The sequence below is a fragment of the Pseudomonas ceruminis genome, from assembly GCF_021602025.1.
Lineage (GTDB): Bacteria > Pseudomonadota > Gammaproteobacteria > Pseudomonadales > Pseudomonadaceae > Aquipseudomonas > Aquipseudomonas ceruminis.
This window is the reverse complement of sequence record NZ_BQHW01000018.1, coordinates 1-48,832: the sequence shown is the minus strand read 5'-3', so window position 1 is coordinate 48,832 and position 48,832 is coordinate 1. Positions and strand designations below refer to the sequence as shown.

At 55.1% G+C, this 48,832-nt stretch carries 81 protein-coding genes and 3 pseudogenes (1 of these 84 cut by a window edge); 13 read left to right on the top strand and 71 right to left on the bottom strand.

The window, feature by feature from the left end; genetic code table 11:
• The 11 genes from L6D80_RS19720 to L6D80_RS19670 all read right to left on the bottom strand — a co-directional run.
• On the bottom strand, positions 1 to 148 hold the 5' portion of the coding sequence (locus L6D80_RS19720; RefSeq protein WP_135002423.1) for a hypothetical protein. Its footprint begins 116 nt before the window's first position; 148 of the gene's 264 nt are visible here — the first part of the coding sequence; its start codon is at positions 146 to 148; its stop codon lies beyond the left edge, outside the window.
• 428 nt (positions 149 to 576) lie between these two features.
• Positions 577 to 852: a hypothetical protein gene (locus L6D80_RS19715; protein ID WP_041925829.1), complete on the bottom strand. Its 276-nt coding sequence runs from the start codon at positions 850 to 852 to the stop codon at positions 577 to 579.
• 224 nt (positions 853 to 1,076) lie between these two features.
• Entirely contained in the window at positions 1,077 to 1,379 is a 303-nt protein-coding gene (locus L6D80_RS19710; RefSeq protein WP_023383686.1) for a hypothetical protein, read from the bottom strand.
• A 352-nt stretch (positions 1,380 to 1,731) separates the two neighbouring features.
• Complete coding sequence (locus tag L6D80_RS19705; protein WP_023383684.1) at positions 1,732 to 2,316, bottom strand: hypothetical protein; 585 nt, start codon at positions 2,314 to 2,316, stop codon at positions 1,732 to 1,734.
• 373 nt (positions 2,317 to 2,689) lie between these two features.
• Complete coding sequence (locus tag L6D80_RS19700; RefSeq protein ID WP_139139836.1) at positions 2,690 to 3,046, bottom strand: hypothetical protein; 357 nt, start codon at positions 3,044 to 3,046, stop codon at positions 2,690 to 2,692.
• Positions 3,047 to 3,540: 494 nt separating this feature from the next.
• Positions 3,541 to 4,008 carry a hypothetical protein gene (locus tag L6D80_RS19695; protein ID WP_023383682.1) on the bottom strand — a complete coding sequence of 156 codons (468 nt, stop codon included), beginning with the start codon at positions 4,006 to 4,008 and terminating at the stop codon, positions 3,541 to 3,543.
• A gap of 409 nt (positions 4,009 to 4,417) precedes the next feature.
• Complete coding sequence (locus tag L6D80_RS19690) at positions 4,418 to 4,597, bottom strand: hypothetical protein (protein WP_122227898.1); 180 nt, start codon at positions 4,595 to 4,597, stop codon at positions 4,418 to 4,420.
• A gap of 64 nt (positions 4,598 to 4,661) precedes the next feature.
• Complete coding sequence (locus L6D80_RS19685) at positions 4,662 to 5,009, bottom strand: hypothetical protein (protein ID WP_135002592.1); 348 nt, start codon at positions 5,007 to 5,009, stop codon at positions 4,662 to 4,664.
• A 430-nt stretch (positions 5,010 to 5,439) separates the two neighbouring features.
• The gene (locus L6D80_RS19680; RefSeq protein WP_023383680.1) at positions 5,440 to 5,844 is read right to left on the bottom strand and encodes a hypothetical protein; all 405 of its coding nucleotides are present in this window, start codon (positions 5,842 to 5,844) and stop codon (positions 5,440 to 5,442) included.
• 75 nt (positions 5,845 to 5,919) lie between these two features.
• Entirely contained in the window at positions 5,920 to 6,144 is a 225-nt protein-coding gene (locus L6D80_RS19675; protein WP_135002593.1) for a hypothetical protein, read from the bottom strand.
• A 267-nt stretch (positions 6,145 to 6,411) separates the two neighbouring features.
• Positions 6,412 to 6,669 carry a hypothetical protein gene (locus tag L6D80_RS19670; RefSeq protein WP_023383679.1) on the bottom strand — a complete coding sequence of 86 codons (258 nt, stop codon included), beginning with the start codon at positions 6,667 to 6,669 and terminating at the stop codon, positions 6,412 to 6,414.
• A 125-nt stretch (positions 6,670 to 6,794) separates the two neighbouring features.
• Between L6D80_RS19670 and L6D80_RS19665 the strand changes: the two genes are divergently transcribed.
• The 3 genes from L6D80_RS19665 to L6D80_RS19655 all read left to right on the top strand — a co-directional run bounded on the left by L6D80_RS19665 (position 6,795) and on the right by L6D80_RS19655 (position 8,339).
• Entirely contained in the window at positions 6,795 to 7,124 is a 330-nt protein-coding gene (locus tag L6D80_RS19665) for a DUF6388 family protein (RefSeq protein ID WP_023383678.1), read from the top strand.
• Positions 7,125 to 7,346: 222 nt separating this feature from the next.
• On the top strand, positions 7,347 to 7,763 hold the full coding sequence (locus tag L6D80_RS19660; protein WP_060501053.1) for a hypothetical protein: 417 nt from the start codon (positions 7,347 to 7,349) through the stop codon (positions 7,761 to 7,763).
• 327 nt (positions 7,764 to 8,090) lie between these two features.
• On the top strand, positions 8,091 to 8,339 hold the full coding sequence (locus L6D80_RS19655; protein ID WP_023383676.1) for a hypothetical protein: 249 nt from the start codon (positions 8,091 to 8,093) through the stop codon (positions 8,337 to 8,339).
• Between the two features lie 267 nt (positions 8,340 to 8,606).
• On the opposite strand, the gene L6D80_RS19650 is transcribed toward L6D80_RS19655, so the two are convergent.
• The 56 genes and pseudogenes from L6D80_RS19650 to L6D80_RS19385 all read right to left on the bottom strand — a co-directional run.
• Positions 8,607 to 8,816 (bottom strand): hypothetical protein, encoded by a 210-nt coding sequence (locus L6D80_RS19650; RefSeq protein ID WP_023383675.1) that lies wholly within the window; start codon positions 8,814 to 8,816, stop codon positions 8,607 to 8,609.
• Between the two features lie 130 nt (positions 8,817 to 8,946).
• Complete coding sequence (locus L6D80_RS19645; RefSeq protein ID WP_023383674.1) at positions 8,947 to 9,738, bottom strand: hypothetical protein; 792 nt, start codon at positions 9,736 to 9,738, stop codon at positions 8,947 to 8,949.
• A gap of 78 nt (positions 9,739 to 9,816) precedes the next feature.
• Positions 9,817 to 10,224, bottom strand: a complete 408-nt coding sequence (locus L6D80_RS19640) for a glyoxalase superfamily protein (RefSeq protein WP_023383673.1) — start codon at positions 10,222 to 10,224, stop codon at positions 9,817 to 9,819.
• Positions 10,225 to 11,047: 823 nt separating this feature from the next.
• Positions 11,048 to 11,314: a hypothetical protein gene (locus L6D80_RS19635; protein WP_041925789.1), complete on the bottom strand. Its 267-nt coding sequence runs from the start codon at positions 11,312 to 11,314 to the stop codon at positions 11,048 to 11,050.
• A 517-nt stretch (positions 11,315 to 11,831) separates the two neighbouring features.
• Entirely contained in the window at positions 11,832 to 12,059 is a 228-nt protein-coding gene (locus L6D80_RS19630; RefSeq protein WP_023383671.1) for a hypothetical protein, read from the bottom strand.
• 15 nt (positions 12,060 to 12,074) lie between these two features.
• The gene (locus tag L6D80_RS19625) at positions 12,075 to 12,320 is read right to left on the bottom strand and encodes a hypothetical protein (RefSeq protein ID WP_023383670.1); all 246 of its coding nucleotides are present in this window, start codon (positions 12,318 to 12,320) and stop codon (positions 12,075 to 12,077) included.
• 9 nt (positions 12,321 to 12,329) lie between these two features.
• A complete protein-coding gene (locus L6D80_RS19620; protein ID WP_023383669.1) occupies positions 12,330 to 12,551 on the bottom strand; it encodes a hypothetical protein in 222 nt (73 codons plus the stop codon).
• 384 nt (positions 12,552 to 12,935) lie between these two features.
• Positions 12,936 to 13,511 (bottom strand): hypothetical protein, encoded by a 576-nt coding sequence (locus L6D80_RS19615; protein WP_135002594.1) that lies wholly within the window; start codon positions 13,509 to 13,511, stop codon positions 12,936 to 12,938.
• Between the two features lie 70 nt (positions 13,512 to 13,581).
• Complete coding sequence (locus L6D80_RS19610) at positions 13,582 to 13,800, bottom strand: hypothetical protein (protein WP_023383666.1); 219 nt, start codon at positions 13,798 to 13,800, stop codon at positions 13,582 to 13,584.
• A 233-nt stretch (positions 13,801 to 14,033) separates the two neighbouring features.
• Entirely contained in the window at positions 14,034 to 14,318 is a 285-nt protein-coding gene (locus L6D80_RS19605) for a hypothetical protein (RefSeq protein WP_023383665.1), read from the bottom strand.
• Between the two features lie 39 nt (positions 14,319 to 14,357).
• Positions 14,358 to 14,750, bottom strand: coding sequence for a hypothetical protein (locus tag L6D80_RS19600; RefSeq protein ID WP_023383664.1), 393 nt, complete (start codon positions 14,748 to 14,750; stop codon positions 14,358 to 14,360).
• A gap of 413 nt (positions 14,751 to 15,163) precedes the next feature.
• Positions 15,164 to 15,445: a hypothetical protein gene (locus L6D80_RS19595; RefSeq protein WP_023383663.1), complete on the bottom strand. Its 282-nt coding sequence runs from the start codon at positions 15,443 to 15,445 to the stop codon at positions 15,164 to 15,166.
• Positions 15,446 to 15,459: 14 nt separating this feature from the next.
• Positions 15,460 to 15,705 (bottom strand): hypothetical protein, encoded by a 246-nt coding sequence (locus L6D80_RS19590; protein ID WP_060501515.1) that lies wholly within the window; start codon positions 15,703 to 15,705, stop codon positions 15,460 to 15,462.
• A 96-nt stretch (positions 15,706 to 15,801) separates the two neighbouring features.
• Positions 15,802 to 15,981, bottom strand: a complete 180-nt coding sequence (locus L6D80_RS19585; protein ID WP_023383662.1) for an FmdB family zinc ribbon protein — start codon at positions 15,979 to 15,981, stop codon at positions 15,802 to 15,804.
• Positions 15,982 to 16,007: 26 nt separating this feature from the next.
• Positions 16,008 to 16,601 carry a GNAT family N-acetyltransferase gene (locus L6D80_RS19580; protein ID WP_023383661.1) on the bottom strand — a complete coding sequence of 198 codons (594 nt, stop codon included), beginning with the start codon at positions 16,599 to 16,601 and terminating at the stop codon, positions 16,008 to 16,010.
• Between the two features lie 28 nt (positions 16,602 to 16,629).
• A complete protein-coding gene (locus L6D80_RS19575; protein WP_135002595.1) occupies positions 16,630 to 16,959 on the bottom strand; it encodes a hypothetical protein in 330 nt (109 codons plus the stop codon).
• Between the two features lie 112 nt (positions 16,960 to 17,071).
• Positions 17,072 to 17,320: a hypothetical protein gene (locus L6D80_RS19570; RefSeq protein WP_023383660.1), complete on the bottom strand. Its 249-nt coding sequence runs from the start codon at positions 17,318 to 17,320 to the stop codon at positions 17,072 to 17,074.
• A gap of 17 nt (positions 17,321 to 17,337) precedes the next feature.
• Complete coding sequence (locus L6D80_RS30110; protein ID WP_259641803.1) at positions 17,338 to 17,463, bottom strand: hypothetical protein; 126 nt, start codon at positions 17,461 to 17,463, stop codon at positions 17,338 to 17,340.
• 273 nt (positions 17,464 to 17,736) lie between these two features.
• On the bottom strand, positions 17,737 to 17,880 hold the full coding sequence (locus L6D80_RS19565; RefSeq protein WP_176515319.1) for a hypothetical protein: 144 nt from the start codon (positions 17,878 to 17,880) through the stop codon (positions 17,737 to 17,739).
• A 13-nt stretch (positions 17,881 to 17,893) separates the two neighbouring features.
• Positions 17,894 to 18,175, bottom strand: coding sequence for a hypothetical protein (locus L6D80_RS19560; RefSeq protein ID WP_023383659.1), 282 nt, complete (start codon positions 18,173 to 18,175; stop codon positions 17,894 to 17,896).
• Positions 18,176 to 18,186: 11 nt separating this feature from the next.
• A complete protein-coding gene (locus L6D80_RS19555; protein ID WP_236183062.1) occupies positions 18,187 to 18,609 on the bottom strand; it encodes a ParB/RepB/Spo0J family partition protein in 423 nt (140 codons plus the stop codon).
• A gap of 28 nt (positions 18,610 to 18,637) precedes the next feature.
• Positions 18,638 to 18,898 carry a hypothetical protein gene (locus L6D80_RS19550; RefSeq protein ID WP_023383657.1) on the bottom strand — a complete coding sequence of 87 codons (261 nt, stop codon included), beginning with the start codon at positions 18,896 to 18,898 and terminating at the stop codon, positions 18,638 to 18,640.
• Positions 18,899 to 18,917: 19 nt separating this feature from the next.
• Entirely contained in the window at positions 18,918 to 19,127 is a 210-nt protein-coding gene (locus L6D80_RS19545) for a hypothetical protein (protein WP_023383656.1), read from the bottom strand.
• Between the two features lie 49 nt (positions 19,128 to 19,176).
• Positions 19,177 to 19,389 (bottom strand): hypothetical protein, encoded by a 213-nt coding sequence (locus L6D80_RS19540; protein ID WP_023383655.1) that lies wholly within the window; start codon positions 19,387 to 19,389, stop codon positions 19,177 to 19,179.
• A 210-nt stretch (positions 19,390 to 19,599) separates the two neighbouring features.
• Complete coding sequence (locus L6D80_RS19535) at positions 19,600 to 19,908, bottom strand: hypothetical protein (RefSeq protein WP_023383654.1); 309 nt, start codon at positions 19,906 to 19,908, stop codon at positions 19,600 to 19,602.
• A gap of 100 nt (positions 19,909 to 20,008) precedes the next feature.
• Positions 20,009 to 20,173: a hypothetical protein gene (locus tag L6D80_RS19530; RefSeq protein WP_158491107.1), complete on the bottom strand. Its 165-nt coding sequence runs from the start codon at positions 20,171 to 20,173 to the stop codon at positions 20,009 to 20,011.
• 92 nt (positions 20,174 to 20,265) lie between these two features.
• Positions 20,266 to 20,481 (bottom strand): hypothetical protein, encoded by a 216-nt coding sequence (locus tag L6D80_RS19525; RefSeq protein WP_148299957.1) that lies wholly within the window; start codon positions 20,479 to 20,481, stop codon positions 20,266 to 20,268.
• A 125-nt stretch (positions 20,482 to 20,606) separates the two neighbouring features.
• Positions 20,607 to 20,729 carry a hypothetical protein gene (locus tag L6D80_RS30105; protein WP_274519665.1) on the bottom strand — a complete coding sequence of 41 codons (123 nt, stop codon included), beginning with the start codon at positions 20,727 to 20,729 and terminating at the stop codon, positions 20,607 to 20,609.
• A gap of 16 nt (positions 20,730 to 20,745) precedes the next feature.
• Positions 20,746 to 21,144: a hypothetical protein gene (locus tag L6D80_RS19520; RefSeq protein ID WP_023383653.1), complete on the bottom strand. Its 399-nt coding sequence runs from the start codon at positions 21,142 to 21,144 to the stop codon at positions 20,746 to 20,748.
• A 14-nt stretch (positions 21,145 to 21,158) separates the two neighbouring features.
• A complete protein-coding gene (locus L6D80_RS19515; RefSeq protein WP_236183060.1) occupies positions 21,159 to 21,575 on the bottom strand; it encodes a hypothetical protein in 417 nt (138 codons plus the stop codon).
• Positions 21,576 to 21,578: 3 nt separating this feature from the next.
• Positions 21,579 to 21,902, bottom strand: a complete 324-nt coding sequence (locus L6D80_RS19510) for a hypothetical protein (protein WP_226342927.1) — start codon at positions 21,900 to 21,902, stop codon at positions 21,579 to 21,581.
• Positions 21,903 to 22,001: 99 nt separating this feature from the next.
• Positions 22,002 to 22,535 (bottom strand): hypothetical protein, encoded by a 534-nt coding sequence (locus L6D80_RS19505; RefSeq protein ID WP_023383651.1) that lies wholly within the window; start codon positions 22,533 to 22,535, stop codon positions 22,002 to 22,004.
• Positions 22,536 to 22,546: 11 nt separating this feature from the next.
• On the bottom strand, positions 22,547 to 22,816 hold the full coding sequence (locus L6D80_RS19500; RefSeq protein ID WP_023383650.1) for a hypothetical protein: 270 nt from the start codon (positions 22,814 to 22,816) through the stop codon (positions 22,547 to 22,549).
• Positions 22,817 to 23,255: 439 nt separating this feature from the next.
• The gene (locus L6D80_RS19495) at positions 23,256 to 23,471 is read right to left on the bottom strand and encodes a hypothetical protein (protein ID WP_023383649.1); all 216 of its coding nucleotides are present in this window, start codon (positions 23,469 to 23,471) and stop codon (positions 23,256 to 23,258) included.
• 104 nt (positions 23,472 to 23,575) lie between these two features.
• Positions 23,576 to 23,791 (bottom strand): hypothetical protein, encoded by a 216-nt coding sequence (locus tag L6D80_RS19490; protein ID WP_148299957.1) that lies wholly within the window; start codon positions 23,789 to 23,791, stop codon positions 23,576 to 23,578.
• A gap of 111 nt (positions 23,792 to 23,902) precedes the next feature.
• Positions 23,903 to 24,226 carry a hypothetical protein gene (locus L6D80_RS19485; protein WP_023383647.1) on the bottom strand — a complete coding sequence of 108 codons (324 nt, stop codon included), beginning with the start codon at positions 24,224 to 24,226 and terminating at the stop codon, positions 23,903 to 23,905.
• A 470-nt stretch (positions 24,227 to 24,696) separates the two neighbouring features.
• Entirely contained in the window at positions 24,697 to 24,969 is a 273-nt protein-coding gene (locus L6D80_RS19480) for a hypothetical protein (protein ID WP_023383645.1), read from the bottom strand.
• A gap of 106 nt (positions 24,970 to 25,075) precedes the next feature.
• Complete coding sequence (locus L6D80_RS19475) at positions 25,076 to 25,324, bottom strand: hypothetical protein (protein WP_023383644.1); 249 nt, start codon at positions 25,322 to 25,324, stop codon at positions 25,076 to 25,078.
• Positions 25,325 to 25,587: 263 nt separating this feature from the next.
• A complete protein-coding gene (locus L6D80_RS19470; RefSeq protein WP_023383643.1) occupies positions 25,588 to 25,932 on the bottom strand; it encodes a hypothetical protein in 345 nt (114 codons plus the stop codon).
• Between the two features lie 96 nt (positions 25,933 to 26,028).
• The gene (locus tag L6D80_RS19465; protein ID WP_023383642.1) at positions 26,029 to 26,442 is read right to left on the bottom strand and encodes a phage protein NinX family protein; all 414 of its coding nucleotides are present in this window, start codon (positions 26,440 to 26,442) and stop codon (positions 26,029 to 26,031) included.
• A 32-nt stretch (positions 26,443 to 26,474) separates the two neighbouring features.
• Positions 26,475 to 26,810 (bottom strand): hypothetical protein, encoded by a 336-nt coding sequence (locus tag L6D80_RS19460; protein WP_128637215.1) that lies wholly within the window; start codon positions 26,808 to 26,810, stop codon positions 26,475 to 26,477.
• A 156-nt stretch (positions 26,811 to 26,966) separates the two neighbouring features.
• The gene (locus tag L6D80_RS19455) at positions 26,967 to 27,188 is read right to left on the bottom strand and encodes a hypothetical protein (protein ID WP_023383640.1); all 222 of its coding nucleotides are present in this window, start codon (positions 27,186 to 27,188) and stop codon (positions 26,967 to 26,969) included.
• Positions 27,189 to 27,231: 43 nt separating this feature from the next.
• Positions 27,232 to 27,654, bottom strand: coding sequence for a ParB/RepB/Spo0J family partition protein (locus L6D80_RS19450; RefSeq protein ID WP_445009160.1), 423 nt, complete (start codon positions 27,652 to 27,654; stop codon positions 27,232 to 27,234).
• A 72-nt stretch (positions 27,655 to 27,726) separates the two neighbouring features.
• Positions 27,727 to 27,975 (bottom strand): hypothetical protein, encoded by a 249-nt coding sequence (locus L6D80_RS19445; protein WP_023383639.1) that lies wholly within the window; start codon positions 27,973 to 27,975, stop codon positions 27,727 to 27,729.
• A gap of 110 nt (positions 27,976 to 28,085) precedes the next feature.
• Positions 28,086 to 28,832, bottom strand: coding sequence for a hypothetical protein (locus L6D80_RS19440; protein WP_148299956.1), 747 nt, complete (start codon positions 28,830 to 28,832; stop codon positions 28,086 to 28,088).
• Positions 28,833 to 29,006: 174 nt separating this feature from the next.
• The gene (locus L6D80_RS19435) at positions 29,007 to 29,264 is read right to left on the bottom strand and encodes a hypothetical protein (protein WP_151883543.1); all 258 of its coding nucleotides are present in this window, start codon (positions 29,262 to 29,264) and stop codon (positions 29,007 to 29,009) included.
• Between the two features lie 17 nt (positions 29,265 to 29,281).
• Positions 29,282 to 29,662 carry a hypothetical protein gene (locus L6D80_RS19430; RefSeq protein WP_060501508.1) on the bottom strand — a complete coding sequence of 127 codons (381 nt, stop codon included), beginning with the start codon at positions 29,660 to 29,662 and terminating at the stop codon, positions 29,282 to 29,284.
• A gap of 26 nt (positions 29,663 to 29,688) precedes the next feature.
• Positions 29,689 to 29,940 carry a hypothetical protein gene (locus tag L6D80_RS19425; RefSeq protein ID WP_060501507.1) on the bottom strand — a complete coding sequence of 84 codons (252 nt, stop codon included), beginning with the start codon at positions 29,938 to 29,940 and terminating at the stop codon, positions 29,689 to 29,691.
• Between the two features lie 88 nt (positions 29,941 to 30,028).
• Complete coding sequence (locus L6D80_RS19420; RefSeq protein WP_060501505.1) at positions 30,029 to 30,427, bottom strand: hypothetical protein; 399 nt, start codon at positions 30,425 to 30,427, stop codon at positions 30,029 to 30,031.
• A gap of 77 nt (positions 30,428 to 30,504) precedes the next feature.
• A complete protein-coding gene (locus L6D80_RS19415) occupies positions 30,505 to 30,735 on the bottom strand; it encodes a hypothetical protein (RefSeq protein ID WP_060501503.1) in 231 nt (76 codons plus the stop codon).
• Between the two features lie 101 nt (positions 30,736 to 30,836).
• Positions 30,837 to 31,058 (bottom strand): hypothetical protein, encoded by a 222-nt coding sequence (locus tag L6D80_RS19410; RefSeq protein WP_060501501.1) that lies wholly within the window; start codon positions 31,056 to 31,058, stop codon positions 30,837 to 30,839.
• A 44-nt stretch (positions 31,059 to 31,102) separates the two neighbouring features.
• The gene (locus L6D80_RS19405; RefSeq protein ID WP_060501499.1) at positions 31,103 to 31,315 is read right to left on the bottom strand and encodes a hypothetical protein; all 213 of its coding nucleotides are present in this window, start codon (positions 31,313 to 31,315) and stop codon (positions 31,103 to 31,105) included.
• An 87-nt stretch (positions 31,316 to 31,402) separates the two neighbouring features.
• Positions 31,403 to 31,579, bottom strand: coding sequence for a hypothetical protein (locus tag L6D80_RS19400; protein WP_156342222.1), 177 nt, complete (start codon positions 31,577 to 31,579; stop codon positions 31,403 to 31,405).
• 11 nt (positions 31,580 to 31,590) lie between these two features.
• The gene (locus L6D80_RS19395; protein ID WP_060501497.1) at positions 31,591 to 31,938 is read right to left on the bottom strand and encodes a type II toxin-antitoxin system ChpB family toxin; all 348 of its coding nucleotides are present in this window, start codon (positions 31,936 to 31,938) and stop codon (positions 31,591 to 31,593) included.
• Positions 31,935 to 32,189, bottom strand: a complete 255-nt coding sequence (locus L6D80_RS19390) for an AbrB/MazE/SpoVT family DNA-binding domain-containing protein (protein ID WP_060501495.1) — start codon at positions 32,187 to 32,189, stop codon at positions 31,935 to 31,937. Before L6D80_RS19390 ends, L6D80_RS19395 begins: the two co-directional genes overlap by 4 nt.
• Before the next feature lie 75 nt (positions 32,190 to 32,264).
• A pseudogene (locus L6D80_RS19385) lies at positions 32,265 to 32,483 on the bottom strand (tyrosine-type recombinase/integrase); the annotation flags it as partial.
• 114 nt (positions 32,484 to 32,597) lie between these two features.
• On the opposite strand from L6D80_RS19385, the gene L6D80_RS19380 reads away from it, so the two are divergent.
• The 5 genes from L6D80_RS19380 to L6D80_RS30370 all read left to right on the top strand — a co-directional run bounded on the left by L6D80_RS19380 (position 32,598) and on the right by L6D80_RS30370 (position 39,470).
• Positions 32,598 to 34,079, top strand: a complete 1,482-nt coding sequence (locus tag L6D80_RS19380; RefSeq protein ID WP_032904872.1) for a site-specific integrase — start codon at positions 32,598 to 32,600, stop codon at positions 34,077 to 34,079.
• Positions 34,072 to 35,985 (top strand): hypothetical protein, encoded by a 1,914-nt coding sequence (locus tag L6D80_RS19375; protein ID WP_034139406.1) that lies wholly within the window; start codon positions 34,072 to 34,074, stop codon positions 35,983 to 35,985. The genes L6D80_RS19380 and L6D80_RS19375 overlap by 8 nt, the downstream gene beginning before the upstream one ends.
• Positions 35,982 to 38,033 (top strand): integrase, encoded by a 2,052-nt coding sequence (locus L6D80_RS19370; RefSeq protein ID WP_227496825.1) that lies wholly within the window; start codon positions 35,982 to 35,984, stop codon positions 38,031 to 38,033. The genes L6D80_RS19375 and L6D80_RS19370 overlap by 4 nt, the downstream gene beginning before the upstream one ends.
• A complete protein-coding gene (locus L6D80_RS19365) occupies positions 38,030 to 38,455 on the top strand; it encodes a hypothetical protein (RefSeq protein WP_080761479.1) in 426 nt (141 codons plus the stop codon). The genes L6D80_RS19370 and L6D80_RS19365 overlap by 4 nt, the downstream gene beginning before the upstream one ends.
• 220 nt (positions 38,456 to 38,675) lie before the next feature.
• Positions 38,676 to 39,470, top strand: a complete 795-nt coding sequence (locus L6D80_RS30370) for a DNA translocase FtsK (RefSeq protein WP_020301990.1) — start codon at positions 38,676 to 38,678, stop codon at positions 39,468 to 39,470.
• A 256-nt stretch (positions 39,471 to 39,726) separates the two neighbouring features.
• On the opposite strand, the pseudogene L6D80_RS19350 reads toward L6D80_RS30370, so the two are convergent.
• The 4 genes and pseudogenes from L6D80_RS19350 to L6D80_RS19335 form a co-directional block, all read right to left on the bottom strand.
• A pseudogene (locus L6D80_RS19350) lies at positions 39,727 to 40,197 on the bottom strand (IS5 family transposase); the annotation flags it as partial.
• Between the two features lie 59 nt (positions 40,198 to 40,256).
• Positions 40,257 to 41,525, bottom strand: coding sequence for a group II intron reverse transcriptase/maturase (gene ltrA / locus L6D80_RS19345; RefSeq protein WP_010466266.1), 1,269 nt, complete (start codon positions 41,523 to 41,525; stop codon positions 40,257 to 40,259).
• Positions 41,526 to 41,780: 255 nt separating this feature from the next.
• Positions 41,781 to 42,943, bottom strand: a protein-coding gene (locus L6D80_RS19340; RefSeq protein ID WP_087148787.1) for an IS3 family transposase whose coding sequence is annotated in 2 segments (ribosomal slippage) — positions 41,781 to 42,688 and positions 42,688 to 42,943 — 1,164 coding nt in all. Because the reading frame shifts where the segments join, the coding sequence is not laid out codon by codon here.
• Between the two features lie 339 nt (positions 42,944 to 43,282).
• Positions 43,283 to 43,795, bottom strand: a pseudogene (locus L6D80_RS19335) (IS5-like element ISPre1 family transposase); the annotation flags it as partial.
• Positions 43,796 to 44,256: 461 nt separating this feature from the next.
• Between L6D80_RS19335 and phnC the strand changes: the two are divergent.
• Genes phnC through L6D80_RS19310 form a run of 5 tightly spaced genes read left to right on the top strand, consistent with a single transcriptional unit; the run spans position 44,257 to position 48,662 of the window.
• Positions 44,257 to 45,084, top strand: a complete 828-nt coding sequence (phnC, locus tag L6D80_RS19330) for a phosphonate ABC transporter ATP-binding protein (protein ID WP_003118432.1) — start codon at positions 44,257 to 44,259, stop codon at positions 45,082 to 45,084.
• Complete coding sequence (gene phnD, locus L6D80_RS19325; RefSeq protein ID WP_010562501.1) at positions 45,081 to 45,944, top strand: phosphate/phosphite/phosphonate ABC transporter substrate-binding protein; 864 nt, start codon at positions 45,081 to 45,083, stop codon at positions 45,942 to 45,944. Before phnC ends, phnD begins: the two co-directional genes overlap by 4 nt.
• A gap of 8 nt (positions 45,945 to 45,952) precedes the next feature.
• Entirely contained in the window at positions 45,953 to 46,780 is an 828-nt protein-coding gene (gene phnE / locus L6D80_RS19320) for a phosphonate ABC transporter, permease protein PhnE (RefSeq protein ID WP_010466252.1), read from the top strand.
• 8 nt (positions 46,781 to 46,788) lie between these two features.
• Positions 46,789 to 47,799, top strand: coding sequence for a phosphonate dehydrogenase PtxD (gene ptxD / locus L6D80_RS19315; RefSeq protein WP_003127732.1), 1,011 nt, complete (start codon positions 46,789 to 46,791; stop codon positions 47,797 to 47,799).
• The gene (locus L6D80_RS19310) at positions 47,793 to 48,662 is read left to right on the top strand and encodes a LysR family transcriptional regulator (RefSeq protein WP_010466239.1); all 870 of its coding nucleotides are present in this window, start codon (positions 47,793 to 47,795) and stop codon (positions 48,660 to 48,662) included. Before ptxD ends, L6D80_RS19310 begins: the two co-directional genes overlap by 7 nt.
• The last annotated feature ends 170 nt before the right edge of the window (positions 48,663 to 48,832 follow it).

The window sequence follows — 48,832 nt, the reverse complement described above, 5'->3', positions numbered from 1 at the left end:
CAAAGACGAAGCCGATTGCCCCACCCAACGTCGACGCCCAGGCTGGCAGCCAGGCCGGGGTAGCATTCATGATCTGCATCAGCGCAGGCCCCAACAGAATCAGGATCGCCGCGAAGAATGGGCGGATCCAAGGCCCGTTGCGATCCATGTAGGTTTCTCGCGGCAGTGCCTGTGACTTGTTCATTCGTGTCTCTCTCTGGTTTTTGAAAGGATTTTGGACTGAGTTGTTACGCGACGACCACCTGTATCTGATCGGTTATGTCGCGGTGGCACTGCACACAGAAGCGGCGAGCGCCGCCTCGAACTCGCACCATATTGCTGGCGTCGAAGGCGTCCCCGTTGGCCTCGAAGATCTGCGTGTACTTGCAAATTCTCTTCTCGTACCAGCCGCTTAGGCTGTTGCACTTTCGACACGGGGTAACTTGTTGAAGGGTTCCTTCCATGCTCGTGAGCACCTATTTGGATCTCGAAAGCCTGAAGCGCAGCCACAGGACAATACATAACACGTATGCATAATACCAAGACATGAACATTATTCAACGTGTTTTAGGGCTTAGGCGGCCGGCGGGGCCCCGATCAGCGGGGCTGTTTCGTAGACGGTTCGTATCCCAGTCGTCGCGTAAGTTGGACCAGGCCTACAATCTGCTGCCGCATGGATTGCCCATGGGACTCCAGTTCTTCTACCTTGCGTTCCAGTTCCCAGGCCCTGCGGTATAGCCGCTGGTTGATAGCGATCACCCGCTGCAAAGCTGAACGCTCGCGGTCGCCGATATCCCCCGAGTCGGCGCCTTTCGCGGCCTGGGCGAGAATGTCGGCGGGCACCTCTGGCAACGGCTCGTCATCCCAAAACATACTGTCCCCTATACTGTATATGCGAACAGTATGCGATGGCTTTGAGCTCAAGCCAATCCCCCGATCTGCAGCGATAGCGCGCAGAATGGGGAGTTCAGAGTTGGAGGGCTGGTTGAACTGATCGTCGCCCCTGGGCGGCGCGATCATCGAGGTGCGGGGTGAGATGCTTGGTTAGGGTTAGAAACGGACCAGCGGCACCAGCGGCACCACGGAGTATTAGCTCCTCACTCATCTGCCGCCCGGGCAGCCAGGATCGCATCCTGGACCGCATCGTCATCGTCAAAGAACCCTTCCTCAGCTAATCCCAGGTGCTCATCGAGCAAGACGCATATGCTCAATGCTGCTTCAGCCGGATCCCCGCTGCTGCGAACAAGCGCCTCGATCTGCTTCCGCAGAAGGCGTACTTCTTCAACTTGGCCAAGGCCTGGCTCGGCGGCAGGGTCAGGCAATGCAAAGGCTAGTTGACCTTCAGCACCTAGATCAATCATCACAGTGTTTCCCGCCAGGTTTCGAAACTCCATCGACATGCAGTTATTCTCCCAAGATGCGTTAGCGGCCTCTATTGGTGGCGGCCGGGGTCTGCCGATCAGACGCTTGATTTGAGATCGTTGAGCCAAGAATGGTCTTTGCAGAAGAAGTGCTCATCGAGAGGATCAGTATCTGGCCAGCGCCTGGAGCAACCTGGCCGCCGGCAACGCACCGCTACCTGGATACGATCGGCGGGTTCTGCATTCACCAGATCCAGAGCCATTCCACACGCAGGTTTCCCATTTTCACCGAGGACGTGAGCCATGATAGCGAAGCGGCCTTGTGAGAGCTGCCCAGGCCGCAAAGCGCGGAATGCCGCTTGCAGTTGCGCCTGTATCACCGGTGGAGTGGTCATGATGGTGTGTCCCTCGATATTCCATCAACATTACAGGAGGAATGTACTTTTTGAAGACCCAACACGAAGCCCAGGAAGTCCTCGGGGGTCAACCACTCCAACTCGGCGAGTTCCTGCTCGATGTGAATCTGGTGCCAAGCAATCCAGTCATCAATGTCTTCCAGGTATTGGTACTCGCCAAGATTTCCGGTGTCCCCGTGCCAGTGGCCACAGCCGCACACTAGATTTTTGTATGCCTTCAGCGTGCCTGATAACAGCTCTTGCCATTCGTTAACCACGGCTGTCCCTGCACAGGCCGGGCACTGACCAGAGGAGGTCACAGGGTTCAGGGGCGTGAAATGATCAGCATCGCGCATCACACACTCGGAAACGAGGTGGAATTCCTTATCGGTAGGGCTCAAGTGCACATCCAAGGCCTCCAAGACCTTCCATTCAACGCAATTTGGGTCGTCAAAGACGCCCACCACAAATCCGGTGCAGACATTGCAATCAGCAGGCCCGGAGACGATACGGGCAAGGCAGCCCCCACTCTCAACACTACTCAGATCGACTATGTCGCCGAAAGCTCTGCGTATGCTCATGGGTTTGGTAATGGTTCCGATCGCCCAGCCATGCGCTCTGTGGCTCCAGACGATTGCGTATCGCCTTCACTTCGCGTATTGCCTCACAGCAGCGCCGGCAGGTAATCGATCGCTTGCCGGCTGGCTCGAACGGCTCCGGCGCCATGCCGAGCTCGACCGCCTCTGGCGCGTCGCCACAAAGCGAGTGCTCTGGTTCTATGGGGTTCGGCGCACATCGGCGCACGGCGAGTACAGGTGCGTCAGTCATGATGGCTTCCTCATTGGCGCCGGCACCGACGTCAGCGGCCAGCTTACGGGTAATTTCCTGGGCAACTCCTCGGCCCTCTTCCCCGCCGCACTGCCAGCTTCTAATGCTGTGCTGCGGGGGCCAGGGTTATCGCTTATTGCCATTCTGAGCCTGCGTTAGCCGAACGTTGAAGTCGTCCAGGGACAAGCTGCCATCGTTCAATTGGAACAGCAGGTTCTGCCCCTGCACCCTCCCCTCCGCGTTGCTCTCGCGTAACACTGCATCGGTGGCGAAGAGGAACTTGCGAAGGGCCTCTTGAAATTCACGGGGGACGGTTGAGATGAAGTCGCAAAGCTGGGTGTCACGGTGACGCACCTCGAAGAAGCCATCACCGCTGTACATCCGGCCCGCACCTCTTTGTACCCAAGGATCAGTCACTTCTCCAGGACTGACTTCTTCGGTGGGGAACGATGCTCGCACAAGTTCAGACAAGGCTTCAGCCATACGCTCGCTACCAGGCAGTTTGTAGCACCCCATTGGCAACGCCAATCGGGCCCCGAAATGCAGGCGTACCGCCGAGCCGCCTGAGGCTTGGTCCACAGTGGCTTTCAGCGATGGGTAATCTCGAAGCTTGATCTCACACTGGTGACAGACATTGCCCGCATAGAACTTCTGTCGCGTCTTGCATCCCGGGCATTCCTTCTCTGTTGCTGATCGCACGTGGACGTTCCCCTCATGAATTTGATTTTCGAACCCAACTCAGCCTTGGGGCTGAGGGCTTAGATAGCGGATAAAGATCCATGCGCACTAATTGATTCTTAACACGTACGCACAATACTGACGAAGGGTTTTCAGATCAATATCGTGGGGAGGGGAGTGCTTGCAGGAGGGAGGTCGCATACTGCCAGCAGCGCCAGGCGGATGCACTGACGCTGGCGCAAGAGCCCCGGCGCCAGTTGGCTAAGTATACTCAGCGTAAGAGCCGGAAATGCATGCACTTATTGCCTTGTGGCCGAAACGACGTAAATGTACTCTTCCCCATTATCGTAAGATTTATATTCGCGCTTACCACCATTGGGAATAATATCGGTTCCTTTATACACGAAGCCATCAGTCTGAGGGAAGTCGACGGCGAGACTACCGAATTTGTCGGCCTTCATTTCATTCAGGCGTACGTAGTTGACGTCCATGGTGAGACGGATGTCTCCATCGATAGTGATAACTGGCGTAAAGTAGGCTGTTGTGCCTAGCTCTAGACGTCCGAGCCGAACTTTATTACCAACTAATTCCCTGAACTTCCTGTACTCAACGTTTTTGTAGGGACGCTGGGAGCCGCTGACAGCAACAACATGAGGCTGGGAAACAAGCTCTCCATTGCGATAGAGCTCGGTGCTGATATTGACTGACTCTGCAGCTGCAGCATTAATCGAGAATGTAGCCAAAGCTGCGAAGATAATTGCTTTCATAAAATGCTTGCACACCAAAACTAACCAAGATTCCAACTACCCAGTTTGAGGCCAGGGTAGGAGAAGAAATTGACCACCCGCTTTACTAGCCAAGGCGAGGCAGGTCACGAAGCAAAGCTTTGAGCTCGTGCCATGGATGCTGCGCGCTTTCGATTTCGTTCGAGCACCCTTCCTCATGTGTGAACGATTCGGCCGCCTGATCAACAGCTTGGCTGGAGTGGCAACCCTGGCAGCAGATGATCGAGTACTCGATAGACCATCTTTCGCCGAAAGCCTCCAGATCCTGGTCTAGCTGACTGTAATTCTCGCTCTCGCTCATACCTACCTCACGTTGTGGGCGCGAAGCTCACGCCTCTCCTCAGACCTGGCCTAGCTGCAGCATGAAGTGTAACTGGCCGAGACGGATTTCTCACGACCAGTCAGGGTGATTTTGATCAGTCAACGCCTTGCCGGCGACAACCATCTCTTTTCCCGTGTCGAGCCGGGCTACAACCCAATTTCCTCGGCCTCCGTAGGATGTCGCCTCAATCGTTCGAACAAGGTTTCCACTCTTCACGAAGCGATAGGTGGTGGCCGTTTTGATTTGCATGTGAAGATCCTCAATGATCTGTGTGTCATGCGCCGAAGGAAAAATGGGCTCTGTGAGAGAAGACCTAAAGGCTATAGGCATAAACCCAATTGGGCATGCCCATATAGTGTTCTTTCAGGCCGATACGACAACGCGTAAGGCGCTGAGCGTCATGCAATGTGGATAGATCACGACCCAATTGCCGGCAGCGATCAGCACCTAGTCCCAGGGCGACGGATGTCGCGCCAGTGGTGAAGACATATGCGTCGACGAATTCGCTGTTGAGGACATCAGCGTCCCCGTTTTCACGGATCCATTGAATGATCCACTCATGGCGAGCAGCTGGCTTCATTCGGACTTTAACATTCGTTGAGTCACCTGCTCCGAGCGAACCCCCACCAACCAGTTGATCAGTCCCATATCGCTCAGTCATGGTGCTTCCCTCAAAAAAACCGCTCATGTGCCGGCCGGGGAGTAACTTCCAGCAGATTACGGAAGACGGCTACCATCGCGGCGAATCCATTTAGCAGATCGCACTGCCGCCTGATACTGCCTAATCGAGCGCACCAGCAAGATCAGAGCAATTGCAGCCACTCCGCCCGGCCATAGCGAAGGCCACTCGTAACCGCGGAACGAATCAATTGTGTCAGCTTGCAAGTGGAACAAGTATCCCTGCCAACCGAGCATGACTAATGCAAAGCACAGCAGAAGCTCATGCTGTGTCGTTCGCCGGCGAGGCGGCGTTGGGTGGTTACTCATGTACCATTTCCATAGCAATCAATGCTTATCCTGCAGGCTCAAAGAGCGTTGCAGCCCCAGTCTGTGAGTGCGCTTGATGTTGCGCTACGCCCGACGAAATTTCATCAACAAGCTGAAATGCGCGCTTTGCGAGAAATGCTCAACGCGTTGGCTACAGCTGGCAGGGCCGCCAGGATAAAGGCCAGGATGGCCAGCCCATAGCCGGCTACTGCACCACCGCGGAACTGGTATGAGTCGACCTGATACAACAGGCTGACGGATTTTGGTAGCGTTACACCCTCGGCCGGTGTGCTTGCAGTGTGCAGATGCCATTGATCGTCGAGCCCACCCTCAATCCGCCCTTCAGCCCGGCAGAGGCCATTAACGACGGGAGCACCCGCGGCTTGGCAAATTGACGGGTCGGTGATGAGAGCAACTGCCGGCTCAATGGTTTGCAGAGCGAAACCTACTCGAATCGCACACCAGAGCACCAGCATCAGCCAGGCGATCGAGATCGTGAAGCTTTTCAAAAAGTGATTCTCCGTTGGCTAGAGGCAGAAGCAACAGGTACTGCCACTCAGCACGTGAAAAAGTCAGCTACTGGGTCAGGGTTGAAGTCCGTAGACAGTGAAGGTGGCCCCAACCACAAACAGGCAGGCGGCAATGTACTTCATGACCCGCCGAACACCAGCCGGCACACAGAAAAACGCCGCCAAATAAGCGAGGGCCAGGCCCAGGAAGCCCAGTAAATAAAGTGTATGCTCCGACATTTTGGTCTCTTCCTTTTTGAAATTACGCGCTCTGAAAGCGCTTTTCGATGGGTAGGTCATCGACGTCCACGTAGCAGTGTACGCCTGCTGTATCGGTAATGAGAGTCATGGCAACAGGGGACTCTTGCCCGATGAATAAAGATTATCCTATAGGACAATCTCTAACAATGATTATTTGCCTATACGACAATATTTGCCTCCAAAAGCCTTGCTTCTGTAGCAGGCTCGTCGTCGTCGCCCGAACCACGGCCGGAGAAGTTAGGTGCGTGCCGTCAACACGTTTCCTAGGCCGCCCGGCTGTACCGGCGGTTACCTGGGTTGCCGACACTATTGCCGCTCCACGGCTTGCAGCGCCTCGCTACGCTTGCCCATGTACTCGTCTTCGGTCAGCATCCCTAGGTCAGCCATGAGCATGGCATAGCCGATGGCCACGCTCGACTCGTGTTTTGCATCGTCGATGCTCGTCGCTGCCCGAGCCCGCTCCAGGACACCGGCCAAGTAGGTGTGAGCAATGGCGATGGCCGCCTGGCTGATCTGCTGTATTACCCTTTCAACTGCTGGACCCGGCGCTGGCTCCGCAGTCATCAGCTACATCGGCTCGCCCAGGGCCATCATCTGTGACGGCATTCCACGGTAAACTTACGCTGCACTGGCGCATCTGGGGCATCCCCTGCCTCGCAGCGTTGAATTCACATAACAGGGAGTGAGGCATGCTGACCTTCGAAAACCGGTACGACGCAGCTCGCAACAAGTACTTCGCTGAAAACCCTCAGGCAATGAAAAAAATTGAAGCGGTTAGCGCTGGGGTGATCGAGGCCTGCGGAATGACGGTTGAGGAGTACCGCCAAGTTCAGCGGGTGCGGGTGTTCGCTGAAGCAGCCGAGAGGCGGGGCATTGAGCTGGATGAGTTCGTCATTCAGTTAGTCGCCGAATCCCCACAGCAAGCCCAGGAGTGGCGGATCCAGCGCCATCGGCAAATGGCTGACGCGCTTGGTATCGACTGGTCGGAGTACAGAGCCATGAATCAACTCTGCGAATAGTCGATTCGGTATTGGTTGAAACCGTCCTGCCGGTACTGTAAGTTAGCCCTCGATGCGCGGTGACCTCATGCTGCTGCTCGTAACAGCCGCTTCGTGATCTCGCCCTGCTGCTCCTTCCTTAGCGTTACGGCTAAGAAAGTCAAAAGCCTCGGAACTCCCGGGGCTTTTTTGTGGGCGCCCCAAAGGCGTTCCCCCGCCCCACTCACGTTGATGGTTCGCAGTATGGTGATTGAGCTACACAAGATCGCGCATGACTTCCGTGCATCGCTCGACAAACAGAAAGCCCTGGGCATTCTTCCGCAGCACATGATGGATTTCCCTAGCGCATGCTGCGCAGTGACCTCGGAACTCCTAGGCGATTATCTCAACAGCATTCCAGGCGGCCCGAAGGCCGACACTGTAAACGCCAACCGGAATGGCAAGTCACATATGTGGCTCGTTGTGGATTCGGTGATTGTTGACCTGACGGCAGACCAGTTTCCAGATGGCCGCCCGGCGGTGTATATCGGCCCAGAAGACTCCACCTGGGAAATAGATCTCCGCGGTAAAGCCAGCCATGGGGGAACGGCCACATCATCGGACGAACGAGCGGTGCTTGAACGGTTCATCGAGTACGCGGGGCTGCCCACCTTCGATTAACCTGGTCTGCACACACTCTGCTTCCATGCTGCCCTGCACTACAGGCGCACGCAGGGGCAGAGGAGCGGTCGAGGATCCTCCCTTACGCTCCTCTGCCGAGACATCACTCGTTGGCTGCGTAATTCGCCTTTCGAAGCCACTCGCCTACTGCGGCCGATCGAGATCCTCCCCGGGCGTTGATGTCCCGCCCCCTAAAGGTGCCCCACGCTCGATAACCTCGCCCGTCGACTGCGACCCAGAACGTGACCTGGTCTTCGTCCACCTGCCGATAAATTGCTTCTGGTGCTGCGTTCATGATCGGACCTTCTTTGTTTAGGAGGTCCTAGAATGGCGTCACGACGATCGGCAATGGCGCTGGAACAGCATGGCGTGGCTGACGCCCTGGGCGAGATCTCCTCCCACCACATGCTCAAGGATGGCGTCCCAGCAACCGGGTCGGAGGTGAGCGGTCAACTGAGCAGCAGAGTACTTTTGCTCACTCAGGTTACGACCATCCCGGCGCCAGCACAGGCGCACCCGGGCTTTGACATGCTGGCCATCGGGCGTGTGGAAATCGACAATTTGCTGGGATGCTGAACAAGTGGGGATCCGGCGATCCTCTATAACGTTGAAGCCGCAAGCCTACAAAAATGGGCGCACAGCATCGCGAGAGCGCTGTTCGGCCGCGAGACTTTCTGAGCCTCGAAACTGACGGGGCTGTGAATTGGACAAGGCAACACTCCCTTCTAGCAGGCTGGTCACAGTCCAATTTGACTCCCTGATCGGTTGGTCTGTTCGGAGCTTAAAATGGATAAGCCCCGACCAGGCCGGGGCTTCGTGTAGTCATTTTGCAACCGTAGCAGATCAGCCCTTGAGCTGCGTCTTACCGATCAGCACACCAGGGCCCACTGCCGTATCCAATGGTTTGGCACGTCCCAAGTGATACTCGGCATATTGGCTGCTGCCATCCTGGATCACGCACACTGCCAAGATACACCACCCTTCATCCAGCAGTCGTTGAGCTTGGGTCTGGCCATTCACTTGCGTCAGCTCTGTTACGTCTTCAATCGCCATCGGTGCTGCTCCTCGCGTAGATGATGGCCCAGTGTAGTCACTGACAAAGCTTACTGTCCTCATTAATCTTAGATTTTCTTGTACGCCCCAGCTCGGGCAGACAAAATCCGTGGGTCTTAAGCTTACGCGTCTAGTCGGGTAATAAGCCAACACCCATCGGCTCAAAGTTCAGGCCGGCACCCGTTATCTGCCAGCTTCCGTATCCCACAGTATCTCTATGATCAGGATGCCATGTGTGAATGGCCTCCATCATCCAGCTGAGGAGCCTTCTTTTATTATTTTGGTCCTTCGCTTCTTTTGCCACGTCATTAAAACTTTGGCTCTCTTGCGCCCACATTTCTCCTTGGGCATAGATGTGAGGGCCGAATTTCTTCGCCAGGTCAGTGTGGTTTGGCAGAGAATTTCTGATTTGCATCCACGCCAAAACCATTTCAGTCTTGTCTGGCTTCTCACGATTCATAATTCGGTTGATCACATCCGCGTAATCTTTTGCCCAACGATCCTCTGCATCAGAAAAAAGGCTGATCTCTTCCGGGATAATGAAGATGTGCTCCATCTCATTTTCCAGCTGATAGGCCATATTGGACATTGCGGGATCACAGAATCTAGTGGGCATGAGTTTTATCTGGCCTTCGCAGATGTCACGTCGAAGGTGAAGAAGTTCATGCCCGATAACGGATTCCGTAGCGGTCAATGGGTCACACCAAAGCATAACTCTCTGCTGATGACCATCGATTTCAAACGCCGCTGTTGCCATATCGATGTTAACCAGTGGATCAAGGCAGTCAGCTTTATGCATTACTTCAAGCTCGATGCCGGTTGAGTCATGTATCAGTTTTGGAATCGAGCGAAGGCTTATCGGCAATCGCTCCCACACCTCACGCATATTGAGGGCGTCTAGCTGCTGCTCAAAACGTTGCATTCCGCGCTTCCTGTTTGGATTACGATTCTCAGAGTCCTTCAAGGGCGTTTAAATAACGCCCTTTTTCTACAACCAAACTTATTTGCCTATGCTGTTATCATCAACAGCACCTACTGCTCCGCTACTTCGAAGCGCAGTGATACCTGCCCGCTCGACCTGATCGACCATAATGTGTGCCTCGCGCGCCAATTCGACGCGGAGGTCCGGCGCCATTTGAAAGCGGATTGCAACCGGTGCCAGGCGCAATAGCGCTTGTAAAGAGGTATTCAGATACTCGGGCGAACTGTCTCGGGTCACTTCCAGCAGCAAGGGTGTTGAAATCACAGGTGCCCGACTCATCGCAGCTAGCGCAGTGTTCCAATCGCGATGGCCATGCATGGCCGTTACAGCCTCCAGGCTTTGGCTATGCGTGATAGGCATGTTCTGGCGGGAGAGGTGACCGCACAGCCGCTTGGCCTGCATTTTGAAAGTTTCAATCGTAGACATGATGGTTTCTCGCTGTTCCGGCCGCGGTGCGCGTCGTCCCTCCGTTGGACCTGCCGGTGAGAATCACCATTCGAGTTAAACCTTGCTCACCATGCCATTGAGGCGGAGGGGGCAGGCAGCAAATAGCCCTGCCCCAAAGGCTATTGCAGACCACCGCGACAATCAAGCACAACACTCAGGAAACCTAGCCATAGCCCTCCAGCTCCACAGCACTCGCAGTCGCGGCAGCATCGTCGCCAAGCACCCCTGCTGAATCATTATGCGATCGGTGTGCAACTGTTGACAGTGCGCAGCCGAAAGGCGAAATCAGCTATGGCGTCATCCCGCTGCTCGATCGCCTCTACATTGATGACCTGGCGGCCGCGAAGGGCTCGACCCGCCCAGGATTCGTCCAGGCTGCCCTGTGGCAGCTATGGTGCACCTACGGGCTGCAGCTTACCCCTCTATCACAGGCATTGGGCTTGGGACGGTTTTGAGCCACAGTGCGCGTCGTTGCTACGTTGGCAACACCTGATACCTGAATCGGGTTTGGACAAGTCCTTCCGCCGCTACTGGGAATGGATCGTGGCCGAACACTCAGCAGGACGTCCAGCGGGACCTTGTGTGCGATGATCGATTGATGCTCAGGGGCCCCTCTGCCGAAGCGGCACCATTCGCCGCCGCTGACTATTTGTCCACCTTCCAGATGGAGCTGACCATGCCCCTGTTTACCCGCTTTCGTCACTTCCTCCAGCGCCGCAACATGACACGCCTTAACGCGCAAGCGATCGGCTTGCAGTTGATCACTCAGCGCAGCGAATCAACACGCGGCCACTTCGTTTTCCTACACGTCCTGAATGAGATTGCGCAGGCGCTCCAGCACGGCGCGAGCGAACTCCGGCGCGGCTGCTTTTGCGTCCTCGATGCTGGCAAATCCACTGCCAATGTGGCCCAAGTAATCCAACTCGAAAGCCCCTGCATCATCGGTGATGGCCATCATTTCCTGACCCGCATAAAGAGCAACCTGCATCACCTCCGGGCTATCTCCCCACCAGACCTGTTGCGGTCGATTCAGCGGGAACACGTATCCCTCTCTCACTTTGATTTGCATGCTGTTTTCCGTGACTACTGGACGGGTTTAGGTTGCGTCTGACCCTGTTCGGGTCGCTCAACCTGGTGAGCTGGTGATTGAACGTCGTTTGTCCATTTTTGGGCGATCTGAGCCGAATCACCAAAGAGCCACATAACTCCACTCGCGGAGCGACAGGCTCGCTTGAGAGCTTGGCGAGGCAAGAACCGAACTCCCGACGCTTCTTCTAGTTCTCGACGATGATGCTCTGGAGGCCTTGGTGGGCCGGGCCAACGTCTATGATCGTGACTGCTTGCTTCATGATGTTCTCCTTTAACAAATTGGTTGAGGCATCAGGTCAGGCTGACCGCAGCAATTCCACACCATGATCGCTTCATGCCTGTACGTGTAACCGTGGGTAATCGGTTTCACAGCACACCTCTTGAACGAACAGCAGACATGCCATGAGCCATCGCAATCTTGCTCAAGCACAGCCGCAGACTTACACCATGGGCAACTGCGAAGCTCTGGCTCTATCCTCGCCATGGCGTTTGCTTTCCTACGTCGCTGAGGCGCGCATGTACGACGCCATATCGCCCATCTGCTCGACGATGGCGGCTTCGCTTGCTTCATGCGCGGCGCTGATCTTGGCTTTCATTCTCAGGCACAAACCACAATCGACGTGCTCCCAGTTGCTGGCACCGTTACTGGCATCCCCGAGCCAAGTGCCGCATGGCGCCTGCTCGGCTTCATCGTCGTCAGGGCATGGATCAAAGTGCGTGGCCATCGTCGTTTTCCGGTATCAGTTGATTGATTGTCTGTGCTGCTTTCTCGATGCACTCAACGAGCAACTACCCCACAAACTCAATGACAAACCCAGCATGAAAACCGGCGCCATGAACATGCTGAACTCGCTGCGCAGATCTGGCCCGGCGTAGGGATGGTTCCAGATCCAAAAAGCTACTGCCAGGCTGATCGCCAGGCAGCCTAAGCCGCTCAACACCAGGGTCAAATCGGTACGCCGTGTAGCGCGATTAACCTTATCCATGTGGTTTTCCTACCTGTAACGGGATGAAATTACCCACATGCGGTGCTCAATCTTCTCGATCTGCGGCGTGACTTCCTTGGAAATAGGTGGCTTGCCTAGAATGCGCCGTATCCAGGCGTAGGAGGGCAAACTCCAAAAGCCTAATTTATGCTCCAGCTCCAATCGCTGTCGCTGCAACACTACGAGCGCGCCGCTAACCTGTTTTTGCCATGCCGATTCCGCAGCCTTCATCGTCGTTTTCCGTGGTTAGTGCGTGTGACTTTGCTCAGTACGCTGGACGGCTAGTTTATGCATCTGAGCCTCAATTGAGGGGCGTAGGCATAGCATGACCATTGCACAAATTAGGGTCACGCCCATTCCAACCCTTGTTGCTAGGCCAAAGGGGTCAATCAGTGCGCCTCCAGCCATAACCAGTGAAGAGATACAGCTAACCGTCGTGAAAACTGGAGCGACCACAAAGTGCGCTTTGACCTGCTCTTTAAAGGTGGGGGCTGCATCAGATTGTCGGTTCATTCATTCCTCCTGCTGGAACCGGGGAGCGTAAAGGACATTTCTCTACTGCCGCTGCTGCCTGCCCAGCTCGATGGCTGGGCTTGGCGAGAACGGGCGCAGCCATCATTCCCGCTCAGATTGCGGGAAGATGACTATTGCGGCGATTCCGGCGGCGATTACCCCCAAACCAATGAGCAGCAAGGAAGCGTTGGCAGTAAATAGAGCCATTTTTGCCATCAGTGGATAGCTGCCATCAGCGAGATGCATACCGGGCGCTGTTGCGTACAAAGCACACAATGCGGGTATGGCACCAAAAAGGAGTAGGGCAACCATCAGCCCTGCACACTTAGCCGACAGTTCAAATTTTGAGTTGCCTAGCTTATACGCCATGGCCAGTGCCCAGGCTGCCGCAATCATTGACAGCCAGTCTATCCAGAGCGCCGGGGTCACATCGGAATACTCGCGTGTAATAAGACGCGCCCACCCATACCAAACCCACGACACTGCCTCCCCTGCTGCTGGCAGCGCAAATACGCCCGCCAGTACACCCATCCCAGCAAGCACATAGAGCGCGGATGAACGCATCGCAGAGCCAATGCTGCAGGCTGGGGTCGCGGTGCGTTCATCGCCTTTCGCCGACAGTGCGCGCGCTTTCCAGTCGTGTAGGCTAATAACGCGGGGGGTCATATCTTTGCTCATTTCATGCAATTCCCTTTGGTGTCTCAGTTGGTTTGTGTTTCCACAGCCCATGCAAAGCCATGACGTTTTCCTATCCGATCAGGGAATCAAGATCGCGCTCAAGGCGATCCGCCTGTTCCTCGGCTTGCATCCGATAACAGGCCAGGCTGCGCTTGGCTGCTTCGGCAAACGTGCTTGTGCCCGCTTCGAAGTCCTCCAGGCCGGGGGCATCGCCGCCCGTGGTGTCTTCAAACTCCTTGAACCACGCTCGCTGCGCGGCGGTCAGCTTGACCTTCTTGCTGGTACTCATCGACGTGTTTCCTGCTCGATCCCAAGGGCTGAAAATGCCCTGTTCCTACTGGCAAAGCCCGCACTGGGCGGGCTGGTGATGCAGCGGGTTTTCCTCTTGAACTGGTGCCTTGTGGTAGTGGGTGCACGCCTGTGGTTTCGCTGGGAGGGCTAGCACCTCCCGTTGTCCGCCGCACGCAGGCCCTATCGGAGTCGTCCTGCACCCACTCCACAAAGCACCGTCGTTTTCCCTGATTAGCTGAGTAGGCAATCGATACCTGCCATGGTTGCGACCAGGCAAAGCAGAATGACTCCAAATACCAGCAAGCCTCTAAAGCCGTGCTTAGGAAGCTCAACCCCGCATGCGGTGCTGATCGCGCTTGCCGATGCTCCTACCAAAATCCCGCTGGACTGAGCGAGATTCCAGTCGAGGAAGTGCATCACCAAGGCAATACCTACGATTGCCAGAGCGAGGGTGACCACCAAGCGGGCCAGATCTGCGCGCTGGGGTGAATGAAGTGGAACGCCGAAGATTTGCATGTAGAATCCCTAGGTCCAATCCATCAGGCGCCGTCTTGATCAGATCGACCTGGACAGCTTTACCGAGTACAGAGAGGTTTCGATATTCATGGCTGTCCCGTCAGTTCCCACTTTGAAACGCTGCGCGTGGTCATATTTTCTGTCGCCATCCAGAGCGGCCATGTCTGGATCAGTAACGAGCCATCCATATGCCTCGTGAGCGCTCAGGCCATTGCCCATGCAAACCTTCAACACTGCTAGGGGGCCTTTGTTGGTACGAATTTCTTGGCTTTGGCACCCATCGTCCGGGATCGAAAGTGCAAACTCCTGCGGACCGGAACTAGTTTGCGCCGTAACCTGCACCTTCCACAAAACAGGCGGTTGCGCAGCATTCGCTGTGGCGCAAACCCCAGCGAGCAAGACAATCGGCAATGGTGTTCTCAAGCATTTCATTCGGTAAATTCCTTCCGTTTCCTTAGTCGCGAAACCTGCGACTGATCCGTGTGCTACGGGTTTCCTATCCGATCAGGGAATAAAGATCGCGCTCAAGGCGATCCGCCTGTCCCTGGACTTGCATCCGATAACAAGCCAGGCTGCGCTGGGCTTCATGGCCCTATTCCAATTTTACCACGGAATCTTAAAAGGAATATAACACGTACCAATAATACCGAATCGACGTAATTCTGCCAACAAAATATCTGGCTACTCCCGCTTGATGACGGCAGGTCGTAGCGCCTCGTTCAGCTGTGCCATGTTCACCATTTCGTTCAAGCGGCAGCCTGATCGGCTTGGACCATGATCTGGGACACCCTGCCGGCGTGGGCCTTCAACTAGCCTACCAACGCAGGGCAACGCACGTTTTCCTCTCATTCGCCTTGTTCAGGCGGTACCCGCCAACTACGCAGCAAGCTCACAGCTTCGTCCAGTAGAGCCTTCCAGGTATCCCAATCAATCAGTCCCGCGTCGTCCATCGCCTTGAGATAGCCCATCGCCTGGCTGTACTCGGAATCGAAATGGAATTTATTCGGGGCCAACTGCGCCACCGACAGTTGCAGGCGATATGACCGCACCATTTTTGCGGTGCGCGGTGGCATATTGGTTGGCAAGATGCAGGCCAGGCGCATCGGTAGCGGCATTTCTCGGGCCATAGAGAGGTTTTCCCTCAACTCTTCGTCTGGTGTGCAAGCCTGATGATTTCGGCTACCGACTGCACAAGTTCAACGCGGGTTTCGTCGTCAACTTGCTCCAGCTCCTGGCCGACGCCGCGCCTGCCCTCAAGATCAGCCAGCACACCCCGCGCAGCTGCATGCGCCCAATCGACGGCGGGTGATGGCATGGCACTGTCGTCGTCTGGAAAGTCGTCGTATGGGAATTTCTCTCCCATCTCAAGTTTTGATTTGGCAGTCATGATTTATCTTTCCCTCATTTCGCGGACGCGAAATCCGTGCCCTGGTACTGCCAAAGCCCGCGACTCGGCGGGCTGGTGGTGGCAGGGCGTATTCCGTTATTCGGGTTCGTTGGTGGCCAGCTCAACACCGCCATCCCATTCGGCCTGGACCTCGGAACCGCACGACGCACAGGCAGTCGTTACCTCGGGCGCAGATTCCGCCAGATGCAACTGGCCAGCATGCCCGCAAGCCTCGCAGCGGTAGACGTACAGCACTACCGGAGCAGTTGTATTCATGGTCACGATTTCCTCGAACAGATCAGTTACTGACTGGAGCGACCAGCCAACACCTGACGTTCCATTTCTTCAAGCTGACGGATGGCATTTCTGTCATAGTCAGTGGGGATCGGCATTGCGTACGAGAAACCGTATACAGGCTTGTAGTTGCCGGTAAACATTTCAAAAGTCCCCTCTGACTCCTTAGGCCCAAGGTTGCGAAATCCGTTTTTCAAATGCCACTCTACGGCCGATGGCGCTGAGTAAGAGTGCAGATCGCCGCCAGCGCGTGCTTCTTCTAGAAGTAGCCGTGCTACGCCCGAACCTCGGAATGGCTCGAACACAAAAATCGCGTCCATTCGCTTTATTTTCGGCTTGTCTGTTTTCGTGACAATAAGCATACCCATAGGCATCCCATCCGTGCCCGCTGCGTAGTACATACGGCTGTGGCCTGCTCTCAGCATCAACTGAGTCTGAGTCATCTGCCCGTAACGATGCTCAACTGACCAGCCAAACAGCTTTGCTGTTTCCAAACCGTAGAAAGCCGACAGGAGCAGATGGTGAAGCATGTCACCGTCGAGGCGATCTTTATGAAAGGCTCGAACCTTGACCTTGGATTTAGTGATATCGTTTTTTTTCATTCGTTTTCCGTGAATTTCGAGAATCCATTCAATGTGTCGTTTCGCAAGCTGCATCGTGAAGTGCCGCAAGCTCCTCAAACGAGTGACGTACCGCAATTACGGTCGCTTCGTCTTCGGGATCGGGCTCTATCATCCAGACCCATACTGGGGACTCGAAGAACGGTCCCTTATCATCCATCTCGTAGAAGAAATAAGTGCCTAGCTGCATCACCGCGTCAACGGCATCCTGAGGGTTAGTCGTGATTACGGGCGTTCCGGTTTGCGGGCAGATAATCTGATAGCGACCTCTTTCTCCCGTAGCTGGATTTGCTTGATTTTTTCGACCTGCGCGGCCTGGACGTTTCGATTTTTTGCTCACGATCTGCTCCTTGGCATTAGCGGCGCTCGCATCGCGCCTCCCTACTGTCGTTGCTGCCACCCTGATGGTTGGGCTTGGGCGGTACCGCGATTTTTCCCTTATCAGTTTGCGGTCAGCCGAAGTGCTGGACGCATGCCGCGTCCGGCCCTGGAATTGCGCCAAGCGTGACCAGCGCCTGCATCTTGAACTTGTGCCCGCAGTCGTCGCAGGACACCAAGCTGTAGCGCTGATCGCCATTGTCGCCGGATGACGCCAAACCACCCCAAGCACCGCCCATGGCGTGACGCTCAGTCATGGTGAAGCTGTAGCCGGAATGGCCACCGCATTTCGGGCAGCCTTGGGCGGGTGAATAGCTAGTCATGGGCGACGTTCTCCCGCTTACTTCGACTGCTGCTTAGGTGCCTGCGAGTCCAGGTACTTGGCCGCAGTCGCCGCCACGTCCGAAGTCTTTGCTTGACCGCCCTTGGCTTGGTGCTCTTTGACGTTATCCGGTTTGCTGGTCATCACTGGTCATTCCTTCCGTGTGGTGGGTGCCAAAAGGGCATCCTTCTACTGCTTAGCCCGCGACTGGGCGGGCTGTGGGAACGGCGGCTGTTTCCTATCCGCGGCGAGTGATTGCGCGGGCACGGCGGGCGGCCTTGCGAGCCGTCTTCGACTTGGGTTTACCGCCCCGAGGCCCAACGCTTGGTTTTTGAAGAAGGTGCCCAGCCATACGGCCCACGGCCGCAGTGGCGGTGATCATTGCATCGGCAGCTGAATGCTTCATGGCGCTTTTCCTCAACCTTTGAAGTCAGGGTCGACGACCCAAGTTTTGCCCTTACTGGCCACTGCCACCGGGCGTTCGCGAAGAGCATAAGCCGCGTGCTTGCCCGTGAGCTTTCCAGTCAGGTAATGGCGGGCGACGCTGAGTTCATATCGCATGTTCGAATTCCAATCAGTTCTTCATGGTCACGGCATCGGGCCGTTCGCATGTTTCGCGTGTAGACGGGGCGCCCCAGTCGTGAACATCCCGCACCGGACGACCACGCGCCGCATCGACATAGCCCAGTCGTGCGAGACGCTGCGCTCGGTAGACTAAGGGCATGCCTAGCCAGGCGCGGCCGATCCGGTAGCGCTTCCAGCCGGACATATATGGCACTTCAATATGAAACGAATCGAGATCCACTGATTCGGCTTTCAGGCTAGCAATGTAGCGGTCTAGGCGGTCTGCTCGCATGCGGCGGTTTCCTACAAATTCTCGCTATTAATCTTGCATCGGGCTAAAACGGCATTGATGCGTGCTTGTAGTTCCGGGTTAGATGCCGCGGCCTCGCGAAGGTCAGGTATCTGCTCCATGACCAGATCAGCCACATTCTCGCCAAACTGCTCGATAAGCCTCTCCAGGTTGCCAACCGTTTCTTCGGGGGCTATGGGCTCGCGACTCATATTGGCGATGAGTGGCGCTGCTGCGCAGTCCTCCTCGTCGAGTTGCAGCACCCTGATGGGGACTATATCCATCCCCAATTTCGTAGCCGCAAGCCACCGAACCATGCCTCCTCCAGGGGTGATTTCATAGCGGTGACCCACCTTACGAACGAGAATTGGCTCCAGGATACCAATCTCTTTGATGCTGGCAGCCATAGCGTCCACCCGGCTCTGGCGAGGTGCCATAGCGTGGGCGCTATTGGGCAAGATCTTGCTAGTTTGAAATGCAGTAGGTGTGCTCATCGCTGAAGTCCTGGTGAAACGGGGCTTCCTCCCGCGTTCCTATCCGGTCTTGATTTGCATCGTTGCGGCCTTGACGGTTCCCTTCTGCTTCGCAGAACGCGAACAGCTCAACCAGTTCAAGGCCGGTAAAGGCCGACTGGTGGCGACCACTCCAAGGCATCTGGCCGCAATGATTGAACGAAATTTTGGGCGCAGATTCGGCGGCGTTGTCGCTTTGCACAATGAGGGTCATATCGTATTCCTTGATTCGATCAGTACGCCAGGTCTGCAAGAAACTCGTGTCCGCACTCAGGGCAACCCAACTCGACATTCCGGCTGGCTTCCGTGTCGTGCTCACAGGTCTGAATTCCTTCGGCGCCGATGTCGTGTGTCTCCAGCACATCAAAATCGTGCTTACACGCAGGGCAAGCAACGGAAAGGCTGAGCGACCAGACGGCCTGTACATTTGGTGCATCATTCATTGCGGTTTTCCCTCAACTTCCGTTTAAACCGTCCAACTCGGGCATGGGCCTATTTGGCCGAGCGACCTTCCTTCCAGGTCATCGCGTAGAAAATGATGATGCCCACAATGGCGCCGATAGGGCCTGCGCGCTCAATCCATGTGGTTGAAAACGTGGGGAAGGCCAGTTTTAGCCCTATGAGAATCATGGTGGCAACGATCCACCCAAAGCCTGCTGCCACTGGTGTGAACAAAATCCGGTTGACGATCAGGTCCGTGTTCATAGCGACTCCTTTTGGGTTGTTAATGTGCCGGTCCAACGTGGCTGCCCAGCTCGATGGCTTGGCTTGGGCGGGATTTCCGTTGTTCGTGGAGCTGATGGTGGACGGGGATGACTTGTCGCCCCGGATTGCAGCAGCCAGCAGCCCCTAAGCGCGATAGCCGCCTTATTTACTCGACTGGGCATTCAGTTTTTCGATAACCCTTTGCGCTCTTTAACTTGGCGAGCATGCCTGTCTGATGATGGTTGAAATGGGTAGCTTTTGTTCGAGTAGACCACCCATGTATCCCCAGCAAGCCATCAATTTCAGCTCTCCATCGAGCTTGACGATATGCTCAGCTACAATTTCATCTCTACGAAGGTTTTCGGCCTGGATTCTTCGCTCCTCTGCAGCTGCTTGGGCTGCGAGAAAGGGGTCCAACAAAACCATCTTGGCCGCAGCGACAATCGCCAAACCTGCTAGTACACCGCAAGTAGCTGCTGTAAACAACGTTATCGATGGCCGGGTGACTGTCTGGGTCATAGCAGCTCTTTCCTGCTCAATCCTGGGCGCAAAAATTGCGCCTCTCTTATGGCAACGGCCCCACGGGTTAGGCTGGGCTGGGGTGTACCTGGGCGGTTTCCTAAGCGTCCGGCTGATCAGCTCGGCGGCGGTTCGCCACATCGCGCTCCACGTAATATTCAGCGCTGTCGCGATGAGTGAAATCCGCAACCTCCACGCCGTCCCAGGTGACGACTATGGCGCCTGTGGAACCCTCGGGTTTTATCTGCTCGATTGCGTACGTCATGCTCACTCCTTCGATAGGGTCGACGCCGATCCGGCGTCCTCTACTGCCGCTGCACAGCGGGTGGCTGGGCTTGGGCGGTACCGCGCTTTCCGCTAACAGTTTGCGTCATTCATTTCGGGAGCTGAGGGCAGCTTCGAATGCGGTTTCGCAGACTGCCTGCCTTCCAAGAAATACAGCATGAAAGTGAACGCCGAACCGGCGAGGGCAAAAAACGCAAGGAATGTGCCCACGACATTTTTCTGCCCTCCTGCAATAACCGCTGCGATGGCCATCACAACCATGAAGCTAAACCAAAATGCAGTTTTCAAATTATTCTCCCTAGTCTCGGCGGGGGCAAAAAGCATTCATCTCTACTGCCGCTGCCCAGCTCGGTGGCTGGGCTTGGGCGTACCTGGGCGGGAGATCCGCCGCATTTTCCGTGAGGTTGGTGGGGTCAGTCACGACGCAGAACAGTAATCAGCCCTTTCATCGTCTCTTTGATGCCAGACCAGGTGCCTACGATGCCGCAGGCACCCATCACCATGAGCAAGAGCAGCAGGTTTTTTGAAGTCTCCATTGGCGATTTACCTGGATCAGTCGAACTTGCCGAGGTGGATACGCAATCCAGACTCGCCACGGTGGGGCAACGTGAAGTACGCCGCCATCATACGGTCAAGGCTTCGGTGCAAAAGCATCAGGGGATGGCCGTTGCCACCGACATACATCGGCTGACCATGCGCGGCACCAGACTCAAAAAACCGATGGTCCCCGGTTTCATCCCCACCGATGGAATAAGAAATCATTTCGAGTTCATCATCGAGGTTGTAATACTCAATGGTTTCTGGACTGACTGCCCACAGCGCCGACAGAAGATCCTTCAAACGCTGATGTGCTTCCACCCTGGTGTGCGCCTCGAAGAACACGACGCGCTCCATGGCTTCGCGATCCTTCCAATCAGGCGCCGTCGAACTGGCGATAACTCGATAGATCATGGTCACGATTTCCTTCAGGCGGCAGCCTGATCGGCTTGGGTCATGATCGCCTTGGCCGCGTGGTTAATCATGTACAGCTGCGCATAGAGGCTGTCGCACGTCTCGGTAACGCGGTGCTCGTACCACTCTTCGCCCAAGCAAAGCACTTCGGCATTGTCGCGCATGAACAGGTGCGCTTCCTCGGTGGAGTCGATCTGTTCGGCAGCATCAAAAAGGTCGTCCCAGTGCATCCACCGATCATCGCCGTTATGGAGGTCGCGACGATGAATCAGGGTCAGTGCCCGGAATTCCTGCCAGTGCGACCCCCGCACCAGGTCAGCATCCTGAACCCACGCGGGCAGGGTGTCCCAAATTTCCTCAGAACACTCGTCATGCAGCTCCCGGCATATGCTCGACACCAGCACCTGACGGAACAGGTTTGTGCTGAACACCTGTTATTTATGGGACTCGTTGAGCTTGGTGTGCAGGTAGTAGGTGACGTCATCACCCGCCAGGAACGACATGCCATAGCCCAAGCCGACACTGAACGTCAGGTCGCCGATATCGCCGACCACCGCGATTCCGAACCGGGTCATCATGATGTCGAAGGCATAGGCAGTGGTGCGCTCAGCCTTGCAACGCCATACCTCAACGTCGGACTGCTTCACAAGGCAGGTGTACTGGTGATCCTTGAGCTTTTCAGCGGCACGGGCCTTGCGCTCGGCCTCGGTCTGCCGGCGCTCGTCGATATATGCCTCACGCGATTTCGTCACATCCATGGTCTACTTCCTATCGTGTTCGCGGACGAGAAAATGGGCGTCCTTCTACGCCCTCAGCCCCGCAGGGCGGGGCTCGGGGTGCAGCGGAGCGGTTTTCCCTTAACTCGTGGCTTTCGCTGCGCCTGGTGACTTCACCATCATGAAGTACGCATGAGAAGGCAGTTCACCTAGGTTCGAGTCGGCCTTAAAGATTGATTCCCAAGCCGAACAAATCTGAAAGAGAAATTGCAGCAAGTCGATAGCCTTACCATCGCTGAGGACAATTTCGAAAGATGGATGGCTTGATTCCGACCCTTCAATAGCACCAAACGGGCCAAGCGCCACTCGTGTTTCCTCGACCTCATTCAGCGTGGCTATCTTCTTTCTAAGGTGAAAATGCTTCGTTACGTTCGCGATGTCCGCACATTCGCCAAGGTAGCCTTTAGCTCCACATCGCCAGGTTTCATAGGCAGCAGAGCCTTTAGCGTGGCCCTGGTGGTGCATCACCCAATCCCTCAGCGCGGAATTTGTAACGCTGAAATTGAGCAAATGGTCTCCCATATCCTCAAAGGTTTTCGCGTTCCAGGTTCGTCCTGCCTCGCGGAACAGCTTGAGGGCCATGTCTTTGGGGGTGCTAAAAGCGGCAAGTCCCATAAATTTCCTACCTAGTTCGATTGTTTACTCAACAGGTCCGCCTCTGCCGTTTCGTGGGGGGCCAGAAGTTGTTCAAGGTTGCGGACCAGGTCGCTACTAGCGACGCGCAGGGTCAATTCAGCATCGCGGTATTCCCGGTCGTATGTCTCGTAGCGGGCAAGCGCTGCTACCTTGTCTCGCTCCTGCAGCTGCACTTGCGTGTCGGCAATGTCTGCGAGCTTTGCGCGTGCGTCACGAACCTGGGCGAGACTTGCCAGCAGCGGTTTAGCATCGATCATCATCGTGATGATTTCCTTTCATTTAACCCGGTGAGGGCCTTACGAGAACTGGACGATCTTGGCCAACGACGCTGCTCAATGTGGCCGACGAAAGCTCGTCCCCCGGCGAGATGCTAAACCCATCACTGCGAGCGCCCAGCTGGCAGCAAAATAAGGATCTGGGGAGGCGCCCCTTAGAAACCACAAGGACAACCCGCCGAGCGACACGAGAACCGCGCCACCGAACAAAACTTTTGAGTTCATGCGTCATTTCACTCCAAGACATATTCCTGTTCGATTCTGGGCACGCATACCGGCCCCCTCTACGGCCTCAGCCCAGCATGGGCAGGCCTAGGCGTTTCTGGCGGATTCCGAGGTCCTGCAGTCGGTGATGCCCCAGCCAGGCTCGCCCTCAAATCCAGCAGGCCAACTTTTCGTGATTCATCGGATATTTCAGGGCTTCCTATAACTCAACGCACTTGGTTTTTACTCGCTCCGGCAATGAGTTTTTCGGATAGAGCTTCCCAGTTGAGCCCATAAAAGGCTCAGTCATAATCTGTTTGGTAACGGTCGGCTGGGATTGCTTGCATTCATCTAGGGACTCATAACCCGGAATTGTATAGGTGCTCTCGCTAACGCCGCTGAACGAAATGGCGACGAACATCACTGCTTTCATCATATGTGTTTTTCCTGCTCAATACTGGGGAGCGAATGCATCCCTTTCTACGTCCTCGGCCCCGGCTTTTGAGGGCCAGGGCTTGGGGTGCCTCTGAGCGCTTTCCGCTAACAGTTTGCGTCATTCATTTCGGGAGCTGAGGGCAGCTTCGAATGCGGTTTCGCAGACTGCCTGCCTTCCAAGAAATACAGCATGAAAGTGAACGCCGAACCGGCGAGGGCAAAAAACGCAAGGAATGTGCCCACGACATTTTTCTGCCCTCCTGCAATAACCGCTGCGATGGCCATCACAACCATGAAGCTAAACCAAAATGCAGTTTTCAAATTATTCTCCCTAGTCTCGGCGGGGGCAAAAAGCATTCATCTCTACTGCCGCTGCCCAGCTCGGTGGCTGGGCTTGGGCGTACCTGGGCGGGAGATCCGCCGCATTTTCCATCAACTTACGGTGTCGACACCGAGGTGCTTACAAAGAGCATCCAGCTTCGTATCAAGAGCCTGGACCGCTGGCATCGACAATGCGGCCTGCGCAGTGTCCTCGACTATTGAAGGGCGCTGCTGAGCGCTGGACAGACCTTTGCCTATCTCTCGGCAAGTAACTATCACTAAGGCGAACGAAGCAGCCGCAAAACCCATCGCTCCGACACCAAACCACCACTCCATGTCTAATGCCGTTTTTACATTTGCGACACTGATGGTCGATAGGACCGAGTAAAAAACCAGCCAAACAGGGCTATTGAATGGTGTTGCTTCAGGTTTCATCAAATTATCCATCGTTTCGCGGGCGCGAAAATAGCGCCATCTCCTACTGACCCGGCCCCGGTTTGTTAGGCCAGGGCTTAGGGGTGAAGCTGAGCGTTTTCCTACCGACTTGGGCGCTTACGTTCTTGGCGTAGCTGCCACAACTTCAACTGAGCGCCCGCCAACACTGTCGTCACGCCCATAAGGGCGGCGATTGCAGTCACCGGCCCCAAGGTAGCAATGATCTTTCCCACCGCCCCTGGCCCAGGATCGACCACAAAGCTCACCCCCGCGTAAACGACGGCCAAGACAAAGGCAAAGATCCCGATTCTCCGTACTCGCTCAAGGCCTTCAATGCGCGCATCCAAATCAGACTCATCCACTGTTAAAACTCCTATTCAATCTGGTGACCGGGCGCGGAATGGCGCCCTCTATGGTTGTTGCTGCGGCCCAGGTGTGCCGTTGTTTAGGTGTAGCTGGTCCGTTTTCCGTTAAGACAGTGGGGCTTTGCTAAACCTAGCTTTCGCCTTGGTTTCGATTAGAACAAGCATGCCCGCCAAAATGCCCGCCTCTTCCTCGTTCACTGCTTCGGCGTCCATCAAGCCAACGACATATCCCTTCGTTACCAATGCAGCCTCATGGATCGCGGTTTCGGTCGCACCTGTCGCAACGTGGTTAACGTTGGCATAAAAGTTGGCCTTGATGCGCTCGCTCAGGTTAGGCAGTTGGCTTTCCCAAGCGATCTTGTAGCCGGCAATATTCATAATCGTTCCCCTAACAGATTTCTCGGGCGCGAAAACCGCGCTTGCTTCTACGTCCTCGGCCCCGGTTTTTAGGCCGGGGCTTGAGGTGCTGCTGAGCGGTTTCCTATCAGTTCGACTTACCGGCCTTCATGTGTACATTCAGCGCATTGCGCATGTACTGGACGGGCTCAGGCATGGGATGGCTTTTACCTGGTTTGGTCTTGCGTTCATGCTTGGCATACTCGCGCTGCACCTTCTCCCAGTCCTTGGGATATTGAGCCTGGAACGCCGCCAGGAACTGCTCAAAGCTGAACCCAGCTTCCAGCGATTCCACCGTTGCCTGGATCTTCTCGGCCTTCTTCACGATCACGCTCATGCATGGTGCTCCCTGTCAGTTTCGCGGACGCGAAATTGGGCGTCCCTCTACTGCCGCTGCCCAGCTCGATGGCTGGGCTTGGGCGGTACCGCGTTTTCCTCGTTAGCGGGACGGTGGCTTCGGGGCTGCCGATTGCTGGCTGGGCTTACCCTCTTTCCCGGTGCCACGGCAGGGCTCGCAACGGCCCTGGGTAACGTAGCCATCACCGCCGCATACTCGGCAATCATTGCTGCTCTTGATGTTCATGGTGTCCGATTTCCGAGTTAGTCACGCCTAGGCTTGAATACAGCCCAGCCTCCCACTAGCGAGAGCACAGCACACGCGACCACTCGAACATAAAGCGCGCCCTCCGATTGTTCACCCAAAATGTACAGCGCTGCCGCCGCCACGATCGAAAGTAGGAGCGCTGTGCCAAACAAAACGGCAAAAGGATGCCGCAAAATGTTGCGGAGCTCACGGCTCTGCTCCCGTTCTACGGCCATCTGGGCCATCACCCGAGCTTGTTCAGGGCTCGTCTTTGCTACGTCAGCCAGAACCTCCTGTATGAACTGATCTTTTGGCATCACCATTGCCGGTGATTCAGGGCTATCGATATGGCGGGTACTCATCTGTTCAGCTCCTTGCGAGGGAAGGTCGGGGTCGTGAAACCCACGCCCCGGTACCGCGAAAGCCCACGCTTGGCGGGCTGGTTGTCTACGGTTTTCCTATACCTGGTGAGGTGATTTGATCGCTGGCGTCTCTGCCGTGCCGAAAAGTGCTTCTGGAACCATAACGGTATCGCCCAGTTGCGAAGCCACGACAGCGCGGCAGATGGCAACCAAAGGGCTATCGCCACCCTGGTAGCGTTGATCTTCTAGGCCAGAAACCCAAGCCTCCCAACAGTCCTCGTTTACCTCGATCAAATTTACGCGGTACTCAAATATGAACGGACCGCCCTGATTCCAATCGGTGGACGGTGTGTAACCACCTGGAACGCGGATAGGATTCAGGCGGAAACCGGTGATTACGGAGTGCTTGCCGTCAACCTCAACCAGTTTCTCACCATCGGCTTTAGCCACAGCCCAATCCAAGGCTGCCCCAGCCAATTCGCTAGCTTTTGCTTTCACAGTCGTGGTCATGGCCTCGTTTTCCTAGACGTTCAGTGCTTGGATCAAACCCAACTCATTGAGCGCTTCATGCTTGCAAGAATTGGTTCAAGAGCTATGCAATCCTGTTTATTTGAGGCTGAAACAACCAAATGCCGAGCATTACAATGCTGGCACTCACCGAACTGGACGCCATGACGCACAGGAACAACAAGCTCTTCATTTTTCGAGGGGTCTGGCGTAATCCAGGTACCACATTCTGCGCAGGGAAATTTAGGCAAAATCACGCTTTCCATGCGCGTTTCATTGATGATCGCATGCAGTCTGCTAGTCATCTTTCGACTGTCTTGAGCCTCTGCTATTCGTTGCTCCCGAGAACCACGGTTTTTTGCCTGTCCCATAAACAATGCTTCCTCATGCTCTATGGACGCGCCAAAAGCGCGCCTCTGTTACGGTATCAGTCCAACGCATGTCTGGATTTTCTGCGCTGGCCGATCTGGCGCTTCTACTAACCGAGCCCCGCCACTGGCCGAGGCGTTGGTTGTACTCGATATTTCCTATTCGTCTCGTTCTCGGGTTTCGTTGTAGTGCGTCCGCTCAGTGCGAGGGTCTTTGGCGTACAACCAGAAAAACATCACCCAGGTCAGGCTCGAAACAACAATCGCGCTCCAGCCGTTTCCGACCCCGAACAGCAGCCAGCCGACCAGGCAGGCAATGACGTACAGCAAAGTCACTACCAGAGAACGTCTGAACACCCAAGCGAAGTAGTCAACGTTCATCGCAGCCTCCGCCAGCGTTATCGTTAATGGCCATCCTGGTTTCCTACAACTTCTCGCTATTAATCCTGCATCGGGCTAAAACGGCATTGATGCGTGCTTGCAGTTCCGGGTTAGAGGCCGCGGCCTCGCGAAGGTCAGGTAGCTGCTCTATCACCAGATCAGCCACATTCTCGCCAAACTGTTCGATAAGCCTCTCCAGGTTGCGAACCGTTTCTTCGGGGGCTATGCGCTCGCGACTCATATCGGCGATGAGTGACGCTGCGGCGCAGTCCTCCTCGTCGAGTTGGAGCACCCTGATTGGGACTATATCCATCCCCAACTTCGTAGCCGCAAGCCACCGAACCATGCCTCCGCCAGGGGTGATTTCATAGCGGTGGCCCACCTTACGAACGAGAATTGGCTCCAGGATACCAATGTCTTTGATACTGGCAGCCATAGCGTCCACCCGGCTCTGGCTAGGTGGCATAGCAAGGGTGCTATTGGGCAAGATTTTGCTGGTTTGAAATGCCGTAGGTGTGCTCATCGCTGTTTTCCCGGATCAGCTGGTGGTGTGCGCCGGGGCTTGCGGAATCAGGCCGCGAGCCTGCTCGCCCTCGGTGACTTTCATGAACATCGCGTTGCAGTGAGGGCACTCCGAAAGGGTGTCCCACACGTCACCGTTCGGCGCTGGCTGGGTTTCAATGCTCTGTTTGCAGGCCGGGCACTCGAAGGCGATCAGCTTGATGCCCTGAGCTTTCAGACGGTCGTTGTACTCGGTGTAACGCTGCATCAGGGTGGCGGTGGCCATGTCGTCTCCTACGATGGGGTGGACGCCAAAGAGGCATCCTTCTACTGCCGCTGCCCAGCATGGGCTGGGCTTGGGCGTACCTGGGCGCGGTTTCCTATCTCCTTACAGGTTCAGATATCCCATTGAACTCTCTCTTTAGCGTAGAACTCTGAGACTGCAGACGGTTTCCAGTAATCCCCAAAGTCGGGCATCCCAAGAATGTCCCTGGCCATGGTCATAGAGCCCAGCACCATCTCTTCCTCAGCCCATATTGCGATCCAGCCAGGATCGTCTTCAGGGACTGGCCTGCCAGGTCGCCAGCCTAGAACTTCAATTATCAGAAAGACAATATCAAGCGTAACATCGCCGAGAGCAGCGCTAGCTTGAAGAACCTCATTTTCTGCTGGTGTGAGAGGCGTTGGGCCAGGGTAACCTAGTGTGCTAACCAGCATCGTCTCTGCCACGCCGTAGTCCAGGTTTGCAGGGGGTGGGATAGCTTCACCGTATTTGGCTAGCCAACGCGAGGCGGCTTGTTCATTCTTAGCTCGATAAAAGGCTTGATGCAATGAATGTTCAGGTTCGATAACGGCTGGAGGATACGCTACGAAGGGCAGTGAGGTAATGACGTAGCGATTGGTTTCAGGGTCTATGTAAAAATCGATATGTGAGTGTTGGGTATCGAACTCGGGGCAGCGATTCAGGCTGAGTCGAACCCTTAGCGCTGGCGAGATGTCTTCAAATACATCCGTAAGCGCCTTGTTGCAAAAATTACCAAGGCCTTTATCTGCTTCGACCTGACGTCTACAACTCGTGGGCGTTGTCCACTGAGCCAGCTTGACGTTGCCACACGTGCTACAGGTTGCAATCCAAAACTTCATAGAAACCTTTCACCTATTCGAACTCAGGACGTGGCGCGTTATCTGCGCTTGATGATTTTCCCTGGTAACGGCGCTGGTCACGCCTGGGCTTCTTCCAGGCCTTCGATGGCTGTTCTACAGCATCCTCTACTGCCTCGGCCCAGCGAATGGCTGGGCTTGGGCGGTGCCGTTTTCCTACAGGGTCATGATCGTCAGTTCTGGCTTCGGCATGTCGGGCGAAGCTCCCAGCACCTTCTCGCCCAGGACAGTGCAGGCGTTCAGGTACTTGTCGTAAGCCTTGTCGATGTTCTCCAGGATTTCTTGCAGGTTGCCGGCCGGAGCTGCACCAGACTGGTAATCCGCCAAGGCCTGACGGGTCACCGCCCACGCCTTGCGTGCCATCTGAGCCTGGCGCAATTCGATTTCAAACGCATCGGTACTGATAGTCGTCATGGTCACGATTTCCTTGATCAGCGGCCGAGCCAAACGCGCTTACCGTCAGCCCAGTCGTAGAGCTGGTCCAGCATGCTGTTGAGGTCTGTTAGCGGTGTAAAGTCCTCTTCGCCGTCATAGCTGTCTGGCTTCAGTGCTTCCATGCCCTCAACGATATGGGCCAAATCTTCGTCCAGGTCGGTAGACTCCCAATCCAGCCAGTCAGCGGGAACTCGGCTGCGGATCAGCGCGCCAATGTGATTGGCCACCTGCGCCGCATGCTCGTTGGAGGTGTTCGACTGATCTTCATGCAGAATCGCCTTGATGTCGATTTTGCGATCCCACACAGGCTTGCCAGCGGCACGGCGCTCTGCTGCTACCCTGTGGTTCTCGACGATACTCTCGATGGTGCGGGGCATAAGTGCTTTCCTAGACAGTTGGGGGTTCAGTTGGTCGGTGCGGACTGCACCTTCTGCGGCCACGCCTCTTTCACGGCTTTTGCCTCAGCCAGCAGGCTGTCGCGCTCCTGCTCATCGAACTTGCACTGCCCATACAGCGCGTCGAGGTAGCCACGCACGTACTCAAAGCGCAAGGCGGCCTCCTGGCTACTCAGCGACTGGCGAATCGTCTCGATATGAAAGCGGACGCTGCTCGTTTCCAGCTTGGACTCGGCGGCAACGGCGGGGGCTTGGGTCATGTGTGGGGTTCCTTGCGATCTAAAGGGGGTGGGTTCTACTGCCTCGGCCCAGCGCATGGCTGGGCTTGGGCGGTGCCGTTTTCCTCGATCAGTTCACTGGTTTTTCATCGTCAGAAAAGTAACCGCCGAAAGGCTCATCGAAGTGCTTACTTCTTTCGTCCGCTGCTTCGTCTGAGCTGGCCGGACCGGTGAGCCACATTGCATCCGCAGATGCCCGACTTGCGAACTTCCAACGCTCCTGGTCGTCGTAATGAAGATCAATAGTCAACACGACTGGAAGCTCTGTACTGGCTGCACCTACCGGCTCTGCAAACTCAACGCTTTCAGCGCAGTACCAATCCCAAGCCGCATCGCTGGTTTCAAAAAGTGGGCGCCAAGCGACACCAACGGTTCCATCGTAGATCAAGTACAACCTGCGGCCATCCTCGAAGTCGACCGCACCTACCGAACGTGACATATCTTTTTCCTGCTCGATCCAGTTGGCCAAAGCGGCCTGCTCCTACCGACAAGGCCCGCACATGGCGGGCAAGTGATCGGCGGCGGCTTCCGTGAAGTTGATGGGGTTCAGGCTTCCTCGGCCGCTTGGCGCGCAGCCTCGGCCAGGGAATACAACTCCTGCTCTTCTTCGGCATCGATCAGGCCGAGCGCCGCTAGGGTGCGCAAGCGCCCCTCCACTTCGGCGCGCTCTTGGGCAAGGATTGCCACTGGGGTACTGCGCAGCGCATCGATCAACCGGCGCAGGGCCTGATTAACGGCCTGCACTTGCTGGGTTTTGAGGGTGATGGTTGTGCTCATGGGTGTAGTCATTCCTTTGATTGGTGGACGCCGGAAAACGGTCATCCCTCTACAGCCTCGGCCCAGCGCGGGGCTGGGCTTGGGCGTACCTGGTCGTTTTCCTACCTGTAGCGGGATGAAATGAGCCACATGCGATGCTCAATCTTCTCGATCTGCGGCGAGACCTCCTTGGAAATAGGTGGCTTGCCTAAAACGCGCCGAATCCAGGCGTAGACGGGCAAACTCCAAAAGCCTAATTTATGTTCCAGATGCAATCGCTGTCGCTGCAACGCTATGAGCGCGCCGCCAACCTGTTTTTGCCATGCCGATTTCGCAGCCTTCATCGTCGAACTCCGTAGAGTTAATGGGGTTTATTCTCGGCATGGGCCTATTTGGCCGAGCGACCTTCCTTCCAGGTCATCGCGTAGAAAATGACGATGCCTACAATGGCGCCGATAGGGCCTGCGCGCTCAATCCATGTGGTTGAAAACGTGGGGAAGGCCAGTTTTAGCCCTATGAGAAGCATGGTGGCAACGAGCCACCCAAAGCCTGCTGCCACGGGTGTGAGCAAAATCCGTTTGACGATCAGGTCCGTGTTCATAGCGACTCCTTTTGGGTTGTTAATGTGCCGGTTCAACGTGGCTGCCCAGCTCGATGGCTGGGCTTGGGCGGTGCCGTTTTCCTCGATTTACTGGCTCTTTGGCTGAGCCTTGTTCTTAGCGCGCTTGGACAACCCAAGGGCAACCGCGAAAGCGATGCCAATCACAGCTAAAACGGCTGCAACGGTCTGATTCCCAAGCAAACCTGCGGTAGCACTTGCCGCGAGGGCTAAACCAGCTACCAATCCTAAACTTCCGTCGTTCATCCGGTTTTCCTTTACTCAAACAGTGCCTGCACACGGGCCAGCACTTCGTCCATTACGACCTCGGGCACCGCCTCCACGCGCTTGGCGCCGCGAGCCTCAAGGTCAACCGTGCGAATCTGGTTGCACAGCACCACACCTTGAGTTTCGGTGCCGCTTCCGCTCAAGGTCACGGCGAAACCGGCGTACCGGGCGAAGTCGCCTCCTTGGGTGATCGGTGCGATCACTGCCAGCCCGGTGGCGTTGTAGGCCGCTGGAGTCAGTACCAACGCTGGGCGAAAATCGCCCTGCTGCTCTCGCCCCTCGGTGGGGTTCAGGTTCACTCGCACAATGTCGCCACGGTTGAATTTGGCTCGCTTCACGCTTCACGACCTACCGGCTTCATGGCATTCCAACCCGCAAGCTCTGCCGGCTCCGGCGCGGACAAGTCGCACTGCTGCATCAGGTCCGCCAACTGATAATGCGGCTTGGCTTTCGCCGGCTTGAGCGTCATAACCTCAGCAGACACATCCAATTTCAGAACGTCGCCGCTGACCAACTTCATGAGCTTGAGCACGGTAGCCGGCAGACGAATCGCCGCACTGTTGCCCCACTGCTGAACTTTGACTTCCATAAGCACCTCCGTAACGTATAGCCATTGTAGATACTTGCCACTCTATGCGCAAGCACCAATGTAGAAACATAGTATCTACAAAGCCACTTCAAAGGCTCGCCGTATGGTGTCCGCATTTATCGCCAGGTAAGGCTTGCTGTGGTCGAGCTGGGCATGCCCGAGAATCGTTTGAACAATGTCCACATCGCCAGTCGCAGCCAGCACCGTCGCGGCCAGCGTGCGCCGACCGCTGTGCGATGAACCATGCTTGATACCCGCTTGCCGGTAGATGCGGCTGAACGTCTGTTGCAGCGCTATTCCATAAGTTAGACCCCTGGGTTGAATCGCTTAACAAAAAGAACATTGACAGAAAGGATTGAGTATTGAGTCCATGCCTCATAGGATTGACGATTTCTCTAGGGAGTGGATATGTCCTATGTGAATCCGCGATACCACGGCCGTTTGGTGCTTGTTCCGCGCGTTCGGAATGCCTTTGCAGAGATTTACGTCTCTCAAAAGCCACGTGGTGCTATCGAGAATTTGCTTGCGGCGTCTGAGCCATCGAGAACGCTTTATCAACTCAATGAGTTCGGGGCGCAGGAGGGCGAGGGAGACCTTTTCAATTTCCCGTTCCTTTTCCATAGGGATGGCAGACCCTGGTTCGAAGCGAATTCGTACTTGCTGAATCATGTGAGGCATAAACCTCTTGTTGGCAGACCCATAGATGATGTTCGTCGTCGGGCCAGCAAATTGCTTGATTATCTGACCTTTTGTGAAGATGAAGCGCTTGATTGGCTGGATTTCTCTGGCCGTCGTCCTGCTTTGCGCCCTACATACAAATATTTCGCTCATTTGGTTAACGAAGGAAAACGTAGCGCGGCAGTCATCAATCAATTCACTGGAGTGGTATTCGATTTTTATAAATATGTGGCGGCTAATTGGCATGACATCGACATCGAACGTGTTGATTCAGTTAAGAAGGTTCAGTTCCTATTTAAAGGCTCATTCGGTAGCAAATTAATAACTGCCGAAAAACGCAGTCAAACTAAATCGACGCCGGCTTCTAGCCCTGTGCCAATTGGGTTTGTTCGGGAGGACGGTGAAGACCTCCGGCCATTGGCCAATGTTGAGCTTGGCGAATTGTTGGGTATGTTGAAGGGCAAAGGATGGACGGTCCAACAACGACTTATTCTACTGACTGCATTGATGACAGGTGCACGAAAACAAACAGTTCTGACAATGCGACTGAAGCATTTGAATTCATTTACAGAAGGAAATTTGCTGAACGACGGTACTTATCTAATGCGTGCAGGTCCGGGCACGGGTATGGATACGAAGCGAGATAGAAGCCAGCAACTATATTTGCCTAGCCAGCTAGTTGAAGAATTAAAGGTTATGGCTAATAGTCCAGCGGCGGCCAAGCGACGCTCAAAGCTGCGGAGCCATTTTGAAAAAGAGTATCCTGAACTCCCCGCTTTGGATGAAGGTGATATGTACGTATTCCTGTCTGACCAAGGGGGATGCTATTACATGGCAAAAGACGATCCTCGCTATCCAATGATTAAATCCCGGCCGACTGGTCAGGTTACAGATACCATCACGCGCAAGCTGTTGGTCAAAGCATCTGATAAGTTTCCAAAAAGTTTTTCTTACCACTGGCTTCGGGCGACTTATGCTTTTCAGCTCTATCAGCATCTGTTACCACTTTTGGCGTCCGGTCAGATTCGCCCAGGGGAAGAGATTTCTTTTATTCAGCACCGATTGCATCATAAAAATAGAGAAATGACTGAACATTACCTTAAGCTCTTCAAGATGCACTCTGAAAAGTTTGCAGCGCAAGAACTGTATGAAGAGGTGCTGTTTCGCTTTGGAAGTTATGAAGATTTGAAATTGGAGACGCTCGATGAGTGATGCGCAAGCAAAAATGACTCATCGTGAAACCGATATTTTTACGGTAGCGCAACTCAGTCAGGAGTTTTTGCGGCCTGAGCGAATTCGTATACAACTCAATAAGGACGTAAAGGCGTTGCCTATTGATATAGGCTGCTTTGCTTATGTGGAGCGCGGGAGAAATAAGAGCCATATTGATAGTCGATGTAATCCGGTTGTAGAAATGTCACTTTTCAAAGATCGGCTCGAATTGATTAGGAGAATAATAGCATCGTTCGCCGTTATGGGTAATCACAGAACCATCCATAGTGAGTGTAGGTATTTTGCGCAATTGCTGACTTGGTGTGATACCAATAACCACACTGATGTATTTTCGACGGCGAGTTCAACAATAACTGCGTATCAGAGTTATACGCAGCATCTTAATCATTTAATTGCTGTAGGCAAAATTGTTCCGGTTAGTGCTTGTAATTTTCAACGAGCTTTCATCAGGCTCATTGTTCTGCGCTTTCCCGAAGAGTCCAGATATATAATCGGCAATGCTATCCGGATTAGGTTTAATAGAGGTGGGGTTAAACCACCGAGGGAGCAGCATGTTGAGATTTACTTGAAAGCATGTGTCGCACTCGCCCGCAACCTGAGCGAGTTTGTAATAGGTGAAAATCCGTTTCCATGTGTTGTCGAGTACGATAATTGCCAAGTCGTTATTTTTCCATCTAATAAAGGAGTGTTCAGTCCTTACATAGAAAGAAAGCTTCATGTTTATAATTATTCTGCTCGCCGAATTTCTACAATTGAAGAGTATATAGATTCCCTTGTGGGTGACGGTGCTTATGTAAGGCGTTCCGCAGTTCGCCGAGCAGTGGATGGCGCCTTAGATAATTTCAAGTCAGCCAACTGTGATCCTAGGCACGAACAGCGACTTCGATTGGCGGCTCTAGCTGCCAAGGCGTACGCTTGCATTTTTCTTGTAATTACTGGTGCTTCACCAGCAGAGTTCGTGCAGTTTGATTATGAAGAAGATACAGCTCTTGAGAAGTCTCTGGTTAAAAAAGAATTCTCTGCTATTAAATTTAGGGCGGGCGGTAAGAAAACTCGATACGCCATCGGAAAGCAAAACGGACTAAGCCTCTTGAGGGGATATCTCAAGCTTAGAGCATGGATTTTGAATGGAGAAACCTTCGGCAAAATGTTTTTCAATATGAATAAATGTGGTGGGTATACAGGAGGGTGTACGCAACTGCCGCAGGCGTTTTCTAGCGTTTTTTATAAAACGATCAGTGGCATCTATCTTGATCCGGACTGTCCGAATATTAGCTCCAGAGCCGTAAGGAAATTCAAGAGTGTTGTACTGCATGGGCTAGGGCTTTCACCGACAACGGTTGCAGATGTCATGAATCATACGGTTTCCACCAATGTGTCTGATTACGTACAAACGTCTATCGAGCAGCAGGAGAGCGAGTTTGGTAGTTATTGGCAGTCTGTTCGCAAGGCCGCATCGGTCATACGCGAGCGGAGAGGTGCCGACTCCTTCGCTACGGCTACTGGGCACTGTGATGACTTTAACAACCCCTCACCGATAGATCCGGTGGTAGTGATTCAGCCCAGTTGCAAAACGCAATACGGATGCCTGTACTGCAAGCACTATGTCTGTCACTCAGATGAAGAAGATTTACATAAGCTTTTCAGTTTGCAATTCGTAATTAATGCGGTTCGCAGCGCGGCGCCCGACTTACATCATGCCGACACGTTATTTAAAGACTTGATGATTCGTATTGAGTTCATTATTGGAGTAATTGGAGGTCGTTCGGCTACAAGCGCCGAATTGACTGTCCTGATAAGGCGTAAAGTTAACGTATTGGGTGAGTTAACTCCGTTTTGGGAAAATCGATTACAGCGCTATGAAAAAATGGGAGTCGTATTTTGAGTGCTGGATATGTGAGTGGGCTATTTATAAGCTCTGACAAGTCAGACTCAGTTGCTCCAGATGCTCTGGGCAATTCTACTGTCGCACCTTCTGCTGATTTCGTCCTTTGTCGAGATAAGAACGGCAAGCCGACTGCTACTTATGGAGATGATGCCTGGGACTTCAACCCATACAGGTTGAGCGCAAAAAAAATAATGGCACTGAATTTTAATTCTATCTTTGCTGAGGGCGGTCCTGAGCAAGAAGCGTTGATCGCGGAAGTTAAGTATATCCTGTTTTGTCTGATTTACAGTGCCGGGTCCGGACGTGTCGGTAGGCTATCACCATCAACACTTTTGCAATATTTTGTAGAGTTTCGTATTGCTGCTCGGTTTTGCTTTGATCAAAAAAATAAGCCGTTGGTAGGTGTTTTGTCGATGCGGCAGTTGCTGATAACACCAGTGTATTTCGCAGTTTTTGTTTCTCAGAATAACAAAAGAACAAATTTCAATAGAACGTTTAGAGGGCTTTTAAATCACTTGCTCACCATTGGTGAGCAGCGGTTAGGATACAAGGTTATAAGTTCAAACGATCTGGAGTTTGGTCGAACGAAAAGTATGCAGCATCCAGTTATACCAACCCATATATATCTTGGTATTATTAATCAACTGGGAAATTTTCTTGATCAACTGTACCTAGGGCTCGACGGGATTGAGAATTTTATTGCTTGCTTTGCTGACTTTTTTTACGGGCGTTCAAAAAACCAACAAAGGACGCGTGGTGCTGGCGGGGAAAAGCATCGTAGGCCTACGTTTGAGCAAGCACTCAAAAGCCATGGTCTGAGCAAGATCATGAGTGACGAGTTCGCCTGCTCAGACCGAAGACAATTATCTAGGTCGTTAATGGCAATGCAATGTGTAGTAAAAACTATTATTCATCTCTACACCGGCATGCGGGATCAGGAAGTACTCCGATTATCCTATAACTGTCTAAGTCAAGAGGTAGCTGTATCCGAGACTGTGGATGATCATGGCTCAGTGCGAGATAGCGCTAGGATGATCAGTATCATTTCTACTACTACCAAGTTCGAGGGTTATAGAAAGGAGGAGTCCTGGCTGGCCACCGAAGAAGTGATCAAAGCCATAAAGGTAGCGCAAGCTATTTGTCGAGGCCTTTGTGTATTATACAGAATTGATAATCCCGAGAAATGCCCCTTGTTTCTAAACTCTGCAATTTTGCTTCATGAAGACACGGAGGTTGGGGTTGGTAGGTTGGATAAGCGTGCACGGGAAATGAATTGGTCTAGAGGTATTTTGATCCAGTCAGCTGATCTGCGAGAGCTCACGCTAAGTGATCCGGAACGTGACTACTCTAGTGATAATAGATACGCTTTAGGCAAGCCATGGCCAATAAGTTCTCATCAATTACGACGCTCATTGGCATTTTATGCAAGTAGTAGTGGCTTTGTGTCGTTGCCGAGCTTGAAGTCGCAGTACAAACATATGACGATTCAGATGACTCGGTATTACGCGAACAATTTCGAAAACCTGAAAACTATTTTTGGCTATTTCGACGTAAAAAAGAACGAGTTTGTTCTGCCCGCGTCGCATGTTGCCTTGGAATTTCAGGTGGGAATGCCCATGGCTGTGGCAAATCAGCTTCTAGCAGATTTGCTTGGTAAGGAGACATCACTCTTTGGTGGCACCGGGTCCTATATGGAGAAGCAAAAAGCTCGAGTAGAGAGCGGGGAGTTGTGCGTGGAAGATGTCCGCGCTGAAACCCTTAGCAGGGTTAAGAACGGAGAGCTTTACTACCGTTCAACTCTTTTAGGCGGTTGCACGAAAGTAGGTAGATGCGATTCTTTCCTGCTCGGCGACTTTGTTGAGTGCTTGTCGTGTGAAGGAGCAATAATAAAGTCGGAAAAAATAGCTGATGCTATTGTAACAATGAATTCCGAAATTGCGTCCTATGAAAAAAATTCTGTTGAGTATCAAATAACAAAAATCGATCTGGACAAACTCGTGAGCTTTCAGGCTCGTGTGATTGAGACTAGAAGGGTTGAGCGATGAAGGCTAAAGATGGGGTTAGTAGGGGGGTGATTGTCTGCGAGGAAGCTTTTAACCGCCTTGTAGATGGTGCGCCGGTTGTTTCAGAGCATGTTGGTATTGACTCATCGAAAATTACGGCTGGCATTGTCAGTGTGGAAGCAGGATTCGATCGTGGCTATCTGAAAAAGTCACGAAGAATCCATCAACCCCTAATTGCACGGATTGAGGCTTATCGGGTAGAGGCCGCGTCCAGTAAAACAACTCGTTCGCCCAAGGCGCAAGCAATTAAGCGGGTACAGGACAAGCTAGCTGTGCTGGAGGATGAGTTAAAAGTTGCCTGTCACCAGCGAGATGTTGTACTTACACAGAATCTGCAACTGTATGAGCGGGTAAGGGAGTTGGAGCGGGAGCTCGCACGAGTTCAGCCAAGGTTCGGTGGGTAATTGCACGGACTTAACCACCCAGATTCCAGCGTGTGCGGCGTTCTGGCTGGCAAGCGTCAGCTCGATGGGCATGACGATGAATGGGCCGGTCACGGTAAGCAGCTCCGACAAACGCTGTGCGGCAGCACTGGAAGAAATGGCATCCACCGTGTAGATCCTACAGGCTACATTGGTTGAACAGAAATCCCGCCCGGTTCGCCGGGCCTTCAAGGAAATCGATATGTCTTGGTTTGATAGGTTGTTTCATTTCTCACGCACCAATGACATACCTCAACCTACATCGCGCCCTAGACCACCTCGCAACGAGCCACCCAAGCCAGCGGTCATTGGCTCTTACAGCGATATTGGCGACCCGCTATACATCCAGGCAATCAGCTTCGTACTAGATGCCAGGCGAGCTTCCATCAGTGGGGTCCAGCGGCATCTGAAAATCGGGTACAACCGGGCAGCTAGATTTATTGAAGCCATGGAGTTTGATGGGTTCGTATCGCCACTTAACGCTGCAGGTGAGCGTCGTTTGCTATCGACCGAAGAACGCAGTGCCCACCTTCTTGGTCGCACCGGACAAAAGCCAGGCAGTCCAAACGCTGAGCTCGAACAAAAGCCGACTCGCAGTAAGGCACTCCCTTGCCCAGAAAGAGTTGAGATTCCACCGCTTACGGGCAGAATCAAAGGCACTAGGGATATTGGGTTCGACATCGTTGGAGAGTCGCATTATCAGGCGGCTTTGAGAACACTCAGGAACTCCAGATGCTTGGCCGAGGATAATGACTTTGAAGCGTTCATTGTGACCGAACCTAACAACCCCCATGACGCCAACGCATGTGCAGTTTTCATAGATGGGTTCAAAGTGGGCTATCTGCCGAGAGAGGCGGCAGCCAGTTTTGTCGCACAGATTGGGGACCAAGGAATTCACGGTGTTTCATGTTTCCAGCTCAGAGCCAAATTGGTAGGTGGGTACGGCACTAAATTGAAAATTGGTGTGATGGTCAATCTACCCCCCGGCGATGAGTGAGAACTGTCAGGATACGCCACCGCTTATCAGCCCGCCTCGCGGGCTAAGCCCATAGGAGAGGACCAATTTCAGGCCTCGGCATTGAGTAGGAAAATATTCTATGGCTTTAGGGATGGTCTGAAGTAGTTGTGTATTTCTGGCTGACTTCAGCCCCTGCCGATTTTAAAAGCGGCAAATCGATCAAAAACGCTCAGATCACCCGCTTATTTCTGTGTTTTTAGCCGCCGCGAGCACCTCGCGGCAGCCATTTTCCACATTACAGGCGCACCTCTCCTGCATTCGCCAGTAAATGTCGGCGCGCCATCCACAGGTTCGACAGCGCGAACAGCGTCATCAGTTGCGCCGTGTTCTTCGCCAGACCACGGAAGCGCACCTTCACATAACCGAACTGGCGCTTGATCACCCGGAACGGATGCTCGACCTTGGCTCGTACCTGAGCCTTGGCCTTCTCAATCTTGCGCTTGGCTTTGTACAAAGCACTGCGCTTATCAAGCTTCTTGTAAGTACTACGGCGGGCGGCGATCTGCCAGATGACCCCCCGGCCTTCATGTTCAGGGCGTTTCTCGACGCCGGTGTAACCCGCGTCGGCACCGACCATGTTCTCATCGCCGTGCAGCAGCTTATCGACCTGGGTGACATCGGCCACGTTGGCCGCCGTGCCCACCACGCTGTGCACCAAGCCCGACTCATCATCGACACCGATGTGCGCCTTCATGCCGAAGTGGTGAGTCGGCCGCGGGAACTGCCCCCGCAGCCGCTCGCAGAACCGTACGTGACACTCTCGCGTCATACGGCTCCCGTTATCCAACCTTGCTGCCCGGTCACTCGCCAGTGATGAAACAGCCGGGGTACCACAGTCCGCATCTTGTCCAGCCATTGGCTAATGCGCCGCTTGCGCCTATGAAGAGCCTTGTATTTTCGTCGGGCCCAGCGTTCAAGCGCGCGGTCAATGTGCTGGAAGATGCCAAGCATGGCTGTCCGATAGAACGAGCCATAGTATTGCGACCACCCCTGTATCACTGGATTGTAGAGCCGAGCCACGTCGACCAGCGTCACGTGGGTTTGGCGATTGAGTCGCCACCTGCGTACCGCTTGCCGCATCCGCTTTAAGGCATCCGCACTCGCTCCCGGAAGGAAGCTCGTGAAGAGCTGGTCTTGTTTGCTGAGCGCCTTCCTCGGCCTAAAGGTGAAGCCGAGGAAGGTAAAGCTCACATGCGGATAACCTGCGCGACGGTTACTGTCCTTGCAGTACACGACCTTCGATTTCTCGGGGTGCATCGTCAAGCCACAGGCAGCCAGCCGTGAAGCAATGGAGCGCATCACGTACTCCGCTTGCTTTCGACTGCGGCAGTGCACCACCGCATCATCGGCGTAGCGGGCAAACGGGCAGTTGGGGCTGGTACGTTGCATCCAGGTGTCGAAGGCATAGTGCATGAACAGATTCATCAGGAGGGGACTGATCACTCCACCTTGCGGGGTGCCGCGTTCGCGTCGGACGCGCATACCGTGATCCGTTTCGAACGGCGCAACCAGCCACCGCTCGATGTACAGAAGTATCCAGTCCTCCTTGATGTGCAGGCGCACCGCCTTCATCAGCAACCCATGATTGATCTGATCGAAGGCTGCCTTGATATCAAACTCCACCACCCAGTCGTATCGCCAGCAGCGCTCACGCGTGATCGCCACCGCCTGCTTCGCTGATCGTCCCGGCCGGTACCCATAGGAGTCCGAGTGGAAGATCGAGTCCAGCTCCGGCTCGATGAGAAGCTTGACCACGGTTTGCGCGACACGATCACCAACCGTGGGCACTCCCAGCTTGCGCGTGCCTCCCGATGCCTTGGGAATTTCTACTTGCTTGACCGGAGGCGGGAAGTACGACCCCGACGACATCCGATTCCACAGCTTGTAGAGATTCTTAGACAGATCCCGCTCGAAATCGGCGATGGTTTCATCGTCGATGCCGGCAGCACCGCGGTTGGCCCTGACCTGCTGGTAGGCGTCCCATACCGTGCGTTTCGCTATGTCATAAGGTTTCGCCGAGCTCACGCCACTCATCCCCGGAGGTTGGCAACGCTCGTCGGCCGGATAACGCCGCCCCTTCGCTCCACCTCCATTACAGAGGCTTCATCGCTACTACGGGAGGCTCCGCCCCTCGTTCCAGCATCGGTATTCTTCCTCATGGTGTTGGCCATTTGTCATTTTCCTTCGCATCTGGAACAAGGTTCTCACGTTCCGTACCAAAGCCTGTATGAAGATCATGCCGCCTATACACCGGCTGCCATCGGGTCCGTAAGCAGGTAACTGTAGTGGTCAACTAATCCCGGACACGACGTTAAGTTTTTTCTCGGCCTGAGCCGGCGTTAGCCCGCCATTAAATTGATGAGGCCGTATCCAGTTGTAGCGATGCATCAAATAATGACTGATGTCTCGTTGTGCCTGCTGAACCGACATATAACCCACTGAAGGTATCCACTCGGTTTTCAAGCTGCGAAATACTCGCTCCATCGGCGAGTTGTCGTAGCAATTGCCCCGGCGACTCATGCTCTGGCTGATGCGGTACCGCCACAGACGCTGACGGAAGTGGCGACTTCCATATTGCGATCCCTGATCCGAATGAAACAGCAGCCCTTGAGGCTTCCCGCGTTGCTCATAGGCCATATCCAGTGCTTTGGTGACCAAGTCAGCATCCGGGTTTCCTGATAACGCCCAGCCCACTATCCGGCGAGCATAGAGATCCATAACCACGGCCAGGTAGTGCCATTTCCCTTGCGCCCAGATGTAGGTGATGTCACCGCACCAAACCTTGTTTGGCTCGGGAACATCGAATTTACGATTCAGTGTATTTGGAATGTCAGGCCGCTCGACCGTTGCTTTTTTGTAGGCATGCGAGCCAGGCTGCTTGCTGATCAACCCCAGTTCCCGCATCAAGCCTCGCACCTTGAAACGCCCGATCTGCTCGCCATCATCCTGCATCATCGACACGATACTTCGGCTGCCAGCAGCGTTTCGGCTCTGGGTGAACAGTTCGTTGACTCGACTGCGTAATCGAATTCTCTCAACGCCCGGAGAACGCCGCCTGAGGTGATGGGCGTAGTAAGTCGAACGGGTGATTTCGAACACCTCGCACAAGCAGTCAACAGGTTCATGGGCGCTTAGCTGATGGATCAGTGCGAACGCTCGAGATCTTCCGACATCAAGAGCGCGGTAGCCTTTTTTAATATCGATTTCTCTCGTTCAAGACGGGCGATTCGGGCTTCCAGTTCCTGGATCTTTTGCTGCTCTGGGGTGAGCGCCTTGCTCTGCGGGGTGACGCCTGTGCGTTCCTGCAGAAGCTGACTGACCCAACGGCGCAGGGCCGACTCGCCAATGCCGAGTGAACGACTGGCTTCGATGCAGCTGTAATTTTGTTTGAGTACGAGGTCAGCAGCCTCGCGTTTGAATTCAGCGGAAAAGACACGACGTTGCTTGGTCATCTGACACCTCGATATGGCGAGCATTCTCGCCTAAATGAGTGTCCGGTTTCATTAGACCACTACAAACGCCCCGACTTGTCCTGAAGCCAGTACTCCACCTCAGTTTCGGCAGCACCTTGGGCATAACGATGCGTCATCGGACGGTTTGCTTTCGCTCATCTTCTCCATACTCACCTGCCATCCTCAGGGATGACTTTTCCTCGGTCGCTCACCACCACACCTTTTGGATGCAGCAGCACCGGGTGGTTTGAAGTCCGCTCCTGCAAGCCGACTTCAGAAGGCCTACTTCCATCTTCGGCACAGCAGCACAGGTCATCTGACCTGTGTTCGTGACACACAGTACTGGTTACCCTTCTTGGTCTGATGCATTTCCGGGTCGCGCTTACCGTCCTTGTTCTTGGTCGAACTCGGCGCATTGATCAGCGTGGCATCGACGATCGTGCCTTGGCGCAGCGACAGCCCTCGGTCGCCCAGATAGCCATTGATGACAGCCAAGATGCCGGCGGCTAGTTCGTGCTTCTCCAGCAAACGACGGAAGTTGAGGATGGTGGTTTCATCGGGGATACGCTCCAAGCTCAGCCCCGCGAACTGGCGCAGGATGGTGGTCTCGTACAGCGCCTCTTCCATCGCTGGATCGCTGTAACCGAACCAGTTTTGCATCAGGTGCACGCGCAGCATCGCCATCAGCGGATAGGCCGGACGACCGCCTTCACCCTTGGGATAATGCGGCTCGATCAAGGCAATCAAACCCTTCCACGGCACCACCCGATCCATCTCGATCAGGAACAACTCTTTGCGGGTTTGTTTGCGCTTACCGGCGTACTCGGCGTCGGCGAAGGTCATCTGCTTCATCGGGAAACTCGGTGGGTGGAATCCGGGTATTTTGCCAAAATCTGGAAGTCTTCTTCAGAGTTTCCCTAGCATTAAGCTGGGCGCGACAACAGACGTCTAGTTGGGCGGCACCTGAAGGTTTCGACCAGCCACATAACGGCCTAGGTCAATCGACGGGCAAGAATAGAATGTCTCCTATAGTCCGCTAGTGTGCGCTCTCTTGCTTGGATGGCATTACGTTCTGGCCCAACGTTACTGTAGCGAATCCGCAGCAGTATCAATCAAAGCCTCCTGTATCCCGCGTGAAGAAAGACGCTACGTTGCGCCCGTTCTTCCACGGCTTCGCTTGCCGCCCCGCTACGGCAGATTCGAAGTATTCATCGAAATGTCATCCTTTAGAAGCAGTGCGGTAACAAGGAATTTCTACCCTTTGCATCGCGAACCGCAATTGTGCGGCCAGCAATATTGCGAAAGGTGATCAAATGACGCCCCATCCGATACAGGACGCCGTGCTGCGGGTCGACCGGTTGAGCGTCGTCTATCCAGGCGGCGTGACAGCCCTACGCGATACCTCGATTGCATTTCGGCGTGGTGAGTTCACCGTGCTGCTTGGTCTCTCGGGCGCAGGCAAGTCGACCTTGCTCCGTAGTCTCAATCGACTCGTCACGCCCACTGGCGGCAGTGTCACCAGCGAACTCGGTGAACTCGGCAGCGGCTCGGCCTTGCGTCAGCATCGTCGGCGTACCGCCATGATCTTTCAGCACCACCAGCTAATCGAACGTCAAAGCGCACTGGCTAATGTGCTTACCGGTCGGCTGGCCTTTCACAACACGCTCCGCTCGCTGTTTCCTCTGCCGCGTGCCGATCAGGAGATTGCGCTCAGTTGCCTCGCTCGGGTCGGTCTGGCAGACAAGGCGCTAAGCCGGGTGGACAAACTGTCCGGTGGCCAGCAGCAGCGGGTAGGCATCGCGCGTGCGCTAGCGCAACAGCCGGCGATCATTCTGGCCGATGAGCCGGTAGCCAGTCTCGACCCGGCCACTTCGGTCCGTGTTCTCGGATTGCTGCGCGACATCTGCAAGGAAGACGGCATCACCGCCATCGTTTCGCTGCATCAACTCGAATATGCCCGCCGCTTCGCCGATCGCGTCGTCGGGCTGGCCGATTCTCAGATCGTTTTCGATGCCGCGCCCTCGGAACTCACCGATGCGCAGCTTGAGCGCATCTATGCAGGCCGCTCTACGACTCAGCCAGCGAATGCTCCGGCTGAACCACCTGTCATGCTCGAACCTTCACTGGAGATGTCCCGATGAAACGCTTATCCGCGCTCTTATTGACTTGCTTGCTGTCCGCTGTTTCAAGTTTGTCCGCCCTAGCGGCCGATGCCGATCCGGATGTGCTAAAGGTTGCCCTGCTGCCGGACGAAAACGCCTCCGAGCTGATCAAGCGTAACCAGCCGCTGAAGGATTATCTGGAAGAGCATCTGGACAAGAAGGTGCAGCTGATCGTAACCACCGACTATTCCTCGATGATTGAGGCGATGCGCTTTGGCCGTATCGACCTGGCGTATTTCGGTCCGCTGTCCTACGTCATGGCCAAAAGCAAAAGCGACATCGAGCCCTTCGCTGCCATGGTCATCGACGGCAAGCCGACCTATCGCTCGGTGATTATCGCCAATGTGGCGTCAGGCGTGAATGAGTATGCCGACCTTAAGGGCAAGAAGATGGCCTATGGTGACCGGGCATCGACGTCCAGCCATTTGATTCCCAAAGCCGTGCTTCTTGAGACGGCCGGTTTGACGGGTGGGCAGGACTACGAACAACATTTTGTGGGCACGCATGACGCCGTTGCCGTCAACGTGGCGAACGGCAACGCCGATGCGGGTGGGCTGTCGGAGGTAATTTTCAATCACGCAGTCGAACGTGGCCTAATCGATCCGAGCAAGGTGAAAGTACTTGGTTACAGCGGCGAATACCCCCAGTACCCCTGGGCGATGCGCTCGAACCTGAGCCCCGAGCTGAAAACCAAGGTGCGGGATGTATTCGTCGGTATCGACGATCCCGAAGTGCTGCGCAACTTCAAGGCCGAGGCCTTCGCGCCAATCACCGACGCCGACTACGATGTGATCCGCAACATGGGATCGCTGCTCGGCCTCGACTTCGCCACGATGTGAGCACCGATATGTCTACTCATTACGACGTGCAGGCGCTGCCTGCAGAGCAACGCGAGCACATCCTTCGAGGCTTCGGCCTCGGTTGGTGGCGCCAGCTGGGGCAGGTGGCGATTGTATTCGGAGTGGTGCTGTTGGCCTGCTGGTACGTGGGGCTGCTCGATGCCACCACGCTGCTGAACGGGCTGCCCTCCATCGCGACCCTGGCAGGCGAGGCCATGCCGCCAGACTTTTCGGGCTATCGAAGCTGGATTCGCCCCTTGATCGACACCTTGGCGATGAGCATCGCCGGTACGGCCATCGCAGTGGTGTTCTCGCTGGTGGTGGCCTTCGTTGCAGCGCGCAATACGGCGCCGCACCCCCTTGTGTTCGGTGTTGCCCGGGTGCTGCTCAATGCCCTGCGGTCGGTGCCGGAGCTGATCATGGGCATCATCTTCGTTGCAGCCGTAGGGTTCGGCGCCTTGCCGGGCGTGCTTGCCCTGGGTCTGCATTCGGTCGGCATGGTCGGCAAGTTCTTCGCCGAGGCCATCGAGCACGTCGACGAAGCGCCGGTGGAAGCCGCTCGGGCGGCGGGGGCTACGCCGATGCAAGTGCTGCTGCACGCGGTTTTGCCACAGGTGACGCCGCAGTTCGCCGACGTGGCGATCTACCGCTGGGAATACAACTTTCGCGCCTCCACCGTGATGGGCATGGTTGGCGCCGGCGGTATCGGCTTCGAACTCATGGGCTCGCTGCGCATCATGCAGTACCAGGAGGTTGCAGCAATCCTGCTGGTCATCCTGGCCATGGTCACGCTAGTAGACGCCTTCAGTGGCGTGCTGCGCAAACGTTTCAAATAGGACAAACCATGCTGCCGAAACTCGTTATAACTCACCGAGTACACGATGAGATCCTGCAACTGCTGGCGCCACATTGCGAGCTGATGACCAACCAGACCGACAGCACGCTGCCGCGCGAGGAAATTCTGCGCCGCTGCCGCGATGCTCAGGCGATGATGGCGTTCATGCCCGATCGGGTCGATGCAGACTTTCTTCAAGCCTGCCCTGAGCTGCGTGTAGTCGGCTGCGCGCTCAAGGGCTTCGACAATTTCGATGTGGACGCCTGTACTGCCCGCGGGGTCTGGCTGACCTTCGTGCCTGATCTGTTGACGGTCCCGACTGCCGAGCTGGCGATCGGACTGGCGGTGGGGCTGGGGCGGCATCTGCGGGCAGCAGATGCGTTCGTCCGCTCTGGCAAGTTCCAGGGCTGGCAACCACAGTTCTACGGCACGGGGCTGGATAACGCTACGGTCGGCATCCTTGGCATGGGCGCCATCGGACTGGCCATGGCTGATCGCTTGCAGGGATGGGGCGCGACCCTGCAGTACCACGAGGCGAAGGCTCTGGATACACAAACCGAGCAACGGCTCGGCCTGCGCCGGGTGGCGTGCAGCGAACTCTTCGCCAGCTCGGACTTCATCCTGCTGGCGCTTCCCTTGAATGCCGATACCCAGCATCTGGTCAACGCCGAGCTGCTTGCCCTCGTACGGCCGGGCGCTCTGCTTGTAAACCCCTGTCGTGGTTCGGTAGTGGATGAAGCCGCCGTGCTCGCGGCGCTTGAGCGAGGCCAGCTCGGCGGGTATGCGGCGGATGTATTCGAAATGGAAGACTGGGCTCGCGCGGACCGGCCGCGGCTGATCGATCCTGCGCTGCTCGCGCATCCGAATACGCTGTTCACTCCGCACATAGGGTCGGCAGTGCGCGCGGTGCGCCTGGAGATTGAACGTTGTGCAGCGCAGAACATCATCCAGGCATTGGCAGGTGCGCGCCCAATCAACGCTGCGAACCGTCTGCCCAAGGCCGAGCCTGCCGCATGTTGAATCCGGTCTGGCTGAAGAGCCTGGTAGCGATCGTTCAAACAGGCAGTTTTCAGAGCGCGGCGAGGGCGTTGGGGCTGGCCCAGCCGACGGTGTCGCAGCACTTGCAGAAGCTTGAAGAGCAGGTCGGCGTAACGCTGGTGCAGCGCAGTCGTAGCGGCTGCCAGCCTACCACACGGGCGCTGGCCTTCATGCCGCATGCGACCGCCTTGCTCGACATGCACGCCCGGGCGCTAGAAGCCCTGCATGGCAATCGTGAGCGCGTCGGGGCCAGCTCCAACATCGGCACCTACCTTCTCCAGCCATTCGTGCGCAACTATCTGACGACCGCAAATGAGAGGGGCGAGGTGGATCTGCGCATCGCCGCCAACCCGGATGTGGCCGACCAGCTACTGGCGGGCCAGCTCGACGCCGCGATCATGGAATGGTGGCTACCTCACCCCGACTTCGAACACCGCCTCTGGCGGGTCGAGCCGCTGGTGCTTATCGTCAGCCCCGACCATGCGCTGGCTGAAGCAGGGTGCATAGAACGTGATCGTCTGGTGGACCTGCCGATGCTGGGAGGTGAACCGGGTAGCGGTACCGGACGGCTTCTGACCGAATACTTTGGCGAACTGGGCGTGCCTCGCAGCGGTATGCAGCTAGGCAGCACCGAGGCAGTCAAACAAGCAGTGAGGGCGGGACTCGGCGTGTCGTTGGTGATGGCTTCCGCAGTACAAGACGAAGTTCGCAGTGGCGCGCTGGTAGCTCTTCCCATCCCGGGGCTTGAAAAGCGTCTCCAACTGATCTGGCGCAAACCTCCCGGAAATCTGCACCCGCCGGGATTTGTGCGGCACTTATTGGAGGAGGCAGATCTAGCTGGATAAGGTGATGGATGGTTGCGATCCAGCGCTTGGCTTGTCAGCCTAGGGAAACTCTGAAAAAGACTTTCTGATTTGGCAAAATACCGCGACCCCACCCACCGAGTTTCCCGATGAAGCAGATGACCTTCGCCGACGCCGAGTACGCTGGCAAGCGCAAGCAAACCCGCAAGGAG

What these genes read in the sequence shown, in the direction of transcription:
- L6D80_RS19540 (WP_023383655.1), bottom strand. Translation starts at nt 19,389, where the DNA reads ATGAACACGGACCTGATCGTCAACCGGATTTTGTTCACACCAGTGGCA.
- L6D80_RS19380 (WP_032904872.1), top strand. Translation starts at nt 32,598, where the DNA reads ATGTCCTATGTGAATCCGCGATACCACGGCCGTTTGGTGCTTGTTCCG.
- L6D80_RS19555 (WP_236183062.1), bottom strand. Translation starts at nt 18,609, where the DNA reads ATGGCACCTCGCCAGAGCCGGGTGGACGCTATGGCTGCCAGCATCAAA.
- L6D80_RS19700 (WP_139139836.1), bottom strand. Translation starts at nt 3,046, where the DNA reads ATGGCTGAAGCCTTGTCTGAACTTGTGCGAGCATCGTTCCCCACCGAA.
- L6D80_RS19475 (WP_023383644.1), bottom strand. Translation starts at nt 25,324, where the DNA reads ATGAGCGTGATCGTGAAGAAGGCCGAGAAGATCCAGGCAACGGTGGAA.
- L6D80_RS19510 (WP_226342927.1), bottom strand. Translation starts at nt 21,902, where the DNA reads ATGGATGTGACGAAATCGCGTGAGGCATATATCGACGAGCGCCGGCAG.
- L6D80_RS19375 (WP_034139406.1), top strand. Translation starts at nt 34,072, where the DNA reads ATGAGTGATGCGCAAGCAAAAATGACTCATCGTGAAACCGATATTTTT.
- L6D80_RS19465 (WP_023383642.1), bottom strand. Translation starts at nt 26,442, where the DNA reads ATGACCACGACTGTGAAAGCAAAAGCTAGCGAATTGGCTGGGGCAGCC.
- phnC (WP_003118432.1), top strand. Translation starts at nt 44,257, where the DNA reads ATGACGCCCCATCCGATACAGGACGCCGTGCTGCGGGTCGACCGGTTG.
- L6D80_RS19620 (WP_023383669.1), bottom strand. Translation starts at nt 12,551, where the DNA reads ATGAAGGCTGCGGAATCGGCATGGCAAAAACAGGTTAGCGGCGCGCTC.
- L6D80_RS30105 (WP_274519665.1), bottom strand. Translation starts at nt 20,729, where the DNA reads ATGGAGACTTCAAAAAACCTGCTGCTCTTGCTCATGGTGATGGGTGCC.
- L6D80_RS19625 (WP_023383670.1), bottom strand. Translation starts at nt 12,320, where the DNA reads ATGGATAAGGTTAATCGCGCTACACGGCGTACCGATTTGACCCTGGTG.
- L6D80_RS19590 (WP_060501515.1), bottom strand. Translation starts at nt 15,705, where the DNA reads ATGACTGCCAAATCAAAACTTGAGATGGGAGAGAAATTCCCATACGAC.
- L6D80_RS19570 (WP_023383660.1), bottom strand. Translation starts at nt 17,320, where the DNA reads ATGACTAGCTATTCACCCGCCCAAGGCTGCCCGAAATGCGGTGGCCAT.
- L6D80_RS19615 (WP_135002594.1), bottom strand. Translation starts at nt 13,511, where the DNA reads ATGAGCAAAGATATGACCCCCCGCGTTATTAGCCTACACGACTGGAAA.
- L6D80_RS19610 (WP_023383666.1), bottom strand. Translation starts at nt 13,800, where the DNA reads ATGAGTACCAGCAAGAAGGTCAAGCTGACCGCCGCGCAGCGAGCGTGG.
- L6D80_RS19430 (WP_060501508.1), bottom strand. Translation starts at nt 29,662, where the DNA reads ATGCCCCGCACCATCGAGAGTATCGTCGAGAACCACAGGGTAGCAGCA.
- L6D80_RS19580 (WP_023383661.1), bottom strand. Translation starts at nt 16,601, where the DNA reads ATGAAAAAAAACGATATCACTAAATCCAAGGTCAAGGTTCGAGCCTTT.
- ptxD (WP_003127732.1), top strand. Translation starts at nt 46,789, where the DNA reads ATGCTGCCGAAACTCGTTATAACTCACCGAGTACACGATGAGATCCTG.
- L6D80_RS19545 (WP_023383656.1), bottom strand. Translation starts at nt 19,127, where the DNA reads ATGAATGATGCACCAAATGTACAGGCCGTCTGGTCGCTCAGCCTTTCC.
- L6D80_RS19390 (WP_060501495.1), bottom strand. Translation starts at nt 32,189, where the DNA reads ATGGAAGTCAAAGTTCAGCAGTGGGGCAACAGTGCGGCGATTCGTCTG.
- L6D80_RS19455 (WP_023383640.1), bottom strand. Translation starts at nt 27,188, where the DNA reads ATGAACGTTGACTACTTCGCTTGGGTGTTCAGACGTTCTCTGGTAGTG.
- L6D80_RS19645 (WP_023383674.1), bottom strand. Translation starts at nt 9,738, where the DNA reads ATGCAACGTTTTGAGCAGCAGCTAGACGCCCTCAATATGCGTGAGGTG.
- phnE (WP_010466252.1), top strand. Translation starts at nt 45,953, where the DNA reads ATGTCTACTCATTACGACGTGCAGGCGCTGCCTGCAGAGCAACGCGAG.
- L6D80_RS19440 (WP_148299956.1), bottom strand. Translation starts at nt 28,832, where the DNA reads ATGAAGTTTTGGATTGCAACCTGTAGCACGTGTGGCAACGTCAAGCTG.
- L6D80_RS19470 (WP_023383643.1), bottom strand. Translation starts at nt 25,932, where the DNA reads ATGAGTACCCGCCATATCGATAGCCCTGAATCACCGGCAATGGTGATG.
- L6D80_RS19635 (WP_041925789.1), bottom strand. Translation starts at nt 11,314, where the DNA reads ATGCAAATCAAAGTGAGAGAGGGATACGTGTTCCCGCTGAATCGACCG.
- L6D80_RS19640 (WP_023383673.1), bottom strand. Translation starts at nt 10,224, where the DNA reads ATGTCTACGATTGAAACTTTCAAAATGCAGGCCAAGCGGCTGTGCGGT.
- L6D80_RS19500 (WP_023383650.1), bottom strand. Translation starts at nt 22,816, where the DNA reads ATGATGATCGATGCTAAACCGCTGCTGGCAAGTCTCGCCCAGGTTCGT.
- L6D80_RS19550 (WP_023383657.1), bottom strand. Translation starts at nt 18,898, where the DNA reads ATGACCCTCATTGTGCAAAGCGACAACGCCGCCGAATCTGCGCCCAAA.
- L6D80_RS19600 (WP_023383664.1), bottom strand. Translation starts at nt 14,750, where the DNA reads ATGAAATGCTTGAGAACACCATTGCCGATTGTCTTGCTCGCTGGGGTT.
- L6D80_RS19485 (WP_023383647.1), bottom strand. Translation starts at nt 24,226, where the DNA reads ATGAAACCTGAAGCAACACCATTCAATAGCCCTGTTTGGCTGGTTTTT.
- L6D80_RS30370 (WP_020301990.1), top strand. Translation starts at nt 38,676, where the DNA reads ATGTCTTGGTTTGATAGGTTGTTTCATTTCTCACGCACCAATGACATA.
- L6D80_RS19365 (WP_080761479.1), top strand. Translation starts at nt 38,030, where the DNA reads ATGAAGGCTAAAGATGGGGTTAGTAGGGGGGTGATTGTCTGCGAGGAA.
- L6D80_RS19400 (WP_156342222.1), bottom strand. Translation starts at nt 31,579, where the DNA reads ATGAACGACGGAAGTTTAGGATTGGTAGCTGGTTTAGCCCTCGCGGCA.
- L6D80_RS19690 (WP_122227898.1), bottom strand. Translation starts at nt 4,597, where the DNA reads ATGCAAATCAAAACGGCCACCACCTATCGCTTCGTGAAGAGTGGAAAC.
- L6D80_RS19605 (WP_023383665.1), bottom strand. Translation starts at nt 14,318, where the DNA reads ATGCAAATCTTCGGCGTTCCACTTCATTCACCCCAGCGCGCAGATCTG.
- L6D80_RS19655 (WP_023383676.1), top strand. Translation starts at nt 8,091, where the DNA reads ATGGCGTCACGACGATCGGCAATGGCGCTGGAACAGCATGGCGTGGCT.
- L6D80_RS19505 (WP_023383651.1), bottom strand. Translation starts at nt 22,535, where the DNA reads ATGGGACTTGCCGCTTTTAGCACCCCCAAAGACATGGCCCTCAAGCTG.
- L6D80_RS19480 (WP_023383645.1), bottom strand. Translation starts at nt 24,969, where the DNA reads ATGAATATTGCCGGCTACAAGATCGCTTGGGAAAGCCAACTGCCTAAC.
- L6D80_RS19435 (WP_151883543.1), bottom strand. Translation starts at nt 29,264, where the DNA reads ATGACGACTATCAGTACCGATGCGTTTGAAATCGAATTGCGCCAGGCT.
- L6D80_RS19715 (WP_041925829.1), bottom strand. Translation starts at nt 852, where the DNA reads ATGTTTTGGGATGACGAGCCGTTGCCAGAGGTGCCCGCCGACATTCTC.
- L6D80_RS19710 (WP_023383686.1), bottom strand. Translation starts at nt 1,379, where the DNA reads ATGTCGATGGAGTTTCGAAACCTGGCGGGAAACACTGTGATGATTGAT.
- L6D80_RS19560 (WP_023383659.1), bottom strand. Translation starts at nt 18,175, where the DNA reads ATGCGAGCAGACCGCCTAGACCGCTACATTGCTAGCCTGAAAGCCGAA.
- L6D80_RS19495 (WP_023383649.1), bottom strand. Translation starts at nt 23,471, where the DNA reads ATGATGAAAGCAGTGATGTTCGTCGCCATTTCGTTCAGCGGCGTTAGC.
- L6D80_RS19310 (WP_010466239.1), top strand. Translation starts at nt 47,793, where the DNA reads ATGTTGAATCCGGTCTGGCTGAAGAGCCTGGTAGCGATCGTTCAAACA.
- L6D80_RS19460 (WP_128637215.1), bottom strand. Translation starts at nt 26,810, where the DNA reads ATGGGACAGGCAAAAAACCGTGGTTCTCGGGAGCAACGAATAGCAGAG.
- L6D80_RS19535 (WP_023383654.1), bottom strand. Translation starts at nt 19,908, where the DNA reads ATGACCCAGACAGTCACCCGGCCATCGATAACGTTGTTTACAGCAGCT.
- L6D80_RS19585 (WP_023383662.1), bottom strand. Translation starts at nt 15,981, where the DNA reads ATGAATACAACTGCTCCGGTAGTGCTGTACGTCTACCGCTGCGAGGCT.
- L6D80_RS19415 (WP_060501503.1), bottom strand. Translation starts at nt 30,735, where the DNA reads ATGAGCACAACCATCACCCTCAAAACCCAGCAAGTGCAGGCCGTTAAT.
- L6D80_RS19595 (WP_023383663.1), bottom strand. Translation starts at nt 15,445, where the DNA reads ATGGCCCGAGAAATGCCGCTACCGATGCGCCTGGCCTGCATCTTGCCA.
- L6D80_RS19410 (WP_060501501.1), bottom strand. Translation starts at nt 31,058, where the DNA reads ATGAAGGCTGCGAAATCGGCATGGCAAAAACAGGTTGGCGGCGCGCTC.
- L6D80_RS19565 (WP_176515319.1), bottom strand. Translation starts at nt 17,880, where the DNA reads ATGCGATATGAACTCAGCGTCGCCCGCCATTACCTGACTGGAAAGCTC.
- L6D80_RS19530 (WP_158491107.1), bottom strand. Translation starts at nt 20,173, where the DNA reads ATGACGTACGCAATCGAGCAGATAAAACCCGAGGGTTCCACAGGCGCC.
- L6D80_RS19450 (WP_445009160.1), bottom strand. Translation starts at nt 27,654, where the DNA reads ATGCCACCTAGCCAGAGCCGGGTGGACGCTATGGCTGCCAGTATCAAA.
- L6D80_RS19685 (WP_135002592.1), bottom strand. Translation starts at nt 5,009, where the DNA reads ATGACTGAGCGATATGGGACTGATCAACTGGTTGGTGGGGGTTCGCTC.
- L6D80_RS19695 (WP_023383682.1), bottom strand. Translation starts at nt 4,008, where the DNA reads ATGAAAGCAATTATCTTCGCAGCTTTGGCTACATTCTCGATTAATGCT.
- L6D80_RS19405 (WP_060501499.1), bottom strand. Translation starts at nt 31,315, where the DNA reads ATGAACACGGACCTGATCGTCAAACGGATTTTGCTCACACCCGTGGCA.
- L6D80_RS19705 (WP_023383684.1), bottom strand. Translation starts at nt 2,316, where the DNA reads ATGAGCATACGCAGAGCTTTCGGCGACATAGTCGATCTGAGTAGTGTT.
- L6D80_RS19660 (WP_060501053.1), top strand. Translation starts at nt 7,347, where the DNA reads ATGGTGATTGAGCTACACAAGATCGCGCATGACTTCCGTGCATCGCTC.
- L6D80_RS19665 (WP_023383678.1), top strand. Translation starts at nt 6,795, where the DNA reads ATGCTGACCTTCGAAAACCGGTACGACGCAGCTCGCAACAAGTACTTC.
- L6D80_RS19520 (WP_023383653.1), bottom strand. Translation starts at nt 21,144, where the DNA reads ATGATCTATCGAGTTATCGCCAGTTCGACGGCGCCTGATTGGAAGGAT.
- L6D80_RS19445 (WP_023383639.1), bottom strand. Translation starts at nt 27,975, where the DNA reads ATGGCCACCGCCACCCTGATGCAGCGTTACACCGAGTACAACGACCGT.
- phnD (WP_010562501.1), top strand. Translation starts at nt 45,081, where the DNA reads ATGAAACGCTTATCCGCGCTCTTATTGACTTGCTTGCTGTCCGCTGTT.
- L6D80_RS19630 (WP_023383671.1), bottom strand. Translation starts at nt 12,059, where the DNA reads ATGGCCACGCACTTTGATCCATGCCCTGACGACGATGAAGCCGAGCAG.
- L6D80_RS19425 (WP_060501507.1), bottom strand. Translation starts at nt 29,940, where the DNA reads ATGACCCAAGCCCCCGCCGTTGCCGCCGAGTCCAAGCTGGAAACGAGC.
- L6D80_RS19650 (WP_023383675.1), bottom strand. Translation starts at nt 8,816, where the DNA reads ATGGCGATTGAAGACGTAACAGAGCTGACGCAAGTGAATGGCCAGACC.
- L6D80_RS19675 (WP_135002593.1), bottom strand. Translation starts at nt 6,144, where the DNA reads ATGACCTACCCATCGAAAAGCGCTTTCAGAGCGCGTAATTTCAAAAAG.
- L6D80_RS19670 (WP_023383679.1), bottom strand. Translation starts at nt 6,669, where the DNA reads ATGACTGCGGAGCCAGCGCCGGGTCCAGCAGTTGAAAGGGTAATACAG.
- L6D80_RS30110 (WP_259641803.1), bottom strand. Translation starts at nt 17,463, where the DNA reads ATGACCAGCAAACCGGATAACGTCAAAGAGCACCAAGCCAAGGGCGGT.
- ltrA (WP_010466266.1), bottom strand. Translation starts at nt 41,525, where the DNA reads ATGAGTGGCGTGAGCTCGGCGAAACCTTATGACATAGCGAAACGCACG.